The sequence below is a fragment of the Streptomyces sp. NPDC094032 genome (genome assembly GCF_040303965.1).
Taxonomy (GTDB): domain Bacteria; phylum Actinomycetota; class Actinomycetes; order Streptomycetales; family Streptomycetaceae; genus Streptomyces.
Window position 1 is genome coordinate 55,281 of the sequence record NZ_JBEOUE010000022.1, and the last position, 54,916, is coordinate 110,196.

At 72.7% G+C, this 54,916-nt stretch carries 54 protein-coding genes, 2 tRNA genes and 1 riboswitch (2 of these 57 only partly in view); of the genes, 22 read left to right on the top strand and 34 right to left on the bottom strand.

Annotated elements, in window-relative coordinates:
- The 6 genes from ABTZ54_RS26815 to ABTZ54_RS26840 all read left to right on the top strand — a co-directional run.
- Positions 1-97: the 3' portion of a GntR family transcriptional regulator gene (locus ABTZ54_RS26815; RefSeq protein ID WP_351667946.1), read on the top strand. It extends 668 nt beyond the left edge of the window; 97 of the gene's 765 nt are visible here — the last part of the coding sequence; its start codon lies beyond the left edge, outside the window; the stop codon is at positions 95-97.
- A gap of 103 nt (positions 98-200) precedes the next feature.
- Positions 201-455 carry a DUF3311 domain-containing protein gene (locus ABTZ54_RS26820; RefSeq protein WP_351667823.1) on the top strand — a complete coding sequence of 85 codons (255 nt, stop codon included), beginning with the start codon at positions 201-203 and terminating at the stop codon, positions 453-455.
- The gene (gene mctP, locus ABTZ54_RS26825; protein ID WP_351667825.1) at positions 452-2,077 is read left to right on the top strand and encodes a monocarboxylate uptake permease MctP; all 1,626 of its coding nucleotides are present in this window, start codon (positions 452-454) and stop codon (positions 2,075-2,077) included. Before ABTZ54_RS26820 ends, mctP begins: the two co-directional genes overlap by 4 nt.
- Positions 2,078-2,163: 86 nt before the next feature.
- A complete protein-coding gene (locus ABTZ54_RS26830) occupies positions 2,164-2,679 on the top strand; it encodes a GNAT family N-acetyltransferase (RefSeq protein WP_351667827.1) in 516 nt (171 codons plus the stop codon).
- 58 nt (positions 2,680-2,737) lie between these two features.
- Positions 2,738-2,862: riboswitch (cobalamin riboswitch) on the top strand.
- A 128-nt stretch (positions 2,863-2,990) separates the two neighbouring features.
- Entirely contained in the window at positions 2,991-5,342 is a 2,352-nt protein-coding gene (locus ABTZ54_RS26835; protein WP_351667829.1) for a ribonucleoside-diphosphate reductase subunit alpha, read from the top strand.
- Positions 5,342-6,355, top strand: a complete 1,014-nt coding sequence (locus tag ABTZ54_RS26840) for a ribonucleotide-diphosphate reductase subunit beta (protein WP_351667831.1) — start codon at positions 5,342-5,344, stop codon at positions 6,353-6,355. The genes ABTZ54_RS26835 and ABTZ54_RS26840 overlap by 1 nt, the downstream gene beginning before the upstream one ends.
- A gap of 76 nt (positions 6,356-6,431) precedes the next feature.
- Here the strand turns inward: ABTZ54_RS26840 and ABTZ54_RS26845 are convergent, their stop codons facing one another.
- Together ABTZ54_RS26845 and ABTZ54_RS26850 are read right to left on the bottom strand one after the other, a co-directional pair.
- Entirely contained in the window at positions 6,432-7,250 is an 819-nt protein-coding gene (locus ABTZ54_RS26845; RefSeq protein ID WP_351667833.1) for a class I SAM-dependent methyltransferase, read from the bottom strand.
- Positions 7,247-8,575: a helix-turn-helix domain-containing protein gene (locus tag ABTZ54_RS26850; RefSeq protein WP_351667835.1), complete on the bottom strand. Its 1,329-nt coding sequence runs from the start codon at positions 8,573-8,575 to the stop codon at positions 7,247-7,249. The genes ABTZ54_RS26845 and ABTZ54_RS26850 overlap by 4 nt, the downstream gene beginning before the upstream one ends.
- Before the next feature lie 104 nt (positions 8,576-8,679).
- On the opposite strand from ABTZ54_RS26850, the gene ABTZ54_RS26855 reads away from it, so the two are divergent.
- The 3 genes from ABTZ54_RS26855 to ABTZ54_RS26865 are packed head-to-tail and all read left to right on the top strand — an operon-like array spanning position 8,680 to position 10,648.
- The gene (locus tag ABTZ54_RS26855; RefSeq protein WP_351667837.1) at positions 8,680-9,180 is read left to right on the top strand and encodes an ATP-binding protein; all 501 of its coding nucleotides are present in this window, start codon (positions 8,680-8,682) and stop codon (positions 9,178-9,180) included.
- Positions 9,177-10,292, top strand: a complete 1,116-nt coding sequence (locus tag ABTZ54_RS26860) for a hypothetical protein (protein WP_351667839.1) — start codon at positions 9,177-9,179, stop codon at positions 10,290-10,292. Before ABTZ54_RS26855 ends, ABTZ54_RS26860 begins: the two co-directional genes overlap by 4 nt.
- Positions 10,289-10,648, top strand: coding sequence for an ASCH domain-containing protein (locus ABTZ54_RS26865; RefSeq protein WP_351667841.1), 360 nt, complete (start codon positions 10,289-10,291; stop codon positions 10,646-10,648). The genes ABTZ54_RS26860 and ABTZ54_RS26865 overlap by 4 nt, the downstream gene beginning before the upstream one ends.
- Positions 10,649-10,681: 33 nt before the next feature.
- On the opposite strand, the gene def is transcribed toward ABTZ54_RS26865, so the two are convergent.
- From def to ABTZ54_RS26905, 8 genes are all read right to left on the bottom strand, one after another.
- Complete coding sequence (gene def, locus ABTZ54_RS26870) at positions 10,682-11,311, bottom strand: peptide deformylase (RefSeq protein ID WP_351667843.1); 630 nt, start codon at positions 11,309-11,311, stop codon at positions 10,682-10,684.
- 67 nt (positions 11,312-11,378) lie between these two features.
- Complete coding sequence (locus ABTZ54_RS26875) at positions 11,379-12,359, bottom strand: tetratricopeptide repeat protein (RefSeq protein WP_046907347.1); 981 nt, start codon at positions 12,357-12,359, stop codon at positions 11,379-11,381.
- Between the two features lie 79 nt (positions 12,360-12,438).
- A complete protein-coding gene (locus ABTZ54_RS26880; RefSeq protein ID WP_351667845.1) occupies positions 12,439-13,698 on the bottom strand; it encodes an HD-GYP domain-containing protein in 1,260 nt (419 codons plus the stop codon).
- Positions 13,695-15,272 carry an HD-GYP domain-containing protein gene (locus ABTZ54_RS26885; protein WP_351667949.1) on the bottom strand — a complete coding sequence of 526 codons (1,578 nt, stop codon included), beginning with the start codon at positions 15,270-15,272 and terminating at the stop codon, positions 13,695-13,697. Before ABTZ54_RS26885 ends, ABTZ54_RS26880 begins: the two co-directional genes overlap by 4 nt.
- 143 nt (positions 15,273-15,415) lie before the next feature.
- Positions 15,416-15,718: a mycothiol system anti-sigma-R factor gene (gene rsrA, locus ABTZ54_RS26890; protein ID WP_351667847.1), complete on the bottom strand. Its 303-nt coding sequence runs from the start codon at positions 15,716-15,718 to the stop codon at positions 15,416-15,418.
- Complete coding sequence (locus tag ABTZ54_RS26895) at positions 15,715-16,368, bottom strand: sigma-70 family RNA polymerase sigma factor (RefSeq protein ID WP_207926457.1); 654 nt, start codon at positions 16,366-16,368, stop codon at positions 15,715-15,717. Before ABTZ54_RS26895 ends, rsrA begins: the two co-directional genes overlap by 4 nt.
- Positions 16,369-16,622: 254 nt before the next feature.
- Positions 16,623-17,261, bottom strand: coding sequence for an alpha/beta hydrolase family protein (locus ABTZ54_RS26900; RefSeq protein WP_351667849.1), 639 nt, complete (start codon positions 17,259-17,261; stop codon positions 16,623-16,625).
- 35 nt (positions 17,262-17,296) lie between these two features.
- Positions 17,297-18,112: an SOS response-associated peptidase gene (locus ABTZ54_RS26905; RefSeq protein WP_351667851.1), complete on the bottom strand. Its 816-nt coding sequence runs from the start codon at positions 18,110-18,112 to the stop codon at positions 17,297-17,299.
- A gap of 51 nt (positions 18,113-18,163) precedes the next feature.
- On the opposite strand from ABTZ54_RS26905, the gene ABTZ54_RS26910 reads away from it, so the two are divergent.
- The 4 genes from ABTZ54_RS26910 (at position 18,164) to ABTZ54_RS26925 (ending at position 21,647) form a co-directional block, all read left to right on the top strand.
- Positions 18,164-18,859, top strand: a complete 696-nt coding sequence (locus tag ABTZ54_RS26910; RefSeq protein WP_351667853.1) for a M50 family metallopeptidase — start codon at positions 18,164-18,166, stop codon at positions 18,857-18,859.
- A gap of 20 nt (positions 18,860-18,879) precedes the next feature.
- Positions 18,880-20,217, top strand: a complete 1,338-nt coding sequence (gene aroA / locus ABTZ54_RS26915) for a 3-phosphoshikimate 1-carboxyvinyltransferase (RefSeq protein ID WP_351667855.1) — start codon at positions 18,880-18,882, stop codon at positions 20,215-20,217.
- A gap of 3 nt (positions 20,218-20,220) precedes the next feature.
- On the top strand, positions 20,221-21,231 hold the full coding sequence (rsgA, locus tag ABTZ54_RS26920) for a ribosome small subunit-dependent GTPase A (protein WP_351667856.1): 1,011 nt from the start codon (positions 20,221-20,223) through the stop codon (positions 21,229-21,231).
- Positions 21,232-21,323: 92 nt separating this feature from the next.
- Positions 21,324-21,647: a DMT family transporter gene (locus ABTZ54_RS26925; RefSeq protein ID WP_351667857.1), complete on the top strand. Its 324-nt coding sequence runs from the start codon at positions 21,324-21,326 to the stop codon at positions 21,645-21,647.
- Here the strand turns inward: ABTZ54_RS26925 and ABTZ54_RS26930 are convergent.
- A complete protein-coding gene (locus tag ABTZ54_RS26930; RefSeq protein WP_351667858.1) occupies positions 21,613-22,269 on the bottom strand; it encodes a TetR/AcrR family transcriptional regulator in 657 nt (218 codons plus the stop codon). The two genes, ABTZ54_RS26925 and ABTZ54_RS26930, sit on opposite strands and share 35 nt — an antisense overlap.
- 115 nt (positions 22,270-22,384) lie before the next feature.
- On the opposite strand from ABTZ54_RS26930, the gene hisN reads away from it, so the two are divergent.
- The gene (hisN, locus tag ABTZ54_RS26935; protein ID WP_351667860.1) at positions 22,385-23,179 is read left to right on the top strand and encodes a histidinol-phosphatase; all 795 of its coding nucleotides are present in this window, start codon (positions 22,385-22,387) and stop codon (positions 23,177-23,179) included.
- Between the two features lie 37 nt (positions 23,180-23,216).
- Here hisN and ABTZ54_RS26940 read toward each other — a convergent pair whose 3' ends face one another.
- The 4 genes from ABTZ54_RS26940 to ABTZ54_RS26955 form a co-directional block, all read right to left on the bottom strand.
- Complete coding sequence (locus ABTZ54_RS26940; RefSeq protein WP_351667862.1) at positions 23,217-23,771, bottom strand: RICIN domain-containing protein; 555 nt, start codon at positions 23,769-23,771, stop codon at positions 23,217-23,219.
- A gap of 47 nt (positions 23,772-23,818) precedes the next feature.
- Positions 23,819-24,682, bottom strand: a complete 864-nt coding sequence (locus ABTZ54_RS26945) for a peptidoglycan-binding protein LysM (protein ID WP_351667864.1) — start codon at positions 24,680-24,682, stop codon at positions 23,819-23,821.
- Between the two features lie 5 nt (positions 24,683-24,687).
- Positions 24,688-25,599 carry a CAP domain-containing protein gene (locus ABTZ54_RS26950; RefSeq protein WP_351667866.1) on the bottom strand — a complete coding sequence of 304 codons (912 nt, stop codon included), beginning with the start codon at positions 25,597-25,599 and terminating at the stop codon, positions 24,688-24,690.
- 117 nt (positions 25,600-25,716) lie between these two features.
- Positions 25,717-28,830 (bottom strand): AfsR/SARP family transcriptional regulator, encoded by a 3,114-nt coding sequence (locus ABTZ54_RS26955; RefSeq protein WP_351667868.1) that lies wholly within the window; start codon positions 28,828-28,830, stop codon positions 25,717-25,719.
- 220 nt (positions 28,831-29,050) lie between these two features.
- On the opposite strand from ABTZ54_RS26955, the gene ABTZ54_RS26960 reads away from it, so the two are divergent.
- A complete protein-coding gene (locus ABTZ54_RS26960) occupies positions 29,051-30,484 on the top strand; it encodes an AfsR/SARP family transcriptional regulator (protein ID WP_351667870.1) in 1,434 nt (477 codons plus the stop codon).
- Positions 30,485-30,581: 97 nt separating this feature from the next.
- Here the strand turns inward: ABTZ54_RS26960 and ABTZ54_RS26965 are convergent, their stop codons facing one another.
- Complete coding sequence (locus ABTZ54_RS26965) at positions 30,582-31,103, bottom strand: hypothetical protein (RefSeq protein ID WP_351667872.1); 522 nt, start codon at positions 31,101-31,103, stop codon at positions 30,582-30,584.
- Positions 31,104-31,301: 198 nt separating this feature from the next.
- Here ABTZ54_RS26965 and ABTZ54_RS26970 point away from each other — a divergent pair, with 198 nt between their 5' ends.
- Positions 31,302-31,691, top strand: coding sequence for a CBS domain-containing protein (locus tag ABTZ54_RS26970; RefSeq protein WP_351667874.1), 390 nt, complete (start codon positions 31,302-31,304; stop codon positions 31,689-31,691).
- A 66-nt stretch (positions 31,692-31,757) separates the two neighbouring features.
- Here the strand turns inward: ABTZ54_RS26970 and ABTZ54_RS26975 are convergent, their stop codons facing one another.
- Positions 31,758-33,209: a catalase gene (locus tag ABTZ54_RS26975; protein WP_351667876.1), complete on the bottom strand. Its 1,452-nt coding sequence runs from the start codon at positions 33,207-33,209 to the stop codon at positions 31,758-31,760.
- Between the two features lie 153 nt (positions 33,210-33,362).
- Here ABTZ54_RS26975 and ABTZ54_RS26980 point away from each other — a divergent pair, with 153 nt between their 5' ends.
- Positions 33,363-33,782 (top strand): Fur family transcriptional regulator, encoded by a 420-nt coding sequence (locus ABTZ54_RS26980; RefSeq protein WP_351667878.1) that lies wholly within the window; start codon positions 33,363-33,365, stop codon positions 33,780-33,782.
- Positions 33,783-33,910: 128 nt separating this feature from the next.
- Here the strand turns inward: ABTZ54_RS26980 and ABTZ54_RS26985 are convergent.
- The 4 genes from ABTZ54_RS26985 to ABTZ54_RS27000 form a co-directional block, all read right to left on the bottom strand.
- Positions 33,911-33,984, bottom strand: a tRNA-Met gene (locus ABTZ54_RS26985).
- Between the two features lie 73 nt (positions 33,985-34,057).
- Positions 34,058-35,986, bottom strand: a complete 1,929-nt coding sequence (locus ABTZ54_RS26990; protein WP_351667880.1) for a tetratricopeptide repeat protein — start codon at positions 35,984-35,986, stop codon at positions 34,058-34,060.
- Between the two features lie 203 nt (positions 35,987-36,189).
- Positions 36,190-36,263 (bottom strand) — tRNA-Met (locus ABTZ54_RS26995).
- Positions 36,264-36,310: 47 nt separating this feature from the next.
- Complete coding sequence (locus ABTZ54_RS27000; RefSeq protein WP_351667882.1) at positions 36,311-39,280, bottom strand: UPF0182 family membrane protein; 2,970 nt, start codon at positions 39,278-39,280, stop codon at positions 36,311-36,313.
- Positions 39,281-39,466: 186 nt separating this feature from the next.
- On the opposite strand from ABTZ54_RS27000, the gene ABTZ54_RS27005 reads away from it, so the two are divergent.
- Positions 39,467-40,021, top strand: a complete 555-nt coding sequence (locus ABTZ54_RS27005) for a PPA1309 family protein (protein ID WP_351667884.1) — start codon at positions 39,467-39,469, stop codon at positions 40,019-40,021.
- A gap of 27 nt (positions 40,022-40,048) precedes the next feature.
- Here ABTZ54_RS27005 and ABTZ54_RS27010 read toward each other — a convergent pair whose 3' ends face one another.
- The 4 genes from ABTZ54_RS27010 to ABTZ54_RS27025 form a co-directional block, all read right to left on the bottom strand.
- A complete protein-coding gene (locus ABTZ54_RS27010) occupies positions 40,049-41,137 on the bottom strand; it encodes a YlbL family protein (protein WP_351667886.1) in 1,089 nt (362 codons plus the stop codon).
- A gap of 43 nt (positions 41,138-41,180) precedes the next feature.
- Positions 41,181-41,420, bottom strand: coding sequence for a hypothetical protein (locus ABTZ54_RS27015; protein WP_351667954.1), 240 nt, complete (start codon positions 41,418-41,420; stop codon positions 41,181-41,183).
- A gap of 171 nt (positions 41,421-41,591) precedes the next feature.
- Complete coding sequence (locus tag ABTZ54_RS27020; protein WP_351667888.1) at positions 41,592-42,065, bottom strand: molybdenum cofactor biosynthesis protein MoaE; 474 nt, start codon at positions 42,063-42,065, stop codon at positions 41,592-41,594.
- 106 nt (positions 42,066-42,171) lie between these two features.
- Complete coding sequence (locus tag ABTZ54_RS27025; protein ID WP_351667890.1) at positions 42,172-43,281, bottom strand: SDR family oxidoreductase; 1,110 nt, start codon at positions 43,279-43,281, stop codon at positions 42,172-42,174.
- 211 nt (positions 43,282-43,492) lie between these two features.
- Here ABTZ54_RS27025 and ABTZ54_RS27030 point away from each other — a divergent pair, with 211 nt between their 5' ends.
- Together ABTZ54_RS27030 and ABTZ54_RS27035 are read left to right on the top strand one after the other, a co-directional pair.
- Positions 43,493-44,917 carry a zinc-dependent metalloprotease gene (locus ABTZ54_RS27030; RefSeq protein WP_351667892.1) on the top strand — a complete coding sequence of 475 codons (1,425 nt, stop codon included), beginning with the start codon at positions 43,493-43,495 and terminating at the stop codon, positions 44,915-44,917.
- Positions 44,914-45,438 carry an NUDIX hydrolase gene (locus ABTZ54_RS27035; protein WP_351667894.1) on the top strand — a complete coding sequence of 175 codons (525 nt, stop codon included), beginning with the start codon at positions 44,914-44,916 and terminating at the stop codon, positions 45,436-45,438. The genes ABTZ54_RS27030 and ABTZ54_RS27035 overlap by 4 nt, the downstream gene beginning before the upstream one ends.
- Positions 45,439-45,518: 80 nt before the next feature.
- Here ABTZ54_RS27035 and ABTZ54_RS27040 read toward each other — a convergent pair whose 3' ends face one another.
- From ABTZ54_RS27040 to ABTZ54_RS27055, 4 genes are all read right to left on the bottom strand, one after another.
- Positions 45,519-46,274 carry an AIM24 family protein gene (locus tag ABTZ54_RS27040; protein ID WP_351667896.1) on the bottom strand — a complete coding sequence of 252 codons (756 nt, stop codon included), beginning with the start codon at positions 46,272-46,274 and terminating at the stop codon, positions 45,519-45,521.
- A gap of 17 nt (positions 46,275-46,291) precedes the next feature.
- Complete coding sequence (locus tag ABTZ54_RS27045) at positions 46,292-46,972, bottom strand: AIM24 family protein (RefSeq protein ID WP_351667898.1); 681 nt, start codon at positions 46,970-46,972, stop codon at positions 46,292-46,294.
- A gap of 14 nt (positions 46,973-46,986) precedes the next feature.
- A complete protein-coding gene (locus ABTZ54_RS27050; protein WP_351667900.1) occupies positions 46,987-48,591 on the bottom strand; it encodes a TerD family protein in 1,605 nt (534 codons plus the stop codon).
- 115 nt (positions 48,592-48,706) lie between these two features.
- Positions 48,707-49,282 (bottom strand): M48 metallopeptidase family protein, encoded by a 576-nt coding sequence (locus ABTZ54_RS27055; RefSeq protein WP_351667902.1) that lies wholly within the window; start codon positions 49,280-49,282, stop codon positions 48,707-48,709.
- A 187-nt stretch (positions 49,283-49,469) separates the two neighbouring features.
- Here ABTZ54_RS27055 and ABTZ54_RS27060 point away from each other — a divergent pair, with 187 nt between their 5' ends.
- Together ABTZ54_RS27060 and ABTZ54_RS27065 are read left to right on the top strand one after the other, a co-directional pair.
- Positions 49,470-50,594 (top strand): TOMM precursor leader peptide-binding protein, encoded by a 1,125-nt coding sequence (locus ABTZ54_RS27060; protein ID WP_351667904.1) that lies wholly within the window; start codon positions 49,470-49,472, stop codon positions 50,592-50,594.
- Positions 50,595-50,632: 38 nt separating this feature from the next.
- On the top strand, positions 50,633-52,018 hold the full coding sequence (locus tag ABTZ54_RS27065) for an ABC1 kinase family protein (RefSeq protein WP_351667906.1): 1,386 nt from the start codon (positions 50,633-50,635) through the stop codon (positions 52,016-52,018).
- Positions 52,019-52,033: 15 nt separating this feature from the next.
- Here ABTZ54_RS27065 and ABTZ54_RS27070 read toward each other — a convergent pair whose 3' ends face one another.
- The 5 genes from ABTZ54_RS27070 to ABTZ54_RS27090 form a co-directional block, all read right to left on the bottom strand.
- Positions 52,034-52,216: a hypothetical protein gene (locus ABTZ54_RS27070; RefSeq protein WP_351667908.1), complete on the bottom strand. Its 183-nt coding sequence runs from the start codon at positions 52,214-52,216 to the stop codon at positions 52,034-52,036.
- A gap of 118 nt (positions 52,217-52,334) precedes the next feature.
- Positions 52,335-52,658 (bottom strand): putative WhiB-interacting protein, encoded by a 324-nt coding sequence (locus ABTZ54_RS27075; RefSeq protein WP_351667910.1) that lies wholly within the window; start codon positions 52,656-52,658, stop codon positions 52,335-52,337.
- Positions 52,655-53,023: a WhiB family transcriptional regulator gene (locus tag ABTZ54_RS27080; protein WP_351667912.1), complete on the bottom strand. Its 369-nt coding sequence runs from the start codon at positions 53,021-53,023 to the stop codon at positions 52,655-52,657. Before ABTZ54_RS27080 ends, ABTZ54_RS27075 begins: the two co-directional genes overlap by 4 nt.
- Positions 53,024-53,194: 171 nt before the next feature.
- Complete coding sequence (locus ABTZ54_RS27085; RefSeq protein ID WP_502997319.1) at positions 53,195-53,569, bottom strand: hypothetical protein; 375 nt, start codon at positions 53,567-53,569, stop codon at positions 53,195-53,197.
- A gap of 188 nt (positions 53,570-53,757) precedes the next feature.
- On the bottom strand, positions 53,758-54,916 hold the 3' portion of the coding sequence (locus tag ABTZ54_RS27090; protein WP_351667914.1) for an ATP-dependent DNA helicase UvrD2. It continues 1,031 nt past the right edge of the window; the window shows 1,159 of its 2,190 coding nt (coding positions 1,032-2,190); its start codon lies off the right edge, out of view; its stop codon occupies positions 53,758-53,760.

A 54,916-nucleotide genomic window follows, 5' to 3' on the forward strand; every position in this document is an offset into this window, starting at 1 on the left:
CCTGGACGCCCAGGGCGAACCGGTCGAATGGGTGCGTTCGGTCTACCGCGGCGACCGCTACAAGTTCGTGGCCCGACTCCAGCGTCCCAACGGCTGACCTGACACACCTGATCCGTTATACGGACAGGGGTTCCTAACGGCGAGACCGTCCCCTAGATTGCCCCGTCTTACGAGGTGATCAGCGAGGGGACGGTTTCGCCATGTCAGAAGCGACACAAGGGAAACAACCGGTCATCACACCGTCGAGGGTGGTGATCGCGCTCTGCCTGGCCGCGCCCTTCGTGGCGATGCTCTGGGTGGGCTCGTACGCGAAGGTGGACCCCACCTTCATCGGCATCCCGTTCTTCTACTGGTACCAGATGCTCTGGGTGGTCGTCTCCACCGGTCTGACCATGCTCGCGTACCAGCTCTGGAAGCGCGACCAGCGCGTCCGCAAGGGGGGTGACGCGCGATGAACGACGGCGTGAACGGCGTCGCGCTCGGCGTCTTCGTCTTCTTCTTCCTGGCCGTCACGGTCATGGGATTCCTGGCCGCGAAGTGGCGCAAGGCCGAGAACGAGAACAGCCTGGACGAATGGGGCCTGGGCGGCCGGTCGTTCGGCACCTGGGTCACCTGGTTCCTGCTCGGCGGCGACCTCTACACCGCGTACACCTTCGTCGCCGTCCCGGCGGCCATCTACGCGGCGGGCGCGGCCGGCTTCTTCGCCGTGCCGTACACGATCCTGGTCTACCCGCTGATCTTCACCTTCCTGCCCCGCCTGTGGTCGGTCTCCCACAAGCACGGTTACGTCACCACCTCCGACTTCGTCCGCGGCCGCTTCGGCTCCAAGGGCCTGTCGCTCGCGGTCGCCGTCACCGGCATCCTCGCCACCATGCCGTACATCGCCCTCCAACTCGTCGGCATCCAGGCCGTCCTGGACGTGATGGGCGTCGGCGGCGGCGAGAACACCCACTGGTTCATCAAGGACCTGCCGCTGCTCATCGCCTTCGGCGTGCTCGCGGCGTACACGTACTCCTCCGGCCTGCGCGCCCCGGCGCTCATCGCCTTCGTCAAGGACACCCTGATCTACATCGTCATCGCGGTGGCGATCATCTACATCCCGATCAAGCTGGGCGGCTTCGACGAGATCTTCGCCAAGGCCGGCGAGGCGTACCAGACGATCAACCCGGCCACCGGCAAGCCCAAGGGCGCGCTCGTGCCCGGCGAGGCCGGCCAGTGGACGTACGCGACGCTGGCGCTGGGCTCGGCGCTCGCGCTCTTCATGTACCCGCACTCGATCACCGCGACGCTCTCCTCCAGGAGCCGCGAGGTGATCCGCCGCAACACCACGATCCTGCCGCTGTACTCGCTGATGCTCGGCCTGCTCGCGCTGCTCGGCTTCATGGCCATCGCCGCCGGGGTGAAGGTCACCAACGGGCAGCTGGCCATCCCGCAGCTCTTCGAGGACATGTTCCCGGCCTGGTTCGCGGGCGTGGCCTTCGCCGCCATCGGCATCGGCGCGCTGGTCCCGGCGGCGATCATGTCGATCGCGGCGGCCAACCTGTTCACCAGGAACATCTACAAGGACTTCCTCAAGCCGCACGCGACGCCCGAGCAGGAGACCAAGGTCTCCAAGCTGGTCTCGCTGCTCGTGAAGGTCGGCGCGCTGGTCTTCGTCCTCACCATGGACAAGACCGTCGCCATCAACTTCCAGCTGCTCGGCGGCATCTGGATCCTCCAGACCTTCCCCGCCCTGGTCGGCGGCCTGTTCACCCGCTGGTTCCACCGCTGGGCGCTGCTCGCCGGCTGGGCCGTCGGCATGGTCTACGGCACGGCCGCGGCATACGGCGTGGCCAGCCCGACCCAGAAGCACTTCGGCGGCTCGTCGGCCGAGATCCCCGGCATCGGCGAGATCGGCTACATCGGCCTCACCGCCTTCGTGCTCAACCTGGTGGTCACCGTGGTCCTCACCGTCGTCCTGAAGGCGCTCAAGGCGCCCGAGGGCGTCGACGAGACCTCGCCCGCGGACTACACGGCGGACGCCGGGGACGCGGGTGTCGTCACCGAGCTCCCGAAGGTGGGTGCCGCCGGGCACTGAGCCCCTGGTCGCCCGCTCCGCCCGCTCCGCCCGCCCCCGGCATATCCGGAGGCGGGCGGAGCCGTGCCGGGGGCAGACTGCCGGTCATGGACTTCACGATCAGGGCGATACGGCCCGAGGAGTACGAGGCCCTCGGCGAGGTCACCGCGCGGGCCTACCTCGACGACGGGTTCCTCGCCTTCGGCGAGGACGACGAGTACCAGCACCTGCTGCGGGACGTGGCCCGGCGGGACGCCGAGGCCGAGGTGCTCGTGGCGGTCGACACCACGGATCCGGCCGGCCCGGTCCTCGGCGGGGTGACCTTCACCGCCGGCGGCGGGGAGTGGGCCGACATCGCCCGGGAGGGCGAGGCCGAGTTCCGCATGCTGGCCGTCGCCCACACCGCCCGCGGCCGGGGCGTCGGGGAGGCCCTGGTGCGGGCCTGCGTCGACCGGGCGCGGGCCGTGGAGGGCTGCGCGCGGATCGTGCTGTCCACCCAGCCGGCCATGTCCACCGCCCACCGCGTCTATGAGCGACTGGGCTTCACCCGCTCCCCCGAACGGGACTGGAATCCCGTCCAGGGCTCGGAATTCATGCTCTTCACCTACGTTCTGGAGCTCTGACCGCAGCTCCGACCGACACAACATGTGGGGGGTTCCGCGAGCGGAGCCCCCCACATGTATGCTCGTCCTCGCTGTCGCCGCAGGGGAATCCGGTGGAAATCCGGAACTGTCCCGCAACGGTGTGTTTTGCGCGCTTTCGCGCCCAGGGTGAGTCCGAGGACCTGCCGGCAGCGCGCCCGGTCCGTCCGTTCCGGGTGCCACAGACGTCCGGGCCTCGCGGAGTGGGCCGGTGGACGCGGCGCCGCCGTGCGTACGGCCGCCCGTTCCCGCCTCCCGTCCTGGCTCCGAGCCGAGCGAGGGAGAGCCCCCACGTGACCATCGCGCCCGCCGATCCGGCCGCAGCGATCGAGACCGACGGACCCGGCACCGTACTGCTGCGGACCCTGACCGATCTCACCGCCGACCTCCCGGACACCGACCCCGGCAAGGTCGCCGCCGCCGCCCTGCGCGGCCGCAGCGCGGGCGCGGACGAGGCGGAGCTGCGCGAGCTGGCCACCGAGGCCGCCGCCGGACTGATCGCCGAGGACCCGGCGTACTCCCGGCTCGCCGCCCGGCTGCTCACCGTCACCATCGCCGACGAGGCCGCCGGACAGGGCGCGTCCTCCTTCTCGGCCTCCGTCGCCGTCGGCCACCGCGAGGGCCTGATCGCCGACCGCACGGCCGCGTTCGTCGCCGCGCACGCCGCGCGCCTCGACGCGCTGATCGACCCGGCGGGCGACGACCGCTTCGGCTACTTCGGCCTGCGCACCCTCTACTCCCGCTACCTGCTGCGCCACCCGATCACCCGCCAGGTGATCGAGACCCCGCAGCACTTCATGCTGCGCGTCGCGAGCGGTCTCGCCGAGGACGAGTCGACGCGCGCCGTCGACGAGGTGGCCGCGCTGTACGGGCTGATGAGCCGCCTGGACTACCTGCCCTCCTCCCCCACCCTCTTCAACTCCGGCACCCGCCACCCGCAGATGTCCTCCTGCTACCTGCTCGACTCCCCGCAGGACGAGCTGGACTCCATCTACGACCGCTACCACCAGGTCGCGCGCCTGTCGAAGCACGCGGGCGGCATCGGCCTCTCGTACTCCCGCATCCGCGCCCGCGGTTCGCTGATCCGCGGCACCAACGGGCACTCCAACGGCATCGTGCCGTTCCTGAAGACGCTGGACGCCTCCGTCGCCGCGGTGAACCAGGGCGGCCGCCGCAAGGGCGCCGCCGCGGTCTACCTGGAGACCTGGCACGCGGACATCGAGGAGTTCCTGGAGCTCCGCGACAACACCGGCGAGGACGCCCGCCGCACGCACAACCTGAACCTGGCGCACTGGATCCCGGACGAGTTCATGCGCCGGGTCAACGCGGACGCCGCGTGGTCGCTGTTCTCCCCCGCCGACGTGCCCGAGCTCGTCGACCTGTACGGCGCGGAGTTCGACGCCGCGTACCTCAAGGCGGAGGCCGCGGGCCTGGCCAAGAAGTCCATGCCGGCGCGTGACCTGTACGGCCGGATGATGCGTACCCTCGCGCAGACCGGCAACGGCTGGATGACCTTCAAGGACGCGTCCAACCGGACCGCCAACCAGACCGCCGAGCCCGGCTCGGTAGTCCACTCCTCGAACCTCTGCACCGAGATCATCGAGGTCACCGACGACGGCGAGACGGCCGTCTGCAACCTGGGCTCGGTCAACCTCGGCGCCTTCGTCGTCGGTTCGGACATCGACTGGGCGCGGCTCGACGAGACCGTGCGCACCGCCGTCACCTTCCTCGACCGGGTCGTCGACATCAACTTCTACCCGACCGAGCAGGCCGGCCGCTCCAACGCCCGCTGGCGGCCGGTGGGCCTGGGCGCGATGGGCCTCCAGGACGTCTTCTTCAAGCTGAAGCTGCCCTTCGACTCGGCCGAGGCCCGCGCGCTGTCCACCCGGATCGCCGAGCGGATCATGCTGGCCGCGTACGAGGCCTCCGCCGACCTCGCCGAGCGCAACGGCCCGCTGCCCGCCTGGGACAAGACCCGCACCGCGCGCGGTGTGCTGCACCCTGACCACTACGACGTGGAGCTGAACTGGCCGGAGCGCTGGGCCGCGCTGCGCGAGCGGATCGCCGCCGTCGGCATGCGCAACAGCCTGCTGCTCGCCATCGCGCCGACCGCGACCATCGCCTCGATCGCCGGCGTCTACGAGTGCATCGAGCCGCAGGTCTCCAACCTGTTCAAGCGCGAGACGCTCTCCGGCGAGTTCCTCCAGGTCAACTCGTACCTGGTCGACGAGCTGAAGGCGCTCGGCGTGTGGGACGCGCAGACCCGTGAGGCGCTGCGCGACTCCAACGGCTCGGTGGCCGGCTTCACCTGGGTGCCCGCCGAGGTGCGCGAGCTGTACCGCACGGCCTGGGAGATCCCGCAGCGCGGCCTGATCGACATGGCCGCGGACCGGACCCCCTTCCTGGACCAGTCGCAGTCGCTGAACCTGTTCATGGAGACGCCGACCATCGGCAAGCTGTCGTCGATGTACGCGTACGCCTGGAAGCAGGGTCTGAAGACCACGTACTACCTGCGCTCCCGCCCGGCGACCCGGATCGCCCGCGCCGCCCAGGCCGCCGCCCCCATCCCCGTCCAGCAGGTCGCCGACCCCGACGCCGTCGCCTGCTCCCTTGAGAACCCCGAGTCCTGCGAGGCCTGCCAGTAATGACCGCCGAGAACAAGAACCTGCTCGACCCGGGCTTCGAACTGACCCTGCGTCCGATGCGCTACCCGGACTTCTACGAGCGCTACCGCGACGCGATCAAGAACACCTGGACCGTCGAGGAGGTCGACCTCCACTCGGACGTCGCCGACCTCGCCAAGCTCACCCCCGGTGAGCAGCACATGATCGGGCGCCTGGTCGCCTTCTTCGCGACCGGCGACTCGATCGTGGCCAACAACCTGGTCCTGACGCTCTACAAGCACATCAACTCCCCGGAAGCGCGCCTGTACCTCTCGCGCCAGCTCTTCGAGGAAGCCGTCCACGTCCAGTTCTACCTGACGCTCCTGGACACCTACCTCCCCGACCCGGACGACCGGGCGGCGGCCTTCGCGGCCGTCGAGAACATCCCCTCCATCCGCGAGAAGGCGCAGTTCTGCTTCCGCTGGATGGACTCGGTGGAGAAGATCGACAAGCTGGAGACCCAGGCCGACCGCCGCCGTTTCCTCCTCAACCTGATCTGCTTCGCCGCCTGCATCGAGGGCCTGTTCTTCTACGGCGCCTTCGCGTACGTGTACTGGTTCCGCTCCCGCGGTCTGCTGCACGGCCTGGCCACCGGCACCAACTGGGTGTTCCGCGACGAGACCATGCACATGGACTTCGCGTTCCAGGTCGTGGACACCGTCCGCAAGGAGGAGCCGGAACTCTTCGACGACGAGCTCCAGGCCCAGGTCACCGCGATGCTGAAGGAGGCCGTCGAGGCGGAGCTCCAGTTCGGCCGCGACCTGTGCGGCGACGGCCTGCCGGGCATGAACACCGAGTCGATGCGCGAGTACCTCCAGTGCGTCGCCGACCAGCGCCTCGTCCGCCTGGGCATCCCCCCGGTCTTCGGCTCGGAGAACCCGTTCGCCTTCATGGAACTCCAGGGCGTCCAGGAACTCACCAACTTCTTCGAGCGACGGCCGTCCGCGTACCAGGTGGCGGTCGAGGGGTCTGTGGACCTGGACGAGGACTTCTAGGACTCGGTCCGACCTCTGGTACGTACGTGGAAGGGGCCCCGCAGCGGTGACGGTGCGGGGCCCTTCGGCGTACCGGTCATCTCCGGCAGACGAGGATTCCCCCGAGGCAGGTGATCTCGTACGCGCCGTGGCGGGCGATGTGTTCGGTGAGGAGTACGCGGGCGCGGTCGATGGTCGCGTCGAAGGGAACGTCGTGCTGGTCCGACCAGGCGCGGTAGGAGGCCATGTGAGCGATGACCGGCTCGGGGTCGCGGACCGTGATGGTCCCGGGCAGTTCCGCAACCTCCACCTGGCTGAACTCCTCGCCGAGGAAGGCCGGGGCCTTCTCCAGGGAGAAGCGGGCACTGAGGGAGATGCGGGCCGGGCCTCGGTCGATGCCGAGGACGTCGCCGGCGGCCCGTTGCCAGAGGTCGTCGAGTTCGGCCTTGTCGCGGTCGCCGTTGGTGGAGGCGATCACCAGCCCGTCGCGGGCCACGACCCGGGCCAGTTCCCTGACCGCTTGGGGAATATCGGGCACGTGGTAGAGCATGTGAAGCGCGAGAGCGGCATCGGTGCTCCCCGCCGCCAGCGGAAGCCTCGCCGCGTCCGCCACGGCGACCGGGCCGGGGACGCCGACAAGGATTCCGGGGGCAATGTCGAAGCCGAGCAGGGACAGGTCGGGGCGGTCCTGACGGAGCCGCTGGATGAACTTGCCGTTGCCACAGCCGATATCGACGACGCGCCCGCGTACGTCGCCCAGCCGCTCGGCGACGAGGCCGGGGAGGTCGTACCGAGGCGTCTGCCACTGGTAGAGCGACTGCCGGGCGGCCAGGTCCCGGTCCCCGTTGTAGGCGCTGCCCGCCAGGCGGGCGCGGTCGGTGACGGCGGCGTCATGGGCGGCTGACAGGTCGGTCACGTCGGCAACTCCGGAGGGTGGGCGGCGGACTGGGACGCACGGACGGCCGTGTGCTGGAGTCGGTCGCGCAGATGAAGCGCCTGCACGGCTCCACCGTACTGCGGCCCTTCCAGCTCCCGCCCGAGAACGGTGAGCCGGTGCACGATACTGGCCGACATGCGCTCCGGCGAGGACTGGAGAACGAAGGCGAGCATCGCCTCCGTGCCCTCCAGGTCGCCCAGGAGCAGATGGCCGCTCGCCAGATCGAGGTGCGCGGCGAACAGATCACCGACCGACTGGTCATCTCCGTCCCCACTGCGATAGAGGCGGATCGCCGTGTCCGCGCTGACGATGGCCCGGTGGACGTGCTCCCGCCCTCCCACGGCCAGGAGGGTCGTTCCGGCATACGCGAACTGCTTGGCGGCAGGGAAGTCGAAGACTCCCAGTACCTCGTCCCCACCCGAGATCGCCTCGCGCGATCGTTCGGCGTCCGACAGGGCGGCGAGCGCCCCGGCCGAGTCGCCGATTATCGCCAACGCCCGGGCCTCCAGACTCGCCAGCCGTGCGCCGATGCTGCCGCTCGCCCTGTGCCGCCGGCCGGCCTGCGCCAGCCGGGCCGCCTGCTCGTACCGGCCTGTCCAGTACGCGATCAACGACTCCACAGCCCGTACCCAGGCCAGCATCCCCTCGTGCCCCGCCGCCTCGGCGCAGGCCCGTGCGGTGCGGGCGTGGGTGGCGGCGGAGTCGTAGGCGCCCAGGTCAAGGCAGACGTGTGCGGACAGGCCGCAAAGGCGAGAGGCGGAGAGGTAGAGGTCGCTGGTCTGCCTCGGGTGCTGCCGCCCACGCAGCAGCTCGAACACCCCGTCCCGTAACCGCCTGATCTCGACGTACTGCTCCATCAACGGGTGGCTGACGTACGTACGGGCAAGCCGACCGACGTCCGCCTCCAACTGCTCGACGACGAACTCGTCAGCGTTGCGGTGCGCAATGAACCGAGCGAAATCGGCCGAGTGCGCCGCATCCTCCGACAATGGGACCCCGCGAAAGCAGCTTTCCCCGGGTGACGGCACGGACAGCGTGATCTCGGCATCAGCCCCGTCGCGCTGCCCCTTACTCGTAGCAACGGCCAGGTCGAGCAGGGCGACATCGACACCGAAGATCTGTGCCAGGTACCTCCGCGCGTAGGGAATCGGGATCCGCGCTTCGCGCTCGTACCGCCCGATCTCCTTGCCGGTCTTCGCGGAACGCCCCTCCAGGGCGTTGTACTCGTCAGCAACCCTCTGCTGGCTCCAGCCGCGCGCGATGCGCAGCCGGACGAGCAGGGCACCGATCCCGGTGTCGCCCATGCCGTCTCCCAGGAACACGTGGTCTCTGGCCCCCATAGTGGCCCCCGCCTTGGCCCCCGCGCTGGCTCCCGACTCAAACGAGGGAAGCCGCTTTGCTGTTGACCATGGCAAGCGAACTCACCAACAGGTCACCCAGCACCGCCCTGGATCTCCTTCCGGGCACGGTTCGACACCACACCAGGCTCTTCCCTCGCCGCCGCACCACTCCGCGCGCCGCTCGTGACTTCGTCGTCGCCGTGCTGACCGAGTGGGGCGAGACCAGCCGCCTCGACGACATGCGGCTGTGCACGTCGGAACTCGTCACCAACGCCGTAGTTCATGGTGCGCCCGTGGGCCGGCTGGTCCTCGTACGCGTCGAGTCCCTCGACGAGAAACTGCGGATCGAGGTCCACGACAGCGGCGAGAGCACGCCCACGCAGCGGGTTCCCGAGGAATCCGCCGTCGACGGCCGCGGTCTGTTGATCGTCGCCGCGACCGCCGACGACTGGGGCGTGAAGGAGCGGACCGGGCCCGGGAAGTGCGTCTGGGCCGCATTCGACCGTACCGCGAGCGGGGCCTTGCCCGTGCCGCCCTACACCAACGGCCCTCAGGGAGACACCTCGTGACCACGTTCCCGGTCTCGCCGAACACCGTTCTCGCCAACGCCCTCCACCACGCCGAAGACGTCCTGACCCCCCGTATCCTCGCCAGCCCGCCCGAGCGGATCATCCTGGTCGTCGGCACCCAGATCAACGGCGCCCCGCACATCGGCACCTCGCTCGTGCAGTCCCTGGCCTTCGCCATGGCCGCCCGCCTGCGCGACCGCTTCGGCCTCCCCACCGAGGTCCTCTTCAGCGCCCTCGACAACGCCCCGTACGAGCTGGCAACCGACCCGGCCAGTGGACACCGCTACCAACGCGCCTACGCCCACGCCCTCGGCGAGCATGCACTGCTCGACCTCGTCACCGCCCTGTACCAACCGCTCTTCACGGCCCTCTCCAGGCGCCTGGGCATCCCGCACCGCATCGAGACGTACACCCACCAGCAGGCCGGCGAGCACTACCGCCGCACCTGGCTCCGGCTCCTCCCCCGCATCGACGCCGCCCGCTGGTGGCTCGCCCCCTCCACCGGCGCCCCGCACCTCCGCGTCCCCTGCCCGCACCCCGACTGCGGCTGGGCCGAGAAGCACGCCGAACGCACACGGGTCCACCTCACCAGCCCCGAGACAGCGCAAGTCTCCGCCGTCTGCCTCCACCACGGCCCGTACGAGGCCACCATCACGCCCACCACCGGCGGCTACCTCGACCTCGCCACCCTCTACCGCAACCTGGTCAAGGAACTCGCCCTGACCAGCCCCCAGGGCACCCTGCACGTCATGGTCAAGGGCGGCGACTGGGTCTTCGGCTCCCACCTCGTCGACGAGGCCCTCCAGGCCGTGGGTCTCACCCGCGCCCAGCTCCCGGCCCGCCTGTTCTGCCCCCAGGTCGTCACCGACACCGGCGCCAAACTGTCGAAATCCCTCATACGAGAAGGCCACGCCCCCTTGCCCGAGGGAGCGGCCCCTTGGATGCTCGACACCCGGCAGTGGCCCGGCACGGTCACCGAGTACGCCGACCAACTGCTCGCCATGGCCGAGACCCTGCTCTCCGACCCCCGCCACTTCTTCCGCTCGTACTCGGCCGCCGAGATCGGCCGCCTGATCACCGCACCCTCCCCCAGGAGCGCTCTCTCCCGATGACCGACCGCACCGCCCGCGTCCGCGAGCTCAACCTCTACCGCCAGTACTTCGAACTCGTCGCCGCGGGCACCAAGACCATCGAAGTGCGGGTCAAGTACCCGCACCTCGCCGACCTCGCCGCCGGCGACACCATCCGCTTCCGCATCAAGGACACTGACGAGACCTGCGACGTCGAAGTCCTCCGGGTCACCGAGTACCCCGACTTCGAAGCCCTCCTCGACGGCGAGGGCCCGACCAACGTCAACCCGACCGCCACCCGCGACCAGCAACTCACCAACATCCGCACCATCTACGGCCCCGAGAAGGAAGCCCTCGGCGCCCTCGCCATCGAGATCGAAAGGGCCCCTCACCGGTGACGGTGAGGGGCCCTTTGGCGGAGACGCGCCAGGTCAGTCGTTCGCGACGACCGGGTAGCGCGGGGTGCCCTCTTCCATCTGGCGGAGGGCGTCCTTGCGGTCGCGCTTGGAGAGGCGGTCGATGTACAGGTAGCCGTACAGGTGGTCCGTCTCGTGCTGGAGGCAGCGGGCGAAGTAGCCGGTGCCCTGGACCTTGATCGGGTTGCCCTGGGCGTCCTGGCCGTGGACCACGGCGTAGTCCGGGCGGGCCAGCTCGGCGTAGGCGGTCGGGACCGAGAGGCAGCCCTCGTTGGACTCGTCGAGGGAGCGGCGGTCGGCCGGGAGCTCCTGGAGGACCGGGTTGCAGACGGTGCCGACGTGCCGGACGCCCTCGTCGTCCATGCAGTCGTAGACGAAGACCTTCAGGTCCACGCCGATCTGGTTCGCGGCCAGGCCGACGCCCTCGGCGGTCTTCTGGCTGGCGAACATGTCGTCGATCAGCTGCGCGAGCTCGTCGCCGAACTCGGTGACGTCCTTGCACTCCCGGTGGAGCACCGGGTTGCCGACGACCGTGATCGGACGCGAGGTGCCCCGCTCACGGTGCGCGAGCTCACGCTCCTCGCAGTCCTCCGTGTCGACGACGAAGCCGTCGTTGATCTGCTCGTCCGTCTCCTGCTGCGCCATGTCCGGCCGCGCCCTTCTGAAAACCCGATTCCGTCGGAGGACAGCCTACGGGCCCGGGGCCGTGGCCTCAGCAGACCTCTTCGAGATCCCGCCACTCGCGGCTGTCCGGGCTGTCCGCGACCCAGCCGTCGAGCAGGCCGCGCACCAGGCCCGCCGGGGCGGCGATCCCGCACTCCCGCTCCGGCACCCACAGCTCGCCGGGCGAGCGGTGGCCGAGCGGGCCGGGGTGGCCGGGCTCGCTGTGGTCGTGCGGGTCCAGGTGCTCGCCCTCGCCCTCGGCGCTGGGCATGGTCGACTCCGAGCAGGCCCGGCAGAGCAGCCGTACGGAGGAGGACCAGTCCTCGGCGGCGAAGCCCGCGTCGGCGGCGAGCTGCTCCAGGGCGTCCCGGTCGGCCTCGGTGGCGGCCTCCAGGAGGACCACCCAGGTGGGGACGGGCGACGGGGCCCACAGCTCGATCTCGTCGAAGACCGGGTACGAGGGGCCCGCGCTGGTGGTCCGCTCGCCGTTCGGGACGCCGTCGTGCAGGACGACCTCGCCCCAGCGGCGGCCCGAGGAGGGCAGCGGGATGGAGAGGACCTCGATCCGGGCCGGGTCGAGCCTGCGGCCCCACACGACCTCGGCCTCGCCCTCCGGGGAGAGCCGCACGGCCGCGCTGCCCAGCTCCATGCCGGCCGGCTCGCCGGTGCCGGCGGCGGCCCCGGGGACCTTCAGGCCGTAGGCCTGCCAGGCGCGGCGGGCCAGCGGCCAGTCCTGGAGCGCGGTGGCGGCGATGCCGACGTTCCACCAGTCGGGGGCGCCGGTCTCCTTGTCGAGCAGGGCGACCGCGCGCAGCCCGGCGGCCCGGGCCTGCTCCCAGTCGTGCCGGAACTTGTGCAGCAGGGCCAGGTTGAACCAGGACTCGGAGAGCCAGGGCTCCAGGTCCGCCGCACGCGTCAGCAGCGCGCCCGCGTCCTCGTACCGGCCGTCGCCGATCAGCGTGAACGCGCGGTCGGTGGCCTGCCGCCACGAGGCGGAGGGCCGATGCCGTACCTTCCCGAAGATCCTCACGATTCCCGCCTGCCGGTCGCTTCACCCTCTTGTTCGCATCCAACCATGCCCGGTCGGACGCGCGCTCATTACCCATGGGTTACCCCGGTGGGACTGGGGCGATACCCCTCGTGGCACCGCCGCGGGCGAGCACCCTGGCGAGGGATTCGACGACGTCCGGGTGGTAGTCGCGGGCGGTGCCGAGCCGGAGGCGTTCCAGGGCGCCGAGGCCGCCGCACGCGGTGGTGGCGGCGAGGTCGTCGTACGCGTTGACGGCGCGGACGATGCGGGCGGGGAGTGGCTGGTCCCGGTACGGGTCGGCCTGGCGTTCCACTACGACGGCGACGGCCGTCGCGACCCCGGTCTGGCGCACCACGGCCCCGCCCAGCAGGGCGATCCTGCGCTGTTCCTCGGGCGGCAGGAGGGCGGTCGCGCCGCCCTCGACCGGGTCGACGAGGGAGAGCTGTCCGATGTCGTGCATGAGCGCCGCGTATTCGAGGACGGTCAGCTCGGCGCCGGTCAGGCCCAGCTCGCGGCCGACGGCCCGGCTGAGCTCGGCGACCCGGCGGGCGTGGCCCTGCGGGGTGCAGCCGGCGATCTCGGTGGCGCGGGCCAGCGAGGCGATGGTCTGCCGGTTGGTGGTGCGCACCGCCGCGTACCGCCGGTAGGAGACCTGGGTCAGCAGCAGCGGTACGGCGAACACGGGCAGCGCCCACAGTCCGGCGACGGCCACGCCGAGGGCCATGACGGTGCCGGTGGCGCAGACCGCGGAGCCGATGCCGGGCAGGGCGCGCAGCTGGTCGCGCAGGAGCGGGCCGTACGGGTGGCCGGTGCGGGCGCGGTGCAGCAGGGCGGCGAGGACGGCGTCGCAGAGGGCGGTGAGGAGCAGCAGCAGGAGCAGGAAGAGGGCGTACGCGGGGCCGTGGCCGAGGTAGGCGGTGACGGCGCCCGTGTTGAAGAGCGGCTGGAAGCAGAGGGCGGCGAAGCCGACGGTGAGGACGCGCCGGGCCAGGTGGTCGGGGTCGGGCCCGTGGCCGCGGGCCACGTGCGGGACGATCCCGGCGAGGCCGCCCGCGACGGCGACGGCGACGGTCTGCAGGACGCCGTGGGTGGTGGTGTGGCCCGCGTTCTCACCGAGCAGGGCGTAGGCGAGGGCTCCGGCGGCGGCGAGCGGAGCCGGTTCCCGCTCGCCGGGCTGGGCCCCCCAGCGGGCCAGCTCACCCAGGGCGATGAGGGCGCCGAAGGCGAAGGCGACCCCGGGTTCGTCGACACCGCGCCAGAGGGTGACGGCGATGCCGGCGAGGGTCAGCAGCAGGGCCAGGGCGCGTACGGCGCCGACGGTGGCTCGGCCGGTGCTCACGCGTGCTCCTCGGCGGGCCGGGCCGGCCGGGCCGGAGCCGGAACCGCCGCAGCCGCCGGGGCCGGAGAAGCCGCCGGAGCCACCGCGGCTGCGGGGACCACCGCTGCCGCCGGGGCCGGAGAGGCCGCCGAAGTCGCCGGAGCCACCGAGCCCGCCTGCGCCCCCGCGACCACCGGAACCGCCGCAGCCGCCGGGCCCGCCGCCGAAGCCGCCCCCGCCGTCCCCCCGACCGCCCCACTCCGGGCCCCCGGCAGCGGCGCCGTCGTCTCGTCCGCCGTCACCTCCGTCTGCCACCCCTGCCGGGCGAGCGCGCGGGCGAGGGCCTCGACCATGCGCGGGTCGAACTGGGTGCCCGCGCACCGCGCCAGTTCGGCCAGGGCCGTGTCGACGGGGCGGGCGCGGCTGTAGGAGCGGGTGGAGGTCATGGCGTCGAAGGCGTCGGCCACGGCGACCACGCGGGCGTACTCGGGGATCTGGTGGCCCTTGAGTCCGTACGGGTAGCCGGTGCCGTCCATGCGTTCGTGGTGGTGGAGGATCGCGGTGCGGGCCTCGCCGAGGAAGCCGATGCCGCGGACCATCTCGTGCCCGTACTCGGGGTGCAGCTCGATGATCCGGCGCTCCTCGGGGGTGAGCGGCCCGTCCTTGCGCAGCACCCGGGTGGGGACGCCCAGTTTGCCGACGTCGTGGAGGATGCCGGCGAAGCGGACGACCTCCAGGCGGGCCTCGGCCATGCCGAGCTCCTGGGCGATCAGGACGGAGGCGCGGCCGACCCGTTCGCTGTGGCCGCGGGTGTAGCGGTCCTTGATGTCGACGGCCTGGACGAGGGCCCGGATGGTGGCCTGGTGGGCGGCCCGCTCGCGGTGGTACTGGGCGAAGACCCAGCAGGAGATGTACATGGGCAGCAGGACGAAGAGCGCGGCGACCGGCCCGTACGGGCTGCGCCAGAGCACGGCCGTCATCAGTCCGGCGAGGCCGTGCACGGCGTGCGGGGCGAGGGCGCGGCCGAGCAGTCCGCGCCAGGCGGCCCGGGCCGGGAGCTGTTCGGCGGTGGCCCGGATGCCGCCGTCGAGGGCGGTGAGGGTGAGGCAGAGGGCGAGCGCGGCGGCGCCGGCCGGCAGCAGGGCGTACGGGAAGTCGGGGGTGTCGGGCCCGAGTCCGAGGGCGGCGTGGCAGTGGAAGAGCCGGGCGGCGTGCGAGGCGGTCCAGACGGCGAGCGCGAGCTGGGCGGCCCGCCAGACGCGGCGGGCCCCGGCGGGCGGGTGTTCGACGCGGCCGAGGAGGGCGCCGGGCACGGCGGTGAGCGCGGCGGCTGCGGGCGGCAGGAGCAGCGCGGAGGCGATCAGGACGGGGAAGAAGGAGCCGGCGGTGAGCGGGGCCGAGCCGCCGTGGGCGCGGGCGGCGAGCGAGCAGCGGGCGGGCAGTTCGCACAGCGCGTAGAGGGCGGCGAGCAGCAGCACGGCGCGCCAGGGCGTGCCGGCGCCGGGGCGCAGCGCGGGCAGGGCGGCCGCGGTGGCGGCGAGCAGGGCGCAGCCGATGTACACGCGTGCCGTTCGCGGAATGCCCTTGACGCCCATCACGCCCGTCACGCTAGCGAGTTGAGGCGCCGTCGACGGGCCGCCCGGGGTGATTCGCACCATCGGGTGATACAAGCCGATGGACACACCGAAGGCCGGGCGACACGCTCGCCCGGCCTTCGCGGTGTGGGTGCGGTGCCGCCCTACTGCTCCTGGGGCGCGGCCGCGACGTCCTGCTCGGGCACGCTGTGGCCCGAACGGATGAGGTCGATCCGGCCCATCACCTTGGCGCGCAGGTCGACCGGCACGTCATCGCTGCCGCAGCAGCGCTTGACCAGCTTCTTCACCGCCTGTTCGAGGCCGTACTTCTCCAGGCAGGGGGAGCACTCCTCGAAGTGCACCTCGAACTTGGTGCAGTCGGTGTCGGGCATCTCTCTGTCGAGGAACTCGTAGAGATGGTCCAGGACCTCTGAGCAGTCCGTCTCGTGCGGATCTCCGCAGCTCATGAGCCCGAGCCTTTCAGATCGTGCGACTCTCCGGCGCCCGCGGGAACCAGCCCGCGGTCACGGGCGTAGTCCTCGAGCATGCCGCGCAGCTGGCGGCGGCCCCGGTGCAGCCGGGACATCACCGTACCGATGGGTGTACCCATGATGTCCGCGATCTCCTTGTACGCAAAGCCCTCTACATCCGCCAGATAGACGGCGATGCGGAACTCCTCGGGGATCGCCTGGAGCGCCGCCTTCACGTCGGAGTCCGGCAGGTGGTCCAGGGCCTGCGACTCGGCCGAGCGCAGACCGGTCGACATGTGCGACTCGGCGCGGGCGAGCTGCCAGTCCTCGATCTCCTCGGCGGCCGAGCGCTGGGGCTCGCGCTGCTTCTTGCGGTACGAGTTGATGAAGGTGTTCGTGAGGATCCGGTACAGCCACGCCTTGAGGTTGGTGCCCTCGCGGAACTGGTGGAAGGAGCCGTACGCCTTGGCGTAGGTCTCCTGCACCAGGTCCTCCGCGTCCGCGGGGTTGCGCGTCATGCGCAGCGCGGCCGAGTACATCTGGTCGAGGTAGCCGAGGGCGTCCCGCTCGAAGCGCGCGTTGCGCTCCTCGGTCGTCTCCTCGGGGCCGTCGTCGGTCCCTGTGTCGGTCCCAGTGACCGGACCCACCTCCTCCAGCGCTGCGGCGAACCCGAACGCGGACCCGCTCGCTTCGGAGGATAGACGAGGAACCTCTCCGTCCGCCGCCCGAGCGGGGGCGATCTTGGGCGCGGGCAACACCGTCCAATCCAGGTCAGCGGCCTGCGCGCGCTCGGGGCAGATGGTCGAACCCATGCGACGGACTCCCTCTTCCTGCGCTCTCACGCACCGATGTCCGTCACAACAGCGGTGCCGCGCCCGGCATTCCCGGGCGGCCCGCCGGGTCACCGAAGTGACGAGACCCACGCGGTCACTTCACGCACGATCACCTCGACGGCCTCCTCCTGGGAGAGCGGGGCGCGCTTGGCGACGGCGAAGCCGTGGTCGCCGTACGGCACCTCGGCGAGCGTGTACGGGCCGTCCGGGAACTCCTCCGGCCCGCCGAAGGGGTCGTTGCCGCCCTGGACGACGAGGGTGGGGACGCCGGAGCCGAGGAGCTCGGCGGCCCGGGAGCTCTCCGGCCTGCCCGGCGGGTGCAGCGGGAAGCTCAGCGCGAGCACGGCGGCGGCGCCGAGCTCGGCGGCGGTGCGGCAGGCGACCCGGGCGCCCGCGCTGCGTCCGCCGGCGATCACCGGCAGGCCGGGGGCGGCGAGGGCGGGCCACAGGCCGCGCCAGCCGGTGTCGAGGGTCTTCGGGGCGGGGGCGACCTTCTTGCCGGCCACCCGCCAGGGCTGCTCGACGAGGGCCACGGTCACGTCGTGCGCGGGCAGCGCGGCGGCCAGGGCCACCAGGTCGCGGGCCTCGATGCCGCCGCCGGCGCCGTGGCTCAGGGCGAGCACGGCCCACGGCTTCCTCGCGGCGGCCCAGGTGATGCGGGCGTCCCCGGCGTCGGTCGCGACGATCTCGGTCTTGGTCTTGGTCACGGGCCCATCCTCTCCCCCGGAGAGCCGGAACGGGCTCAGAAGAGCGTGCCCACCTCCGGCCCCGCCAGCTCCGTCAGGAGTTCGGGCCCGTTGTTCCGTACGTTGCTGACGGCGGTCGGCACCGGGTAGGCGCGCATCAGGCCCTCCGGCGGCGGGGTGAGCAGCGAGCGCAGCTCGTCGAGTCCGGTGCGGGCCGGGTCCAGCCAGGCGTCCCAGCGGTCCGGGGTGAGCATCAGCGGCATCCGGGGGTGGATGTCGGCGAGCGAGCGCGGGCCCTCGGCGGGGGCGACGCCGAGGGGGCCGCTCTCCGCCTCCGTGGTGACCACGGAGCAGGTCACCCACCAGGCCTGCGGGTGGTCGTCGGGCAGGGTCCGGTCGCGCCAGAACTCGTAGAGCCCGGCCATGGCGAAGACGGAGCCGTCGGCGGGGGTCACGAAGTACGGCTGCTTGCGGGGGCGCTTCTTCTTGCCCTCGACCTCCAGCTCGCGTTCGTCGGAGCCGGTCACCCACTCGTAGTAGCCGTCGGCGGGCAGGATGCAGCGCCGGGTGGCGAACGCCTTCTTGAAGGAGGGCTTCTCGTGCACGGTCTCCGCGCGGGCGTTGATCATCCGGGCGGCGCCCTCCGGGCTCTTCGCCCAGGACGGCACGAGCCCCCACTTCAGGACGCGCATCTGGCGAACCGGCCGCCGGGATTCCGCGTCCTTAAGAGGACGCTCCAGGATCGCGTAGACCTCCTTGGTGGGGGCCACGTTCCAGTCGGGGGCCAGGGTCTCCTCCGGCTCCCACCTCTCCACCTCGAAGACGTCGACCAGATCCTCGGGGCGCCTGCTCGCCGCATACCGTCCGCACATGAGTGCCACACTGCCACGGTCCCGCCGCCTACTGAGGAGCCCGTCCGAAAAATGAGCCTCTCCCAGGGCGTACTCGACCCGCAGACCGCGCCCGCGCAGTGGATCGTGATCGCCACGGCGGTCGCCGCGCTGGCCGCGGTGGTGCCCCGCTCCCTGTGGCGCCTGTCCCGCAACGCGATCACCATCGCCCACGAGGGCGGCCACGGCCTGGTCGCGCTCGCCACCGGGCGGCGGCTCCAGTCGATCCGGCTGCACTCGGACACCAGCGGGCTGACGGTCTCGCGCGGGCGGCCCACCGGCATCGGCATGATCCTGACGGCCGCGGCCGGCTACACCGCCGCCCCCCTGCTCGGCCTCGGCGGGGCCGCGCTGCTCGGCGCGCACCGGGTGACGCTGCTGCTGTGGCTGGCCACGGCGCTGCTCGTGGCGATGCTGGTGATGGTCCGCAACGCGTACGGGATCTTCACCGTGCTGCTCACCGGCGGCGTCTTCCTGCTGGTGTCCTGGCTGACCGGCCCGGACGTCCAGTCGGCCTTCGCGTACGCGGTGGTCTGGTTCCTGCTGCTCGGCGGCGTCCGGCCGGCCTTCGAGCTCCAGTCGAAGCGGCGCCACGGCGGGGCCCCCGACTCGGACGCCGATCAGCTCGGACGGCTCACCCATGTGCATCCCACGCTGTGGCTGTTCTTCTTCCACGCGGTCTCCCTCTGCGCCCTGATCGGCGGAGGACGCTGGCTCCTGGGCGTGTAGTCCCCCCGTAAAGTGAGGGCATGACCGAAAGCTCCGCGCACCCCGATCCGCTGACCGGCCTCTGGCCCGCCCCGTACGCCGGGGGTGCCGGCGGTGCCGTGGACGCCACCGTCACCGTGCCCGGATCGAAGTCGGTCACCAACCGCGCCCTCGTGCTCGCCGCGCTCGCCGCCGAGCCCGGCTGGGTGCGCCGCCCGCTGCGCTCGCGCGACACCCTGCTGATGGCGGAGGCGCTGCGCACCCTGGGCGTGAAGATCGAGGAGGGCGTCGGCCCGGACGGCACCGGCGAGGCCTGGCGGGTCATCCCGGCGGGGCTGCGCGGCCCGGCGACCGTGGACGTCGGCAACGCCGGCACGGTCATGCGCTTCCTGCCGCCGGTCGCGGCCCTCGCCGAGGGGCCGGTCCGCTTCGACGGCGACCCGCGCTCCCACGAGCGCCCGCTGCACGGCGTCATCGACGCGCTGCGCGCCCTCGGCGCCCGGATCGACGACGACGGGCGCGGCGCGCTGCCGATGACCGTGCACGGCGGCGGCTCCCTGGAGGGCGGTGTCGTGGAGATCGACGCCTCCTCGTCCTCCCAGTTCGTCAGCGCCCTGCTGCTGTCCGGCGCGCGCTTCAACCAGGGCGTGGAGGTGCGGCACGTCGGCGGCCGGCTGCCCTCGCTGCCGCACATCCGGATGACCGTCGACATGCTGCGGGCGGTCGGCGCGCAGGTCGACGAGCCGGAGCACGGCGGGCGGCCCGACGTGTGGCGGGTGGCGCCGTCCGCGCTGCTCGGGCGGGACCTGGTGGTCGAGCCCGACCTGTCCAACGCGCAGCCGTTCCTGGCGGCCGCGCTGGTCACCGGCGGCCGGGTGACCGTGCCGGACTGGCCGGCCCGCACCACCCAGCCCGGTGACGCGCTGCGGGAGATCTTCACCGCGATGGGCGGCTCCTGCGAGCTGACCGAGCGGGGCCTGACCTTCACCGGCACCGGCCGGATCCACGGCATCGACGTGGACCTGGGCGAGGTCGGCGAGCTGACCCCCGGCATCGCGGCGGTCGCCGCCCTCGCCGACTCCCCTTCGACCCTGCGCGGCGTCGCCCACCTGCGGCTGCACGAGACCGACCGGCTGGCCGCGCTGACCAAGGAGATCAACGGGCTCGGCGGTGACGTGACGGAGACCGAGGACGGGCTGCACATCCGCCCGCGCCCGCTGCGCGGCGGCGTCTTCCACACGTACCACGACCACCGGATGGCGACCGCGGGCGCGATCATCGGCCTCGCCGTCGAGGGTGTGGAGATCGAGAACGTGGCGACGACGGAGAAGACCTTGCCCGACTTCCCGAGGATGTGGACCGAAATGCTCGGAGTCTGAGTCATGCGGCGTTACGGGAAGCACACCGACGAGGACGACATCCGCCAGCGGCCCAACCGCAAGGGCAACCGTCCCCGTACCACCCTCCGTCCCAAGCACGAGGACGCCGTCGAGGGCATGGTCCTCACCGTCGACCGGGGCCGGCTCACCTGTCTGGTCGAGGACCGGATGGTGACGGCGATGAAGGCCCGCGAGCTGGGCCGCAAGGCCGCCGTCGTGGGCGACCGGGTCTCCCTGGTGGGCGATCTGTCGGGCGAGAAGGACACCCTGGCGCGGATCGTGCGGATCGGCGAGCGCAGCTCGGTGCTGCGGCGCACCGCCGACGACGACGACCCGTTCGAGCGGGTGGTCGTGGCCAACGCCGACCAGCTGGCGATCGTGACCGCGCTCGCCGACCCCGAGCCGCGCCCCCGGCTGATCGACCGCTGTCTGGTCGCGGCCTACGACGGCGGGCTCTCCCCCTTCCTGGTCCTGACCAAGTCGGACCTGGCGCCCGCCTCGGCGCTCCTTGAGCTCTACGGCGACCTGGACATCCCGTACGTGGTGGTCAACCGCGAGGAGCTGTACGACGGCGGGGCGGCGGACCGGGTGCGCGAGCATCTGGGCGACCGGGTGACGGCGTTCGTGGGGCACTCGGGCGTCGGCAAGACGACGCTGGTGAACGCGCTGGTGCCGGAGGAGCGGCGGCGGATCACCGGACATGTGAACGCGGTGACCGGCCGTGGCCGGCACACCACGACCTCGGCGCTGGCGCTGCCGCTGGACAAGGCCGAGGGCTGGGTCATCGACACGCCCGGCGTGCGTTCCTTCGGGCTGCACCACGTGGATCCGTCGCGGGTCATCCACGCCTTCCCGGACCTGGAGCCGGGGACGGAGAACTGCCCGCGGGCCTGTAGCCACGACGAGCCGGAGTGCGCGCTGGACGCCTGGGTGGCGGAGGGTCACGCCGATCCGGCCCGGCTGTACTCGCTGCGGCGGCTGCTCGCGACCCGGGAGCGACGCGAAGGCGACTGATTCGCGCACGTTTGCGGGCGCCCTCGTCTGGTAAGTGCATAATCGCACCAAGTGAGACGAAGCAGTCACCGACGGCGTGGGAGGCACTGACGATGGCGTGGCTGCTGGTGGTGGTCGCGGGCATTCTGGAGACGGGGTTCGCGGTCTGCCTCAAGCTCTCGCACGGCTTCACCCGGCTGTGGCCGACGGTCGCCTTCGCCGCCTTCGCGCTGGGCAGCTTCGGCCTCCTGACGCTGGCGCTGCGCAAGCTGGACGTGGGTCCGGCGTACGCGGTGTGGACGGGGATCGGGGCGGCCGGGACGGCGATCTACGGGATGGTCTTCCTCGGCGACCTGGTCTCCACGCTCAAGATCGTCTCGATCACGCTGGTGATCGTCGGCGTCATCGGCCTCCAGCTGTCGGGGTCGTCGCACTAGGACCCGCCCCAGGTGCCAGCGCCTCGCGCACCAGGCGCACCCGGTCGCCCTCCGACTCCCGGCCCGTGGCGGCCACCACGAAGGACAGCGCGAGCCGCAGCGCGAGCTCGCAGGAGCGGGCGGCGTCCCCCCTGCACGAAGGGTCCCCGCCGTCCGGCCCCCGCGCGATCAGCGCCGCCGCCCGGTCCCGGGCCTGGCCGAGCAGCTCCCCCGGTGAGGGAACCCCCGCGTCGGCGCGCCGCTGCTCGGGTACGGCGGCGGCGCGGGCCCCGGCGCGCGCCGGGCGCGGGGCGGGCAGCCGCTCGCCCCAGGAGCCGGTCAGCAGGGCCCGCAGCACGGGCCGGGCGGCGGCCGAGGCGACGGTCCACTCGGCGACGGCGACCAGTCGGCGGGCGGGCGGCCCCGGCTCGGCGAGCGCGGCCTCGACGCCCCGGAGGTAGCGGTCGGCCTCACGCCGTACGAGAGCGCGGGCCAGCCCCTCCTTGCTGCCGAACTCGTTGTAGAGGGTCTGCCGGGAGACCCGGGCGCGGGTCGCCACGTCGATCATCCGCACCGCGGACCAGGGCTGCGTGCCCAGGGCCGCGAGGGCGGTGTCGAGGAGGGTTTCGCGGGCAGTCGGCATCGTCGCCTCCGGACCGGCTCTGGCCGGGTCGTCACTGCGCTCAGCGTTGACGTGCGGCCACGCACTGTCAAGGGCCGCCGCGGGGCGACCCGTGTCCGGGGGATAGAGTTTCGACATGGCCGAATACCACGACGATCTGCGTCTGGCCCATGTCCTCGCGGATGCCGCGGACGCGGCCACGATGGACCGGTTCCAGGCGCTCGACCTCAAGGTCGAGACCAAGCCCGACATGACCCCGGTCAGCGAGGCCGACAAGGCCGCCGAGGAGCTGATCCGCGGTCAGCTCAAGCGCGCGAGGCCGCGCGACGCGATCCTCGGCGAGGAGTACGGGGTCGAGGGCACCGGCCCGCGCCGCTGGGTGATCGACCCCATCGACGGCACCAAGAACTATGTGCGAGGGGTGCCCGTGTGGGCGACCCTGATCGCGCTGATGGAGGCCGGCGAGACCGGCTTCCAGCCGGTCGTGGGCGTGGTCTCCGCGCCGGCCCTCGGCCGCCGCTGGTGGGCGGCGAAGGGCCTCGGCGCGTACACCGGCCGCAGCCTCGCCTCGGCGACCCGGATCGGGGTGTCGAAGGTCGGGCGCCTGGAGGACGCCTCGTTCGCGTACTCCAGCCTGACCGGCTGGGAGGAGCGCGGCCGGCTCGACGGCTTCCTCGACCTGAGCCGCGCGGTCTGGCGGACCCGCGCGTACGGCGACTTCTGGCCGTACATGATGGTCGCCGAGGGCTCGGTGGACCTGTGCGCGGAGCCGGAGCTGTCCCTGTGGGACATGGCGGCCACCGCGATCGTGGTGCAGGAGGCCGGCGGCACCTTCACCGGCCTGGACGGACGCCACGGCCCGCACAGCGGCAACGCGGTGGCGTCGAACGGACTGCTGCACGGGGAGCTGCTCAGCTACCTCGGCGGCTGAGCGGCCCCCCGTTCCCCGGCGGTGGGGCGGCCGGGCGTCAGCCCAGCTGCCACCACTGCCCGGCGTCGTTCTGGTCGCAGGCGGCCATGGAGTTCAGGTAGCCGGACCCGTTGCTCTTCAGGCACTTGCCGGTGACCGCGTTCTTGGCCATCCGCCAGCCGTTGCCGCCGTCGACCAGGTTCCACTTCTGGGCGGGCGCCACGCCGCCCCAGGGGCTGTTGAGGCCGTCACGCGTGGCCGAGCCCAGCTGCGGGATGGCCAGGTCGTTGGTGCCGCCGGCCTCCAGGACCTTGTCGTAGCCGTGGCTGATCGCGCTGGTGCCGTCGCAGTAGCGCCACACCGTCCAGGTCTGCGCGGGCGAGCCGTTGGGCGTGTAGGTGCCGACCCGCTGGCCGTCGGCCTCGTTGTTGTACGGCAGGTCGAGCGCGCCGCCCCGGTAGGTCGCCACCTCGGTGCGGGTGGAGACGGTCGGCGGGAGCGAACCGCAGTCGGTGGCCTCGGCGGCCAGCGCCGTCGGAGCGGTCGCCAGGGCCGCCCCCGCGACGGTCACGGCGACGCCGACACCGGCGGCGAGGGTACGGAGTGATGACATGGCTGTCCTTTCGGAGTGGGTACGGGTGGTGGTGACGCGGTCGCGCGTCATGCGGTGACCTGGAAGCCGTGGGCCTTGCCCAGGCGCTCCAGGGTGGTGCGGCCCGGCAGGCCGTCGGCGTCCGTGCCGCCGAAGCCGCAGCGGCGCTGCCACGCGGCGTACGCGGTCACCGTCTTGGTGCCGAAGGAGCCGTCCGCCCACTGGGCGGGCAGCAGCCCCTCGGCGGCCAGGGCGCGCTCCACCGGGAGCACGTCGGCGCGGTGCGCCGCCACGCCCTGGGCGGCGGCCGGGTCGGTGCGGGCCGCGGAGAGCACCCGGGCGAGGCTCACCACGGACTTCAGGTGGGAGCCGCTCCGGGGCTTCGCCCCGGCTCCGCCCGCGGCGGCGAAGAGCGCCGACGGGTCGATCGCGCCCGGGTCCCAGTGGTCGTTGCCCGGTACATGGACGTGGCCGAAGTGCCCGCCCTTGCCGCGCCAGTCGGAGCGGGACCGCCCCCGCCCGGCCCACACGTCGGGCACGCCCCAGGAGCGCACGGCCGCCATGAGGGCGCCGAAGCCGGGCCCCGGCTTCCAGTAGCCGGTGAACGGGGTGGCGGCGCGGGCCAGCACCTCGATCTGGACGCAGACCCGGCCGGTCCGGTTGGTCCGGGTGTCGCCGTCGTTGCGCAGCGCCCGGGCGCTGCGGTCGAGCGGCCCGAACTGGCCCAGCTTGTCGGTGGTGGGGTCGTACAGCAGGTGCGGTTCACTGCCCTGCTTGATCAGGTACGCGCCGACGGCGTCGAAGGCCGCGTTGCCCGCGCCGCTCTCGGTGGTGTGCCAGACGACCCGGGGCGGGAGGTCCGGGGTGTCCATCGGGCCGCCGATCGCGCCGTCGCCGAGGCGGACGACGCCGGGGATCCATGCCGTTCCCATCGGGTTCAGCTCCCGAAGGTCTGCACGTAGCGGCCCCAGTTGCCCCGCTGACGGGGGGCGTAACCGATGCCGATGGCGCGGTAGTTGCCGCTGAGGATGTTGGTGCGGTGGCCGGGGCTGTTCATCCACATCCGCATGGCCTCGGGGACGCTGTTGCTCGGGGTGACGTTCTCCGCGCGGGCGGTGTTGCCCGGGTATCCGGCGTCGCTGATGCGGCGGCTGAAGTCGGAGCCGTCGGTGCCGTTGTGCTGGGTGAGGTCGTTCGCCGCCATGTCGTTGGCGTGCCGCTGCGCGGCGGCCGAAAGACGGTCGTCGAGCCGCAGGTCGGGGGCGCCGACCCGGCGCCGCTCCTGGTTGACCGCGGCGAGCATCTCGTTGCGGAAGTCGCCGCCGCCGCCCGGCTGGGGCTGCGGCTGGGGCTGCGGCTGCGGACGGCCGCCGCCGGTCTGGCCGCCGCCCGTCTGGCCGGCCGGGACGAGCTGCCAGAGCTGGCCCTGGTTGGCCGTGTCGCGCCCCCACACGCCGAGCGCGGCGCCCTGGCCGTCGGCGGTGAGGTAGGCGGCGCCCTCGTTGCCGCGGGCGCTGCGCAGCAGGACGCGGCCGTTGCCGCCGTCCTCCAGGTACCAGCGCTGGTTGTCCTGGCCGTGCTCGCGGACCAGGTGGGTGGTGTAGTTGGAGAAGTTGTAGTCCATCACCATGCCCTGGCCCGGGGCGTGGGTGTTGTGGGTGAGCTGGGTCTCCAGGAGCCAGGTGCCGTTCTCCTTGGCCCAGAACACCCAGCCCTGGGCGGCGGTCCCGTTGGGCGCCCAGGCCTGGATGCGGTTGCCCTCGCCGGCCTGGCTGCCGTTGACGTCGGCGGCCCTGCCGTTGCTCGCGACGAGGGTCAAGACCTGCCCGTTCTGCGGCTGCGTCGTCATGTCGTGCGTCTCCTGTGTCCGTGTCGTTGACCTGACGGGCCATACGTTCACGGACGCCGGTAGACAAGCGGTCAACGCGCGTAGCGGAGGGGTCGGTACGGGGGCTTGTCAGGTGGATCAGGGTGTCGGCAGGCTGCCGAGCAGGGTCCGTACCGCTGCCTCCTCCTCCGCGATGCCGAGGCGTCCGTACACCTCGGCGGCGTCCTGGAGGCAGGCCCTGGCCTGGCGCGGCCTGCCGAGGGAGGCGAGCGCCGCGCCGAGGGTGTGCAGCAGGGCCGCCTCCAGGGCGGCGCTGGTCTTGCGGGCCAGCGGCAGTACGGCCTCGGCGGCCTCGGCGGCGAGCGTGGCCCGGCCGGACTCGGCGTGCAGCCGGGCGGCGAGGTCGCCGGCCGCCGCCTCGAACACGGCGACCTGGAGCCGGGCGAACTCCTCCCGCGCCCCGACGGCGTGCCCGAGCGCCGCCTCCGGGTCCCCGCACAGGCGCAGCACCCGGGCCAGGTAGTAGCGCCCGGTCGCGGCGGACACCGGTCCGGTGCCGCTCATCAGGCGGGCCCCGCGCTCGGCGGCGCTCCGGGCCTCGTCGAGGCGGCCGGTGTGGGCGGCGTTGAAGGCGAACTCCCCGAGCGCGCTGCCCTCGGCCCGCTCGGCGCCGAGCAGCCGGAACGCCCCGGCGGCCCGGCCCGCGTGCTCGGCGGCCTCGGCGTGCCGCCCGTGGATCCGGGCGTTGCCGGCCAGGGTGAGCAGCGCCTTGGCCCGGACCCGGGCGGCGGGGCCCGCGCCGTGGCCGTGGCCTTCGCCCGAGCCGTGGCCGTGGCCCGCGCCCGCGCCGTGGCCGTGGCCCGCGCCCGCGCCTTCGCCGTCGCCCGAGCCGTGGCCGTGGCCTTCGCCCGCGCCGTCACCCGCGCCGTCGCCGTCGCCGTCGCCGCACAGGCTGACCGCGCGGGCGATCTCGGCGCGCGAGTCCTCGTACCGGTTGACGTGCCAGAGCATGTTCCCGCGTACGTACCGGGCGAGGGCCTGGGGCCCGTGGGCGCCCCTGGCTTCGGCGGCCTCGGCGACCTGGGCCGCGAGGGCGGCGATGACGGCGGTCTGGGTGCGTTCGAAGAGCACCGAGCCCATCTTGTCGACGAGTTCGGCGGCCTGGGCGAGCGGCAGCGCCTCGTCCGCGCAGGCCAGGGCGACGGCCGCGGCGTGCACGGCGGCCTGCTCGCGCATCCAGCGGACGGCGGCGGCGCCGTCGGCGAGGGCCCGGCCGGTGCGGCCGACGGGCGTGTCCAGGAGGCTCTGTTCGGCCGGGTCGACCGAGCGGGCGGCCGTGTCGGCGTTACGGGCGGTCGCCAGGCAGAAGTCGAGCAGCCGGGCCGCCGCCCCGGAGCGCGCCTCGCCGGTCTCCTCGTCGGCGGCCCGGTCGCGGGCGTAGGCGCGGACCAGGTCGTGGAAGCCGTAACGGCCGAAGCCCGGGGACTGGAGCAGGTTGAGGTCGACGAGCCCTTCGAGCAGCTCGTCCGTGTCCGCCTCGGTGCGGTCGAGGAGCGCGGCGGCGCACGGCAGCGCGATCTCGGGCGCGTCGGGCAGCGAGAGCAGCCGGAAGGCGCGGGCCGCCTCGGGCGCGAGCCGGTGGTACGAGAGCGCGAAGGTCGCCTCCACGGCGCGCTCCCCGTCGTCGAGCGCGGCCAGCCGCCGTTCGTCGCGCAGCCCTTCGGCGAGCGCGGCGAGGCTCAGCGCGGGGTCGGCGGCGAGCCGGGACGCCACGATGCGGACGGCGAGCGGAAGCCGCCCGCAGGCCGCGACGATCTCCTCGGCCAGGCCGGGTTCCGCCGCGACCCGCTCGGCGCCCGCGATCCGGGTGAACAGCTCGACGGCCTCGGCGGCGGGGAGCGGATCGATCCGCAGGTGGTGGGCGCCGGCCAGGCCGGGCAGCCGGGTGCGGCTGGTGACCAGGACGGCGCAGTCGGCGGAGCCGGGCAGGAGCGGTTCGACCTGTTCGGGACCGGCCGCGTTGTCGAGGACGACGAGGACCCGGCGGCCGGTGAGCGCCGAGCGGTAGCAGGCCGAGCGCTCGGCGGCGCCGGGCGGCACCTCCGCCGCGGCCACCCCGAGGGCGCGCAGGAACTCGGCGAGCACGTCGGCGGGTTCGCGCGGCGAGCGGTCGGCGCCGCGCAGATCGGCGAAGAGCTGCCCGTCGGGGAAGCGGTCGGCCGCCCGGCGGGCCGCGTGCACGGCGAGGGTGGTCTTGCCGACGCCGCCCATGCCGTCGAGCGCGGACACCACGACGGCCCGGCCGCCCGCCCCCGCGAGCCGCTCCGCGAGGGCGTCCACGGCGCCGCCGCGCCCGGTGAAGTCCGGGAGGTCCGCCGGGAGCTGCTCGGGCGCCCGCCAGGCGGGACCGGGCTGGGCGGCCGGTGCGGGCAGCAGCGCGGGGTCGTCGCGCAGGATCCGCAGCTGGAGCCCGGCGGGCGAGTCCGGCCCCTGGTCGCCCGCGGGCAGGTCGCCCCGGGCGTCCTCGAAGACGGCGAGGGCCTCGGCCGTGCGCCCGGCCCGGTGCAGGGCGCGCATCAGGACGGCGACGAGCCGGGGGCGGCCCGGGTGCTCCAGACAGAGCGCGGCGGCCTCGGCGGTGAGGTCGGCCCGGTCGGCGAGCTCGGCGTCCAGTTCGAGCCGCTGCTCCAGCGCCCCGAGCCGCTCCTCCTGGAGCCGCGCCCGCACGGCCTCGGCGTGCGGCCCGCCGAGCCCGGCGAGCGGCTCGCCCTCCCACAACGCCAGGGCGGAACGCAGGAGTTCGCGTACGGCGGCGGGGTCGGCGCCGCTGTCCGCCGCCGCCTCCGCGAGCAGCCGGCGCCACTCCCCCGTGTCCGTACGGGCGCCCGGGGCGCGCAGCGTGTAGCCGTCGCCGACGCGGACGATCGGGGAGTCGGCGAGGTGCGGGCGGAAGGCGGAGCGCAGCCGGTAGACGAGGAGTTGGAGGGCCTTGCGCGGGTCGGCGGGGGCGGCGCCCTCGCCGTAGATGCCCTCGGCGAGGATGCCGTGTCCGACGGCCCGGTCCGGCGCGTCGAGCAGGACGGCGAGCAGGGCCCGCTGCTGGGGCCTGCCCAGGTCGAGCTCCTCGTCCCCGTACCAGGCCCGCAGGGGTCCGAGCAGCGCGAACTTCAGCCTTCTCGTGTCCCCCTGGCGTACCGCCTCCCCGGCCTCCCCCACGCACCCCTGACGCCCCGTGACGCCCTCCTCACCCATGGCTCCCCCGGCTCCCGAAGTCCTCGTCCGCCCCGCCGACCGGCCGCCCATGACTCCTGTCACTTCTCTTGCCCTATCCCTCGTGACCTGTGTGTTTCCCCCTCGGACCGCCTTCCGGCGCGCGACGCGCCCACGGCGCGCAACCCCATCGGGGCGCGTGGTCCGGCCGCCTATGATGCGGCACGCGACCCACGACGGACTCATGGCTGAGGGGGGTGTCATGGGACTGGAATTCGCCATTCTCGGACCGCTGCGCGCATGGCACGACGGACGCGAGCGACCGCTGGGGCGGCCGCAGCAGCGGGCGCTGCTGTGCGCCCTGCTGCTCGCGCCCGGGGAGCTCGTTCCCACGCAGCGGCTGATCACCGCGCTGTGGGGCGAGGACGACGAGGACTGGCCGAAGGACCCGGTCGGCCAGATCGGCACGCACGCCCACCGGCTGCGCCGGGCGCTCGACGCGCCGGAGGCGCTGCTCGGTTCCTCGGGCGGCTACCGGCTGGACGTCCCCCGCGAGGCGGTGGACGTCTTCCGGTACGAGGACGAGGCCGCCCGCGCGGCGGCCGTGCTGCGCGGCGACCCGGAGGCGGCACGGGAGCTGTCGCTCACGGCCCTGCGCCGGTGGACCGGGACCCCGCTCGACGGGGTGCCGGGCCCGCTCGCCCGCCGCACCCGGGACCGGCTCGCGGCCTCCCGGCACGCGGCGCGCACGACGCTGTACAAGGCGGAACTGGCCCTGGGCCGGCACGCCGAGGTGCTGCCCGCGCTGCGCGAGCTGGTGGCGGCGCACCCGGAGGACGAGGAGGCGCACCGGCTCTGTCTGCTCGCGCTGTACCGGTGCGGGCGCCGCCCGGAGGCCCTGGCCCTGTTCGCGGCGCTGCGCGAGCGGCTCGACCTGCGGCTGGGGATCGACCCGGGCGGGGCGGTGACCGCGCTGTACGGGCGGATCCGCCGGGACGACCGGTCGCTGACGGTGCTCGTGCCGCCCCGCCGCCCGCCGCGGCCCTGCCAACTGCCGCCGGACATCCCCGATCTGGTGGGGCGCGGGGCGCAGGTCCGGGAGGCGGAGCGGCTGTTGCGGGCCGGGGCGGGCAGCCCGGTGGTGGCGCTCTCGGGGCCGTACGGGACGGGCACGTCGACGCTGGCGGTGCACTTGGCGCACCGGGTGCGGGACGCCTTCCCCGACGGGCAGTTGTACGCGCGGGGCGATGCCGCCGGGGACGTACGGGAGGTCATGGCCGGTTTCCTGCGGTCGCTGGGCGAGCGGCCGCCGGAGGACGCGTGCGCGGGGGCGCTCGGCGCGCGGTACCGCGCGGCGCTGGCGGGCCGCCGGGTGCTGGTGCTGCTCGACGGGGCGCCGGAGCCGGGGGCGTTGCTGCCGGGGGTGGCGGGGTGCGCGGCGCTGGTGACGGAGTCGGGCGGGGAGCTGGCGGCGGAGGTGGCGCGGCTGCGGATCGGGCCGCTCGATCCGGACGACGCGTTCGAGCTGCTGGCCCGGATCGCGGGCCCGGACCGGATCCACCGGGAGTCCGGCGCCGCGCGTGAACTGGCCGCGCTGTGCGGGCATCTGCCGGCCCGGCTGCGCTCGGCGGCGGGCCGGCTCGCGGCCCGGCCGCAGTGGTCGGTGGCGGACCTGGTGGGCCGTCTCTCGGCGTGACGCACGGCGGCCCCGGCCGGAGAGGGGGTCCGGCCGGGGCCACGTACGGGGGTGGTTCAGGGGTGTCGGGCGCCGGGGAGGCGGCGGGTCCCGCGGGTCAGTAGAGGTCCGAGTAGATGATGTCCCGCGTGGTGTTGGTGAAGCTGCGCGCCTGGATGCTGGGGAAGCTGCCGCACTGCCGGTCGGTGTACCAGATGCTGAGGCCCATCTCGTTGGTCACCTGGAGGCAGGCGTACGCGCTGGAGCCCTTGTTCCAGCCGCGGGAGGAGCACTCGCGCCCGTCGGCTGCGTAGACGACGAGGCGGCCGTCGTTGCGCATGACCGCCTTGCTGCCGCAGCCGACCGTGTTCGAGGCCCACTTGGGCGTGGCGCGGGACCAGTCGCCCGCGTTGTCGGTGCGGTAGAAGACCAGGTTGCCGTCGCCCTGCATGATCAGCCGGGAGTAGGAGGTGCTGACGTGCCAGCCCGGGTAGAGCGGCTCGTCGCCCCAGATGGTGTGGGTGCCCGGGTCGTACGCGGCCTGCGCCGTGCCCGATCCCGCGAGCGTCCCGGTCATCGCAAGGAGCCCGGCCGCCACGGCCCCCGCCGTCCTGCGCAGCGCCTTCTTCACGATCGTCATCCCCGTCGCCTTTCTGTTCTTCCTGCTTGCGTGACGATCATCGGCGGCGGCGATAGACAAACGATGAACGTCCGCTCAGGAGTGCTCCCCTCCGCACCACGCGCGCCCCCTTGTTGGGCGCGCGAGCCGGTGCCACCCTGGGACTCCCCCCACTTGTGAACTTGTGAAGGAGTTCACCGACAGGAGGTGGTCCCCTCCATGCTCGTCCGCGACGCCATGAGCACGGTGGTCCTCACCATCGGCCCGGCCCATACCCTCCGCCAGGCGGCCCGTCTGATGTCGGCGCGCCGCGTCGGCGCCGCCGTCGTCCTCGACACCGACACCTGCGGGCTCGGCATCCTCACCGAGCGCGACATCCTCAACGCCATCGGCCGGGACCGGAATCCCGACCACGAGACCGCCGACGCCCATACCACCCGGGACGTCGTCTTCGCCGCCCCCACCTGGACGCTGGACGAGGCCGCGGAGGCGATGACCCGCGGCGGCTTCCGGCACCTCGTGGTCCTGGACGACCACGGTCCCGTCGGCATCGTCTCCGTACGCGACATCATCCGCTGCTGGCTGCCGGTGCACAGCGCCGTCGGCTGACGCGAGAGGGCCGGACGCCCGTACGGATACGGGGGTCCGGCCCTCTACTGCCCACGGCAGGCGCTCTCAGCCACGCAGGGCCTGGACCGCGGCGTCGAGCCGCTTGCCGAAGTCACCGTCCGCCTTGCGGAAGTTGCCGATCGCCCGCTCGGCGATGTCGTCGCGCGAGACCTTGGCGATGAAGCCCGCCAGGTTCTCGATCAGACGGCCCTTCTCGTCCTCGGACATCAGGCGGTAGAGGTTGCCCGCCTGGACGAAGTCGTCGTCCTCGGCGTGCGAGGGGGCGGCGTGGTCGCCGGTGAGGCCGGAGACCGTGGCGGCCGCCCACAGCGGGCGGTCGGTCTGGTACGGGCCGCCGAAGCTGTTCGGCTCGTAGTTCTTCGCGCCGCCGTGCCGGCCGTCGTAGAGGAAGCCGTCGCGGGAGTGGGTGCGCGCCTCGGTGGCGTGCGGGCGGTTCACCGGCAGGTGGTCGGCGTTGATGCCGACGCGGTAGCGGTGGGCGTCGCCGTAGGCGAAGAGGCGGCCCTGGAGCATCTTGTCCGGGGACGGGCCGATGCCGGGCACGAAGTGCGCCGGGGAGAAGATCGACTGCTCGACCTCGGCGAAGACGTTCCGCGGGTTGCGGTTGAGCTCCAGCGTGCCGATCTCGATCGGCGGGTAGTCCTCGTGCGGCCAGACCTTGGTGAGGTCGAACGGGTTGAAGCGGTAGCCCGCCGCGTCGGCCGCGGGCATGATCTGCACCTGCACGGTCCAGGTCGGGAAGTCGCCGCGCTCGATGGACTCGCGCAGGTCGCGCTGGTGCGAGTCGGGGTCCTCGCCGGCCAGCCTGTTGGCCTCGGCCTGGGTGAGGTTCTTGATGCCCTGGTCGGTCTTGAAGTGGTACTTGACCCAGAAGACCTCGCCGGCCTCGTTGTTCCACTGGAAGGTGTGCGAGCCGTAGCCGTTCATGTGGCGGTACGAGGCGGGGATGCCGCGGTCGCCGAAGAGCCAGGTCACCTGGTGCGTGGACTCGGGGCTCAGCCCCCAGAAGTCCCAGACGTTGTCCGCCTCCTGCGAGCCGCTGTACGGGTCGCGCTTCTGGGTGTGGATGAAGTCGGGGAACTTGATGGCGTCCTTGATGAAGAACACCGGGGTGTTGTTGCCGACGAGGTCGTAGTTGCCCTCCTCGGTGTAGAACTTCAGCGCCCAGCCGCGCGGGTCCCGCACGGCGTCGGCCGCGCCGAGGTTGCCCGCGACGGTGGAGAAGCGCAGGAAGGTCTCGGTCTGCTTGCCGACCTCGGAGAGGAACGCGGCCCTCGTGTACGCCGTGACGTCGGCCGTCACCGTGAACGTGCCGTAGGCACCCGCGCCGCGCGCGTGGACGACGCGCTCCGGGATGCGCTCACGGTTGAAGTGGGCCAGCTTCTCCAGGAGCAGCTGGTCCTGGAGCAGGACCGGTCCGCCGATGCCCGCGGTCTCGCTGTTCTGGTTGTCGGCGACCGGCGCCCCTGCCTCGGTGGTGAGCGGTCCCTGCGTCACGTGCGCCTCCTGCGTCGGTCCTGCGGCAAACCTGCGAGCCCTGTCCTGAGCTTTTCCGTAACCGATCCTACAATGGACAATGTCTAAGTCAAGCTCACTTCCAAAGTCACACCTGTTCGGGACACGGCTCCCCCGACTGTTAGGCTGACCCCCATGAGTGACCTGTTGGAACGACTGCGCGGCCGCGGCTGGCGGATGACCGCGCAGCGGCGTGTCGTGGCGGAGGTCCTCGACGGGGATCACGTGCACCTGACCGCCGACGAGGTCCATGCCCGCGCCGTGACGAGGCTGCCCGAGATCTCCCGGGCCACCGTGTACAACACGCTGGGCGAGATGGTGACCCTCGGCGAGGTGCTGGAGGTCGCGACCGACGGGCGCGCCAAACGCTATGACCCGAACGCCCACCGGCCGCACCAGCACCTGGTCTGCGGCCGGTGCGGCGCGATCCGCGACGTGCACCCGGCCGGCGACCCGCTGGCCGACCTGCCGGCCGCGGAGCGCTTCGGCTTCACCATCTCGAACGTCGAGGTCACCTACCGCGGCATCTGCCCGAGCTGCGCGACCTCCGCGTAGACACGGACGCGCGTACGAGAAGAGCCCCCGCCTGGACCGGCGGGGGCTCTTCTCGTACCGGACGCACGCCTCCCGGGAACGCCGAAGGCCCGTATCCGTTTCCGGATCCGGGCCTTCGTGCTACTGAGTAGCGGGGACAGGATTTGAACCTGCGACCTCTGGGTTATGAGCCCAGCGAGCTACCGAGCTGCTCCACCCCGCGTCGGTGAACACAACCTTACGGGACCGTTCGGAGCAGGGCAAATCAATAGTCCGAGTGACGCCTGTGACCCGCGTTACGCCGTGAGCTCCTGGTGCAGCGCCTCGCTGAGCCGGGCCGCCCGCTCCGCCACCTCGGCCGGACCGAGCTCCACCGCGCGGTCGCACCAGCGCCGCCCCTCGGTCAGCTCCCCGCGCCGCGCCGCGAGCAGCGCGAGCCGCAGCGCGGCCCGGCCGTGCCCGGCGTGCGCGGCGCGCGTCCACCACAGGGCCGCCTCCCGCTCGCCGCCCTCGCGGGCGAGCAGCAGCCCGAGGTTGAAGGCGCCGTTGCGGGAGCCCGCCTCGGCCGCCTCCCGGTACCAGCGGGCGGCCTCGGCGACGTCGCCGCGCCCCGCCGCGAGCATGCCGACCCGCACCTGGGCGCGCCGGTGGCCCTGCTGCGCGGCCCGCTCGTACCACTCCTCGCACTCGCTCTTCTCCTCGCGCGGCGCGCCGAGCACCGGCGGGCCGGGCGCGGGGCGGCGCGCGTCGAGGACCGAGGCGAGCCGGAACGCCGCCTCGGCGCTGCCGCCGCCCGCCGCGCACCGCAGATGCCGCTCGGCGCTCTGCTCGTCGCCGTCGCGCAGGCAGGCGATGCCGACCTGGAGCGCGGCCTCGGTGTGCCCGGCCGCCGCTGCCCGCTCGTACCAGCTCAGCGCCGTACGGTCGTCGTCGCGGCCCGCGTGGAGGATGCCGAGGTTGAAGGCGGCGTCGACGCTGCCGGCCTCGGCCGCCTTGGAGAACCAGGGCTCGGCGCCCCCCGCGTCACCGGCCTGGAGCAGCAGCACGGCGAGCGCGTTGGCCGCCTCCCGGTGACCGGCGTAGGCCGCGCGGCGGTACCACTGCTCGGCCTGGGTATTGCGCTCCTGGGCGGCGCAGAGCAGGCCGAGGTTGTAGGCGCCGTTCACGTCGCCCGCGTCCATGGCGGCGCGGTACCAGCGCTCGGCGGTCTGCTGCTCCCCTCGGGCGGCGTGCAGCGCGCCGAGCGCGTTGGCGGCGTTGCCGTCGCCGTCCTGGGCGGCGCGCAGCCACCACACGGCGGCGCTCTCCTCGTCGCCGGCGTCGCGCAGCAGGAAGCCCAGCGCGCAGGCGGCCTTGGCCTCGCCGTCCTTGGCGGAGGTCAGATACCAGCGCCCGGCCTCCTTGAGCTCGCCGCGCTTCTCCAGGAGGACGCCCAGGTGCAGGGCGGCCCGCCGGTGCCCGCGCGCGGCGGCCTGCCGGAACCACTGCTCGGCCTCGGTGAGCCCGCCCTTCGGCGCGGCCGCGCCGTCACCGGTGGGGACGGGTCCGTCGGCCGCCGTCCGCAGTCCGGTGGCGGTGTCGTACGTGTGCGGGCCGCGCACCGGCTCGGTCGCGCGCCGCTCCAGGGAGAGGGCGAGACGGTAGGCCGCCTCGCGGTGTCCCTGCTCGGCGGCGGCGCGCAGCCAGCGCTCGGCGCCGACGTCGCTGCGGTGCTCAAGCAGGTCGGCGAGGGCGTAGGCGCCCAGCGCGTGGCCCTGCTCGGCGGACTGGCGCAGCCAGTACTCGGCGCCGGGCTCGTCGCCGCGCTCGCGGTGGTGCCGGCCGAGGGCGTGCGCGGCGGGCGCGGAGCCCGCGACGGCGGCGACCCGCCACCAGCCGGCGGCCTCGTCCGGGTAGCCGCGCTGGTGCAGCAGCACGCCCAGGTTGTTCGCGGCGGCGCGGTCGCCCTCGGCGGTGGCGCCGCGCAGATACGGCTCGGCCGCGTCCAGGTCGCCACGGCGCAGCAGCAGCGCGCCGAAGACGCTCATCGACGCGGCGTCGCCGCTCTCGGCGGCGCGCCGGTGACGGGCCTCGGTCTCGGCCTCGGTCTCGTGTTCGGCGGTGGTGTCGACGGTCTCATCGACGGCCCCCGCGGCCTCGATGATCTCGTCTGCGGCGTTCCTCGCGTGCCGCTGCACAAACCGCCCTGTCTCCAACAGAGTTGCCCTGTCCCCCATAAATACCATCGTCGCACCACCCGCAACCCGCGTACACCTGGTATAGCTCAGCCGGTGAGGTCACTTCAGCGTTTTGTCGACATGCCCACAGGGAGACAAGTCAAACACGGATCGCTCCAACTCGCCCCCTCCGTACCGCTCTTCGGGGACGCCGACCGCCCCGGGACATGACGAAGGCCCGAATCCTGATGGATCCGGGCCTTCGTCTTCAGTAGCGGGGACAGGATTTGAACCTGCGACCTCTGGGTTATGAGCCCAGCGAGCTACCGAGCTGCTCCACCCCGCGTCGGTGAATACAACCTATCACGACGCGGGGGTGGAGCCTGACCACCGTCAGCCGCCGGGGCTCGCCGGCGGGCTCGCCGAGCTGCTCGGGGTGGTCTTCGGCGCGGGCTTGGCGCCCGGCGCGGGGCTCTGCAGCTTCGCCCCCGCCTCCGCCGCGCGCTGGAGCGCCTGCTGGAGGGCGTCCTGCGCCTTGCCGTACGCCGCCCAGTCCTGCTTCTGGAGCGCCGCCTCGCCGTCGTCGTACGCCTTCTGCGCGTCCGCGATGGCCTGCTTCAGCTCGGCGTCGTTGGACGTCGGCTGCGTCGGCTGGGTCGGCTTGGTCGTGCCCGGCGGCTGCGTCGCCGGCGGGGTGCTCTTGTCGACGCCGAAGACCGCGTTGAGGGCGGCCGTCAGGTTGTCCTCGAACACCGTGGTGTCCTTGGTGGTGTCCCCGTCCGGCTGGTCCGCGTCCACGTAGGACACCGCGACCTTCTTCAGCAGCGGGTACTGCGCGTTGCGGCCCTGGGCGTACACCGGCTCGACGTAGAGGAAGCCTCCGTCGAGCGGCACCGTCAGCAGGTTGCCGTAGAGGATGTCGGAGTCGGCACCCTTCATGTCCCGGACGAAGGTCGCCACGGACGGAAGGCTGTTGAGCTTGTTCTGCACCTGCTGGGGTCCTGGGACGTCCGAGGTGACTCTCAGCAGCCTTATCTTGCCGTAGTCCTTGCTGTTGGCGTCGGCGTCCACCGCCATGAAGGCGCCCAGGTTGGGCCGGCCTGCCGGGGTGAACGTCGTCGTCAGCGAGAACTGCTCGGCCGACTCCCCGGGCATCTTCATGCTCAGGTAGTACGGCGGGACCGCGTTGCCGTCCTTGTTGGTCGGGTCGTCCGGCACCTGCCAGGCGTCCGAGCCGCTGTAGAACTGGGCCGGGTCCTGGACGTGGTAGCGGGTCAGCAGCTCACGCTGGACCTTGAACATGTCCTGCGGGTAGCGCAGGTGCTTCATGAGGTCGGCGTCGATCGCCGAACGGTCCTTGACCGTGCCGGGGAAGGCCTTCATCCAGGTCTTGAGGACGGGGTCCTTCTCGTCCCACTGGTACAGGTTCACCGTGCCGTCGTAGGCGTCGACGGTGGCCTTCACCGAGTTGCGGATGTAGTTGACCTGGTTCTGCTGGGCGACGACCGCGCGCTGCTGGTTGCCGACCGTCAGGGAGTCGGCCGTGGTGTCGCCGAGCGTGGTGCGCGAGGCGTACGGGTAGCCGTTGGTGGTGGTGTACGCGTCGACGATCCACTGGATGCGCCCGTCCACGACCGCCGGGTAGGCGTCGCCGTCGATGGTCAGCCAGGGGGCGACCGCCTCGACGCGCTCCTTGGGCGTGCGGTTGTACAGGATCCGCGAGCCCTCGCCGATGGCCCCCGAGTAGAGGATCTGCGGCTCGCTGAAGGCGACCGCGTAGGCGGCACGGTTGAACGTGTTGGAGAGGCTGACCCCGCTGTTGCCCTTGTAGCTGGTGGTCTTCTCGCCGTTCGCCTCGTAGTCGAGCTCCTTCTGGGGCCCGCCCACGATCGAGTACTGGTCGGTCTTCTCGCCGTAGTAGACGCGCTGCTCGTACGGTCCGAGCATGCCCGTGGTCGGCAGCCCCGACTCGGTGAAGATCGGCGAGCCGTTGGCGTCCGTCTGGGTACCCGTGGCCATGATCGCGCCGTAGCCGTGGGTGTAGGTGAAGTGGTCGTTGATCCAGTTCCGCTTCGGGATGCCCTTGATGTTGAGCTCACGCAGGCCGACGACGGTGTCCTTGCCCTGGTAGCGGTCGACATCGAGGGTCAGCGGGAACTGGTAGTACTTCCGCTTCTGCTCCAGCTGCTGGAAGGTCGGCGACACGATGTTCGGGTCGATCAGCCGGTAGCTGGCCGCCGTGTCGGCGTCCGCGCGGAGCTGGTCCTTGGCCTTGACCGTCGACTTGCCCGAGTAGTTCTCCGGCTCGGTGGAGTCGATGTCGTACGCCTTGCGCGTGGCGTCGATGTTCTTCTGGATGTACGGCGCTTCCTTGGCCTGCTCGTTCGGCTGGACCTGGAACTTCTGCACGATGGCCGGGTACAGGCCGCCGATCAGGATCGCCGAGAGCACCATCAGGCCGAAGCCGATCACCGGCAGCTGCCAGGTGCGCCGCCACAGGGTGGCGAAGAAGAGCAGCGCGCAGATGACCGCGATGCAGAACAGGATCGTCTTCGCCGGAAGGTAGGCGTTGGCGTCCACGTAGCGCAGGCCGGTCCAGTTGCCGGTGGCCTTGAAGTCGCTGGACTTCACGGCGAGGCCGTACCGGTCCAGCCAGTACGCCACGGCCTTCAACGACACGAAGACGCCGAGCAGCACCGACAGGTGTCCGGTCGCCGCCGCCGTGGCGCGCGCGCCCGGGCTGGTGACGCGCAGTCCGCCGTACAGGTAGTGCGTGAGGGCCGCCGCGATCAGCGAGAGCACCGTGGCGCCGAAGCCGAAGGCGAGCAGGAAGCGGTACCAGGGCAGGTCGAAGGCGTAGAACGCCACGTCCAGCTGGAACTGCGGGTCCTTCTGCCCGAAGGAGACCCCGTTCACCCACATCAGCCAGGTGCGCCACTGACCGGAGGCGGAGGCGCCGGCGATCAGGCCCACCAGGGCCGTGACGGCGAGCAGCACCCACTTCTTGAAGGGGGCGAGTCCCATCCGGTAGCGGTCGAGGCTCTGCTGCTCCAGCGACATCGCGCTCAGCGGCGGGCGGAGCCGGTACGCCAGCCAGATGTTCAGCCCGACGGCCAGTGCCATGAGCAGACCGAAGACCGCGAAAAGGCCGATCTTGGTCCACAGTGTGGTGGTGAACACGGACGAGTAATGGACGGAACGGAACCAGAGCCAGTCCGTCCAGAATCCCGCGAACATCACGAAGACCATGGCGAGGACGGCCAGCACGCCCAGGGTCATGAGCAGCGTACGGGCCCGCCGGGACGGCCGGCCGACTCTGATCCTTGGCCCGGACGGGCCTGTGCCGCCTCCGCGGTCCGGCATCTGGAAAGCCAACGTGCGCCCCTCGAGGTTGATGCGTCGATAAGCAGGCTCCGCGATCGTAGAGCCCACTGGTGCAACTTACTGAGGCTTTACCGAGTTCCCGACAAGGCCGTCGTTCCGGTCTTCCGGTCCTCCGGGAAATGGGCGCGGCGGAACTTCGGAGGAAGAGGAGGCAGGATGTTGTCCATGTCCAACGTTTCCCCCTCCGGCCCCCAGATGGCCGCGAGCCCCCTCACCCGCGCCGTGCTCGAGATCGACGAGTACGCGTCGGGCCTCGGCTGGGACCAGCCGGCCCGTCTCTTCGCCCTGGTCGACACCGCCAAGCTGCGCGCCCAGGAGCCCAGGCTGGCCTCCCAGCTCGGCCTCGCGGGCGGCACCGTCGCCGGCTACACGCCGATCGAGCAGGACCAGCTGCCGCCCGGCAAGGCCCTCGACGACTTCCTCGCCACCATCGCCTGGCCCGACGCGGTCGCCGGCTGCGCGCTGACCGTGGAGCGGCTCATGCTGCCGCCGTCCGCCGAGGCCGCCGTGCCCAAGGACCTGGGCGGCGCCCCGCTCGCCAAGTGGGTGGCCCGGCACCCGGACCGCCAGGAGGTCCGGATGACCGTGGCCGTGCTGCGCGACGGCTCCCGCGAGACGGCGATCCGGCTGCGCGAGAAGGACTCGCCGAACGAGGTGCTCACCGGGCCCGACCTGGTGCCGGGCCTCGCGGAAGCGCTGTCGGCGACCTTCGCCTCGTAACGGCCGCCGGTCCCGGGTCGTCGGGGTTCAGCTCTTGGAGCAGCTGGGCAGGGACGCGGTGTCGCCCTTGCGCAGCTTCTCCAGGGCCTTGGTGGCGTCGTCGATGGTGCCCACCTTGATCAGGGTGAGGCCGTCGGGCGTGTCGGCGGCCGCGGCCGCGCAGTTGTCCGCCGGGGTCAGGAAGTACTGGGCGCCCGCGTCGCGCGCGCCGACCAGCTTCATCTCGATGCCGCCGATCGGGCCGACCTTGCCCTTGTCGTCGATGGTGCCGGTGCCCGCGATGAACTTGCCGCCGGTGAGCGACTCCGGGGTCAGCTTGTCGACGATGCCCAGCGCGAACATCAGGCCGGCGCTGGGGCCGCCGACGTCGGCCAGGTTGATGTCGATGGTGAACGGGAAGACATGGTCGGTGCCGGCCTGGATGCCGACGATGGCCCGGTCGCCCTCCTTCGACTTGGCGGTCGTGATGACCACCTTCTTCGTCGTCGTGGCGTCCTTGTGGGCCTTCTCCGCGGCGGCCGCCTCCTTGGCGGGGACGATCGTGAACTCGACGTCCTGGCCGGGCTTGCGCTTGGTGACCTGCTTGGCGACGTCGCCCGGCTCCTTGACGGCCACGCCGTCGACCGCGCGGATCACGTCACCCGCGTGCAGCTTGCCCTCGGCGGGGGTGTCCTTGACGACGGTGGCGACGACGACCCGGGTGGTGACCGGGATGCCCAGCTCCCCGAGGGCGGCGACCTTGGCGCTCTCCTGGGACTGGCTGAACTCCTCGGCGTTCTCCTGGCTCGACTGCTCCTCGGTCTTGCCGTCCGGGTAGAGCGTGTCGTGCGGGACGACCACGCTGTCGTGGGCCAGCCAGCCGTAGACGGCCTCGACCGCGTTCATGTTGTAGTCCGCGCCGGTGACACGGACCGTCGTCATGTTGAGGTGGCCGGTGGTCGGGTAGGTCTGACGACCCGAGATCTGGAGGACCGGCTCCCCGCGCGCGTCGCCGAGGGTGTTCACCGTCGGACCGGGGCTCATCTCCGAGTACGGCACCGGGATGAGAACGCCCACGCAGAGCAGCGTGATCAGGACCAGGGTGGAGGCGAGCATCGTCGCGGTGCGGCGTGGCATGGAACGACAGTACGGGACCGGCCTGTGAGTGCGCCTTCGGGGATCAGCCGGTGGTGGTGCCGGCGGCCGGGGCCGGAGCGGCGGCCGCGGGGGCCGTCTCGTGCTCCGGGCGGGCCGAGGGGGACGCGGTGGTGTGGGACCGCTCCATGGCGTCCCTGAACCGCGCGTAGCCCGCGAGCTCGGCGACGTCCCCGATGGTCTTGTTGCGTGAAGCCCAGCTTCCCCATATCGCCGCGCCGACGACTGCGAAAAGCGGAATCAGCAACCAGGCGAGCGCTGCCATCCCGTCCTCCCATCCCCAGTGGTCCCCAGTGAGTTGATCAGCAGATTATTCATCCGCGGAATCAACGCTCACGCCTGGGGGGCGGTTACGCAAATCGGGGCGTTCGACTACAGGTCGTCGGCGTGGCTCCTTGCCACGGCCCGCTCACTCCTCGTGTCGTTCGGCACGGCTTCAGCAGGCGCCGACCCACTCCTCGGTGCCGTCCGAGAAGGTCTGGTGCTTCCAGATCGGGACCTCGTGCTTGAGGTCGTCGATCAGCTTGCGGCAGGCCTCGAAGGCCTCGCCCCGGTGCGGGCAGGAGACGGCGACGACGACCGCGATGTCACCCACACGGAGGTCACCCACCCGGTGGACGGCGGCCAGGGCGCGGACCGGGTAGTCGGCCACGACCTTCTCCGCGACCCGGCGCATCTCCGCCTCGGCGCTGGGGTGGCAGGAGTAGCCCAGGGCGTCGACGTCGGCACCGCCGTCGTGGTTGCGCACCGTGCCCACGAAGAGGGTCGTGCCGCCTGCGGCGTCGTCGCCGACCGCGCGGACGACCTCGTCGACCGAGAGCGTGGTGTCGCGGATCGCCAGGAGCCTGATCGGGTCGTCCGCGCCCAGCTCGCCGGGGTGGTCGCTCGGATGGGCGTGCGTGTGTGCCATGCCCTCCATCGTGCCGCACGGCACGGACAGCGCGTAATAGCGTTTTCGACCGGCGGCGCCGACCCTCCGTAGGAGGGTCCTACAGGGCGCGCCCATGGGGAGCCGCCTACAGCCCGCGCCGCTTCCGCATCTGCCGGACAAGGGCCGCCGTGCCGAGCAGCGCCACCGTCGCACCGGCCGCGCCCGCCGCCGTCGCGTCCTTGCGCCCGAGCCGGCGTCCGGCGACCGTGTGCCGGCCCTGGACCTCCTCCAGGAGCGCGGCGAGCACCTCCTCGTTGGTCCACTGCGGCCGCCACCCGGCGTCGTGCAGCCGCCCGACGCTGACCACCCAGGGGTGCATGGTGTACGCCAGGTCGCCCGCCGGGGACGGGGTGAGCCCGATCCGGTGCAGCCGGGCGGCGGCGCCGAGGGCGACGGCCGAGGGCAGCTCCATGCGGCGGATGCCGGACAGCTCCTCGACCTCCTCCTGTTCCAGCCACCCTTCGCAGCCGACCGCGAACTCGCCGTCGACCTTCTCTAGGGCCGCGTACTCCAGCGCGCTGACCAGGTCGTCCACATGGCAGAACTGCCAGGTGGGGCGGGATCCGGCGACGACGAGGAGCCGGGGCGACTCGAAGTAGCGGGTCAGCGCCGTGTCCGTGCCGCCGATCAGGACGGCGGGCCGCACCACGGTCACGTTGAGCCCGGGGTGGGCGCGCGGGGCGCGGCGGCCCAGGCGCTCGATCTCCAGGAGGTCGCCGACGCCCGTGGCCTCGGCGGTGGCGCGCAGCTCGGCGTCCTCGGAGAGCGGGATGTCGTTGTCGGGCAGGGCCCCGTAGACCATCGTGGAGGTGCAGAGCACCACCCGGTGCACCCCGGCCGCGGCGGCGGCGGTGAGCACGGTCTGCGTGCCGCGCACGTTGTAGGCCGTCCGGGCGGCGGGGTCGGTCTCCAGGTCGAGGTCGACGGCGAGGTGCACGACCACGTCCGCGCCCCGCAGCTTCTCGGCGATGGCCGGATCGCGTACGTCGAGGATGTGCCACTGGGCCTCGGACACCTCGCCCCGGCGCTCGTCGATGGCGATGACCTGCTTGATCTCGTCGGACTCGGCGAGGCGCCTGGTCAGGAGGTCGCCGACGCCTGTCGCGGCACCGGTGACCGCGACGACGGGCCCGCGCGCGGCGGACCTGGCCGAGTGGTTTCGCGCTGCGCGAACCTGAGGATCTGGGGAACTCACCGGGCGTCTCCAGCGGTTGTCTTCAGTACGTACCCGAATGACGCGTACGTACCAGGTGGCGTCCATCCTGCCGCAGCCCACGGCCCGGCGGAGCACCGAGCCCGGATCCGGCGCGGATGTCTACGCTGGTGGTGTGTAGTCGGGGAGGCGAGCCGAGCCGAGAACCCGCCGTCGGACGAGAAGCCGGCGGCCCTACGAGCCGAGGAAACCTGTGAGTGACACCCCATTCGGATTCGGCCTTCCGCCGGAGGAGCCGGAGAACGGCGACGAGGGCAAGAAGAAGGACCCCGCCGGAGGTGGCCAGGGGTCCGGTGGCCAGGGCGGCGACCCGTTCGGTTTCGGCGGGCTGCCCGGCATGGGCGGCCCCGGCGGCCCCGGCGGCGCGGACAACCCGTTCGCCGCGATGTTCGGCTCGCTGAACCCCCAGGACCTGGGCGCGGCCTTCCAGCAGCTCGGCCAGATGCTCAGCTACGAGGGCGGCCCGGTCAACTGGGACATGGCCAAGCAGATCGCCCGCCAGGTGGTCGCCCAGGGCACTCCCGACGGCGTCAAGGACGCCAGTGTCGGCCAGGCCGACAAGGCGGCGGTCGAGGAGGCGGTACGCCTCGCCGACCTGTGGCTGGACGAGGCGACCTCGCTGCCCTCGGGCGCGAACACGGCGGTGGCCTGGAGCCGTGCCGAGTGGGTCGAGGCGACCCTCCCGGCCTGGCAGCAGCTGGTCGACCCGGTCGCCGAGCGGGTCGGCACGGCCATGGGTGACGTGCTGCCGCAGGAGATGCAGGCCATGGCCGGCCCGCTGATCGGCATGATGCGCTCCATGGGCGGCGCCATGTTCGGCCAGCAGATCGGGCAGGCCGTGGGCGCGCTCGCGGGCGAGGTCGTCGGCTCGACGGACGTCGGTCTGCCGCTCGGCCCGGCCGGCCGCGCGGCGCTGCTGCCGCTGAACGTCGAGGCCTTCGGCAAGGACCTGGGCGTCCCGGCGGAGGAGGTCCGGCTCTACCTGGCCCTGCGCGAGGCCGCCCACCAGCGCCTCTTCGCGCACGTGCCGTGGCTGCGCTCGCATCTGTTCGGCGCCGTCGAGGGCTACGCCCGTGGGATCAAGGTCGACACCTCCAAGCTGGAGGAGGCGGTGGGCCAGCTGGACCCGACCCACCCCGAGCAGCTGCAGGAGGCACTCCAGCAGGGCATGTTCCAGCCGGAGGACACCCCGGAGCAGAAGGCGGCCCTGGCCCGGCTCGAGACGGCGCTCGCGCTGGTCGAGGGCTGGGTGGACGCGGTGGTCCACGAGGCCGCGAAGTCCCGTCTGACCTCGGCGGACGCGCTGCGCGAGACGCTGCGCAGGCGCCGGGCGACGGGCGGCCCCGCGGAGCAGACCTTCGCCACCCTTATCGGCCTTGAGCTGCGTCCGCGCCGGCTGCGGGACGCGGCCCGGCTGTGGGCCTCGCTCACGGACGCGCGCGGGACGGACGGCCGGGACGCGCTGTGGGAGCACCCCGACATGCTGCCGACGGCGACCGACCTGGACGACCCGGACGGCTTCGTCCACCGGGAGCACCTGGACTTCTCCGAGCTGGACAAGATGCTCGGCGAGGCCGCCAAGGGCGACGCCCCCGAGGACGGGGACGGCAAGGAGTGAGCCTGTACGACGACGCGGTCCTCGTCCTGAAGGGGTACGAGGACCAGCCGGAGCTCCGTGACGTCTATCTGGCGCATCTCGCGGAGCACGAGGACGGCATGTACAAGCCCTGCGCGGCGGGTCACCTCACCAGCAGCGCGCTGGTGATCGACCCCTCGCGCGGGCGGGTGCTGCTCACGCTGCACAAGAAGCTGAACATGTGGCTGCAGATGGGCGGCCACTGCGAGCCGGGCGACCCGACGGTCGAGGCGGCGGCGCTGCGCGAGGCGACGGAGGAGTCCGGCATCGCGGGTCTGACGCTGCTGCCGGGCGGTCCGGTGCGGCTCGACCGGCATCCGATCCCGGCGCCCTGCCACTGGCACCTGGACGTGCAGTACGCGGCGCTGGCCCCGGCCGGGGCGGAGGCGGAGATCAGCGAGGAGTCGCTGGACCTGCGCTGGTTCGCGTACGACGAGGTGGCGGGCGTGGCGGACACCTCGGTGGTGCGGCTGATGGAGCGCACGCTGGCGCGGCTCGCGTAACCGCGAGCGAGAGGCATGGGTAAGGGGCGGTCGCCATGGCGACCGCCCCTTACCCATGCCCGTGACGGGGGTGCCGTGCGTCAGCTCCAGGCGTTGTTCTGGTTCTGGGCGTGGGCGCCGTGCTGGCCGACGCCGTACTGGGCGGCGACGCCCTGTCCGATGGCGGCGTGCTGCGGCGGCATGACCTCGCTGGGCTGGACCAGGGCGTAGCCCTGGCCGAGGAAGCTGAGCTCCCAGCCCTCGCCGGTGCCGCCCCGGCGGTGGCGGACACCGGAGTTGTGCGTCTGGGCCTGCATCTGCACCCGCAGCCCGGTGGACCAGGCGACGATGGCGTCCGCGTCGACGCTGACGTACCGGTCGGGCGTGACCTGCATCATCAGCGGCTGGCCCGAGGTCATCAGGGCGACCTTGCCGCGGCCGGAGACGTTCAGCTGGTACTTGCCGGTGCCGGAGACCCCGTACTGGCTGTCGACGGCGATGACCTCGGTGTGCAGCGTCGAGTCGAGGGCGAGGACGTACGAGCTGTCGACGGTCAGGCCCTCCTGCTCGACCTCGACCACGTGGATGTTCTGGGCGAGGTTGGCGAAGTAGACCGTGCCCTGGCCGGAGCAGCGCATGAGGTCGAGGCCCTCACCGGTGCGGGCGCGGGCCCGGCGCTGGTTCGCGCTCTGGTACTCGCCGTCGAAGTCGACGAGCCCCTGGTAGGCGACCATCGCTCCCTTGCGGGCCAGGATGTCGTCCTGGCCACCGAGGGTGACCCGCAGCAGTTGCGGGTTCTGGACGACGTACCGCTCCTGGCTCTGCTGTTCGGCGTGGTTGAAAAGCGGGCTCTGCATGGTGTTCTCGCTCCCCCTCAGCCCCGGGCCCGCAGGCGGTCGGTGCTGTCCTCGCTCGGCTGTACGACGACGATGCCCTGGCCCGAGAAGGCCATCTGGAAGGCCTCGCCGCTGCCCCGCCCGATGAGGGAGGAGGCCTTGAAGCTGCGCTTGCCCTTGACCTTGAGCGCCGGCGACCAGGCGACCAGGGCGTCCGGGTCGACGTAGGTCTCGTCCTCGCCGCGTCCGCAGTCGACGACGATCGGCGTGCCGCGCGAGGTGAGCGCGACCCAGCCGGTGCCCGAGACCTGCACGTTGAACAGGCCCTGGCCGGCGAACTTGGCGAGGCCCTTGACCCGCTCGACGCCCCACTGGAGGTGCGCGTCGAAGGCGAGCAGGTTGCTGCCGTTGACCGAGAGGGCCTCGTTGTTCAGGTTGACGACGAGGACGTCGGCGCCGTAGTCGGCGAGGTAGAGCAGTCCGTCGCCCGAGCACTTCATGACGGGGGTGCCCTCGCCGGTGAGCCACTCCCGGCCGATCTGGCGGACGGCCGGCGGGTTGGGCTCGTAGCTGATGAAGCCCTCGTAGGCGACCATCGAGCCGGTGCGCGCGTAGAGGTCCTGGCCGGTGGCCATGGCGACCTTGAGCATGGAGCGCCCGTGGTTCTCCATGCGGGCCGTGACGGGGGTCGGGGCGTAGCCCGCGAGTTGCTGGTTCATGGTTCCGGGCTCCCTCAGACCTCGTAGGGCTGGACGACGATGAAGTTGCCGGGGGCGCCCCGGAACTGCAGGTTCACGGTCTCGCCGCTGTGCCCGGGGTACGCGTTGCGGCGCAGCCGGACCTGGCTGGAGAGGATGACCTGGGAGCCGGACGACCAGGCGACGACGGCGTTGCAGTCGGCGAAGGTGGTCGGCGTGACGGGCAGGACGACGGGGACGCCGTGGGTCTTCACGACGACGGTGCCGGTGCCGTGGAACTGCATGGTGAACAGGGCGCCGCCGGGGATGCCGTGGCCCTCGACGCGCCGGACCTCGTACTGGAGCGACTCGTCGAAGGCGAGCACGTTCTCGGCGGAGACGCAGATGCCGTCGCCCTGGAGCTCGATCGGGTGCAGATGGGCGCCGTTCTCGGCGAGGAAGACCTGGCCGCGGCCGGTGCAGCGCATCAGCTGCATCTCCTGGCCGGTGGCGTTGCCGACGATCCGGCCGGCGAATCCGGCTCCCTTGTAGGCGAAGTCGACCTTGCCCTGGTACATGACCATGGAGCCCTGGCGGGCGAGGACGGGGGCGCCGCCCGTGCCGAGGTCGACCCGCATGAGCTGCTGGTTCTGCGAGGTCCAGCGGGCGCCGGTCGCGGTCTCCTTGTACGGCGAGAGCGCGGCGGCGAGCCCGGCGCCGGTGGCCGGGGCGCCCTGGGGAACGCCCTGCGGCGCGAACTGGCCCGGGACCTGCCCGTACTGCGGCTGCCCGTACGGGGCGGGGGCCGGCTGGCCGTACGGCGCGGGCGGCGGGGTCTGGCCGGGGACCTGGCCGTACTGCGGGGGCTGCGGGGGCTGTCCGTACGGCGCCGGGGCGGGCGCGGGCGGGGCCGGGGCGGGCGCGGGGGCCGGGGGTGCCAGCGGCGCGACCATCGTCGGCGCCGCGTGCATCGGCGCGGGGGCCGGGGCCGGGGCGGGCGGGGCGCCGAAGGCGGGGGCCGGGGCGGGCGCCGGGGGTGCCGCGGGGGCGCCGAAGGCGGGCGGGGCGGCGGCCTGCGCGGGCGGGGCGAAGCCGGGGGCGGCGGCGGGGGCCTGCGGCGCGGCGGGCTCCTCCTCGGCGACCTCGCCGCCGAAGTTCCTGAGCAGGGCCTCAAGGCCGCCGTCGAAGCCCTGGCCGACGGCGGCGAAGCGCCAGACGTCCTTCAGATAGAAGTCGCCGAGCATGACCGCGCGCTCGGTGGAGAACTCGGCGCCGGTGAAGGCGTAGCGGGCGACCTCCTCGCCGCCCGCGACGATCCGGATCCAGCCGGGGCCGACCTGGGACATCTGCCCGGCGCCGTCGATCGTCGCGGTGAACGACAGCTTCTGGATGTGCGCGGGCACCCGGTCGAGGGTGACGCGGAACGACTCGGTGTCGCCGGCCTGCGCGCCGAGCAGCTGGATGGACTCCTCGGGCGACTTCGGCTGGTTGAAGAAGACGAAGTAGCGGTCGTCGGAGAGGCGCTCGTCCGCGTCGAGGCCGAAACAGCTGATGTCGAAGCTCAGACCGGGCGCCGCGATCTGCACGCCCACGTACAGATCGGTGCCCGCCGTGAGATCACTGATCTTGGCCTTGTGGCCGCGTTGGAATTCCCTGGCCATATGTGACGACCGTCCCCCATCCCGATTCACGATTGCGTCGCGCCAGGCTAACGGCTGACCGTGACATCGGGGCAGGCCCGTATGCGTTCGGTACAGAATCGGAGCACGGCCGGAATCAGTCCTCGCGTGCGACCGGCGGATGCGGCAGCCGGCCGGCGGCGACCACGCCCTCCAGATAGCCCCGGGCCCGCTCGGTGCGCGGATAGGACTCCAGGAGCCGCCAGAAGCGCGGCCCGTGACCGGGCACCAGGAGATGGGCCAGCTCGTGGCAGAGGACGTAGTCGACGACGTACTCGGGCATGCCCTGGAGCCGGTGGGAGAGGCGGATGCTGCCCTCGGAGGGGGTGCAGGAGCCCCAGCGGGTGTTCTGGTTGGTCACCCAGCGCACGGAGCTGGGGCGGGCCCGGCCGTCGAAGTACTGCTCGGCCAGGCGCTCGGCGCGCTCGATCAGCTCCCGGTCGCCGAGGACGCCTCGGCTCTCCTGGGCCGCCAGCTTGTCCAGCATGACGGTGACCCAGCGCTGCTCCTCCGCCTCCGACATCCGGGCGGGGATCAGCACGACGGTCCGGTCGCCCTCGCGGTAGGCGGAGACGGTTCTGCTCCGGCGGGAGCTTCTGCGGACCTCGACCGCGCTCGTCCCCGGGCCGCGGGGCGGATCGCTTGTCACGCTGCTCTGTGGGTCGGCCGGCACGGCCCCGACGTTACCCGCTGGCGGTGCGGGAAGTCCCGCACCATTCAAATGATTAATGCCACGACCCTGTGGACAACTTTTCGCACCGCGTGCGCCGCACGGGCAATCTGACATCGAGGGAAGCACGGCGAAGCACTGGAAGTACGACGAAGAAAGATCATTTACGGATTCACGGGGGGACGTGATCATGCATCCGATGGTCAAACCGGCGCTGCGGCGCGCCTGGCGCAATCTGCGGTACGTGCAGTTCGGGGTGACGCCCGCGCACGCGGTCGTCCTCGGCCCGGTCGACACGACCACCGGCAGTCTGATCGGCCTGTTCGACGGGACCCGGGGGACGGAGCTGCTGCGGGCGGAGGCCCAGGCCCTGGGGCTGCGCGAGGGACACCTGGAGGAGCTGCTCGGGCGGCTCGCGGCGGCCGGTCTGATCGCCGACGCCTCGGTGCGGCGGGCGGACCCGGCACTCGACCCGGTGCGCGCGGACCTGGCCTCGCTCTCCGTCGTCCACCGCGCGCCGGACGGGCCCGCCCGCGTGCTGTCCGCGCGGGCGGCCCAGCGGGTCCAGGTCCGGGGCGCCGGGCGGGTCGGCGCGGCGGTGGCGGCCCTCCTCTCGGCGGCGGGCGTGGGCCGGGTGGACGTCCTCGACTCGGGGACGGTCGCGCCGTGGGAGGTGTCACCGGGCGGGCTGCCCGCCGAGGCGGTCGGCGAGCGCCGCGCGGTGGCGGCCCGGCGTCTGGTGGGGCGCTCGGCTCCCGGCGGACGCCCGCCGAGGGAGGTTCGTACCGGACCGGGTGACGGCGGCGGCGAGCCCGGACTCTCACTCGTGGTGGTGACGCCCCGGGACGGCCTCGGGGCGTACGTGCCCGACCCGCTGCCGGCCGAGGACTGGCTCGCCACCGGCACACCCCATCTGTACGCGGGGGTCCTTGAGGCGACCGGCGTGGTGGGCCCGCTGGTGCTGCCCGGGAGCACGGCCTGCGCCGGCTGCGTGCAGCGGGAGCGGTGCGACCGGGAGCCCATCTGGCCGCGGCTGCCCGCCCAGTGGCGTTCCGGCGCCCCGCATCCGCTGCCGGCCTGCGACGTGGCGCTGGCCTCGGCGGTCGCGGGTCTGGCGGCGGCGCACGCGCTGGCCTTCCTCGACGGCGATCCGCCGTCCAGCACGGGGGCCCGCTGGGAGGTGTCGCTGCCGCTGCTGGAGTGGCGCGGCGAGCCGGTGCGGGCGCATCCGGCGTGTCCGTGCGGGGCCTGGCGCGCGCGAAGGGGGGAGCATGCCTCAGCGGCGGGAAGGGCGCAGGACACAATGGCCGGGTAGGGCCTGCCCGGCACGGCAGTCTGGGACTTGGAGGGCGCATGTCTGATCTTCCCCGGAAGGCGGTCACCCGGACCGCCAAGTTGGCCGCGTTGCCGCTCGGCTTCGCGGGCCGGGCCACCTGGGGCCTGGGCAAGCGGATCGGCGGGAAGTCCGCGGAGCTCGTCGCGCGGGAGCTCCAGCAGCGCACCGCCGAGCAGTTGTTCAAGGTGCTCGGCGAGCTCAAGGGCGGGGCGATGAAGTTCGGGCAGGCGCTGTCCGTCTTCGAGTCGGCCCTCCCCGAGGAGGTCGCCGGACCCTATCGGGCGGCGCTCACCAAGCTGCAGGAGGCGGCGCCGCCGATGCCGACGCGCACGGTGCACGCGGTGCTCGCGGAGCGGCTCGGTGAGGAATGGCGGGAGCTGTTCCTGGAGTTCGAGGAGAAGCCCGCGGCGGCGGCCTCGATCGGCCAGGTGCACCGGGCGGTGTGGCACGACGGGCGCGAGGTCGCGGTGAAGGTGCAGTATCCGGGGGCGGGGGACGCGCTGCTCTCGGACCTGACCCAGCTGAGCCGCTTCGCCCGGCTGCTCGGCCCGCTGATCCCGGGCATGGACATCAAGCCGCTGATCACGGAGTTGCGCGACCGGGTGGCGGAGGAGCTGGACTACGCCCTGGAGGCCGAGGCGCAGCGGGAGCACGCGGAGGAGTTCGCGGACGACCCGGACGTGGTGGTCCCCGCGGTGGTGCACCAGTCGGAGCAGGTCCTGGTGACGGAGTGGATGGACGGCGTCCCGCTCTCGGAGGTGATCGCGCACGGCACGCCGGAGCAGCGGGACCGGGCGGGGCAGCTGCTGGCCCGCTTCCTCTTCTCCGGGCCCGCGCGCACGGGTCTGCTCCACGCCGATCCGCACCCGGGCAACTTCCGGCTGCTGCCCGGTCCGGTCGGGGACGAGGACGGCGAGCCGGAGGGGTGGCGGCTGGGGGTGCTGGACTTCGGCACCGTGGACCGGCTGCCCGGCGGGCTTCCGGAGACGATCGGCACCTGTCTGCGGATGACCCTGGCCGGGGACGCGGAGACGGTCTACGAGCTGCTGTGCGGGGAGGGCTTCGTGAAGGAGTCCATCGCGCTCGACCCGGACGAGGTCCTGGAGTATCTGCTGCCGATCATCGAGCCGGCCGAGGCGGACTCCTTCGTCTTCACCCGCGGCTGGATGCGCGCCCAGGCCGCCCGGATCGCCGATCCCCGCTCCCCCGCGCACCAGTTGGGCAAGCAGCTCAATCTGCCGCCCTCGTATCTGCTGATACACCGGGTGACGCTGAGCACGATCGGGGTGCTGTGCCAGCTGAACGCGACGGTCCGGCTGCGGGACGAGCTGACCGCCTGGCTGCCCGGCTTCGCGGAGCCGGAGGCGGGGACGGAGGCAGGGACGGAGACGGAGAGGGAGTAGCGGCCGGGCCCGCGCTCACCACCAGGAGGAGTCGAGGCGGCCCTCGATGGACCTGATGTGGGCGCGGGCGCACTCCTCGCAGAGGTAGTGGCGGGTGCCGTTCTCCACCGAACAGGTCCAGGTGAGGGGCAGCTCCCGGGCGGTCCTGCCACAGCGGGCGCACACGTAGGCGGCCTCGGGGGCCGGGGCTTCGTTCACCTTCGTGACGATAACCCGACGAGCGCCCCGCGGCAGGGCAACGCACCGCGGGGGCCGGTCCGTTCGGACCGGCCCCCGCGGTGGGTTCCTACTGGCTGCCGCCTGGCTGCTGCCTGGGTCAGTGCATGACGGCCATGGCGAGCGCGCGGCGGGCGCGCATCGAGACGCGCTCGGCGCGCCGCTGCATCCGCCGGGCGGCGACCAGGCGCACGGCCTGGCGTTCCGCGTCGGCTTCCCGCAGGCGGTCGTGCATATGGGCACGGGCCAGGGCTTCTGGGATGAGTTGCATCTCACGGGTCCTGTTCTGACGCGAGCGGTTCGCGCCGAGGATCGAAACGTCTGGAGTCGCGGAGCCGGAGGGCTCGTGGGCGGGCGAGGTCATCGGGGCCTGCTTCTGGGGATCGTGCGTGAGGGGGCGGTCGATGGTTCCGGTGACGTTCATGCCGCTACCGGGTTCTTGCGCGGACGGCCACGGGGCCGCTTGCGGGCCACGACCACACCCTGGACGAAGAGCTCGCCGCCCCAGACGCCCCAGGGCTCCCGGCGCTCCTTGGCGCCCGCGAGGCAGGCCGCCATCAGCGGGCAGGTCCGGCAGAGCGACTTGGCGTACTCGACATCGGCCGGGGACTCGGCGAAGAAGACCTCCGGGTCGAAGGAGCGGCAGGGGACGGGCACGCCGAGGTTCTCGATGGCGTCGTCGAGCGCGGTGAGCGCGGTGAGGGGGGTCAAGGTGGAGTCCTCCGTGAGGCCGGGCGGGGGGATCGTTTCGGAAGGCGGTACGGACGGGGCGTGCGCTTCGAGTTGCACGGGTGTTCTTCCTCGTCTGTCGTTCCGGCCGGTGGGCCGGGGTTTCTGCTGGTACCGGTCGTTACTGGTCCCGAGGCGCCTTCGGTCCGTCGTCCCCGTTCGGGACAAACAGAAGGGCCGCGGATCCCGGGTGGGGTTCCGCGGCCCTGAAGGCGCCGGTCTGATCGTCGATCAGACTGGATCACTCCAGGGTTCGAGCCCACGGAAGGCCCACATCGTGTGGTGCTGCGTCGTCTGCTGCTTCTTGCCGGCACTGGTCGCCGCAATGCCATAGGCCGTGGCCTGGGCCTTGCCCACTCCTGCTTCCAGTGCCTTGGTCGGTCGCTCATTGCGCTCCGGCCGATCGGCCAGCAGACCGGGCATGCCGAGAACGGGCATACCGGCGCCGGACAGACCGCTGCCAAGGAGAGCGGAGGTCGCGAAGGAGGCCGAGGCCACCGAGGACACGGACACGTCGGCGGTAAAGCCGAGCGCGCAGGCGGAGACGACCGAGTGATCGGTCATTTTGGCGGTGCTGGTCTTGACGTTCTTGATGATGCTGGTCACTGGAATCGCCTCCTCTCGGCGTCTCGGAGGGCTCGGGGTGAGCCGGGCCCTCATGCTTTTAGGACAAGTACAGCCATTTGGACAAGTACAGCACGAAGACAGGGCTTCCAAGAAGCCGCCGTTTCCGTGGTTAAGAACCTATGGGGCTTGACGGGGCGGGCGCAAACTATTTTTCCGACGAGTTTTCCTCAGCTCTCCTCGTCGCTTCCTCCACGGTCCTCACCTGCGCAGATGGCGAGAACATCGGCTCCGAAACGGTCCAGCTTGCGGACGCCCACCCCGGAGATCGCGGCGAGCTCGCCCCCGGAGTCCGGCACGCGTTCGGCGATGGCCATGAGCGTCTTGTCGGTGAACACGCAATAGGCCGGCTGGCCGAGCTGCCCGGCCTGCTCCGCGCGCCACTCGCGCAGCCGCTCGTACAGCCCCTCGTCCATGTCGGACGGGCAGTCCTCGCAGCGCATCAGCTTCATCTCGCCGGCCTCGGTGAGCGTGGCGCCGCAGACCCGGCAGCGGGCCGGGCCGCGCCGCCTGCGCCGCTCGGGGGCGCCGGAGCCGGTGCCGCCGCGCTCGATGCCGCCGCGGCCTCCCGCGCCGCCGCCGCCGAGGGCGCCGGAGCCGGGCCGCAGGCCCTTGAGGAAGCGGGTGGGGCGCCGGGAGGCGCGGCCCCCCGGGGAGCGCGAGAGCGCCCAGGAGAGCGTCAGGTGGACCCGGGCCCGGGTGACGCCCACGTAGAGCAGCCGACGCTCCTCCTCGACCTGCTCGTCGGTCTTCGCGTACGTGATCGGCATCATGCCCTCGGCGAGGCCGACCAGGAAGACGGCGTCCCACTCCAGACCCTTGGCGGCGTGCAGCGAGGCCAGCGTGACGCCCTGGACGGTGGGCGCGTGCTGGGCGGCGGCCCGCTCGTCGAGCTCGGCGACCAGGTCGGAGAGGGTGGCGCCGGACCTGGCCCGGGCGAAGTCCTCGGCTAGCCGGACCAGCGCGGCCAGCGACTCCCAGCGGTCCCGGACCGCGCCGGAGCCGGTCGGCGGCCGCTCGGTCCAGCCGGTGCTGGAGAGCACCGCGCGGACCTGGGCGGGCAGGTCCTCGACGTCGTCGAGCAGCGCGTCGTTCCCCCCGGCGCGGGCGGCGCCGCGCAGCGCCACGCCCGCCTTGCGCACCTCCTCGCGGTCGAAGAAGCGCTCGGCGCCGCGCAGCTGGTAGGGCACCCCGGCGTCGGCGAGGGCCTGCTCGTAGACCTCGGACTGGGCGTTGATCCGGTAGAGCACGGCGATCTCGCCGGCCGGGACCCCGGCGGCGATCAGGTCCCGGACCCGGCGGGCGGTGCCCTCGGCCTCGGCCGGCTCG

Coding starts and splice junctions, on each gene's coding strand:
- ABTZ54_RS26820 (WP_351667823.1), top strand. CDS start 201: ATGTCAGAAGCGACACAAGGGAAACAACCGGTCATCACACCGTCGAGG.
- mctP (WP_351667825.1), top strand. CDS start 452: ATGAACGACGGCGTGAACGGCGTCGCGCTCGGCGTCTTCGTCTTCTTC.
- ABTZ54_RS26830 (WP_351667827.1), top strand. CDS start 2,164: ATGGACTTCACGATCAGGGCGATACGGCCCGAGGAGTACGAGGCCCTC.
- ABTZ54_RS26840 (WP_351667831.1), top strand. CDS start 5,342: ATGACCGCCGAGAACAAGAACCTGCTCGACCCGGGCTTCGAACTGACC.
- ABTZ54_RS26850 (WP_351667835.1), bottom strand. CDS start 8,575: ATGGGCGACACCGGGATCGGTGCCCTGCTCGTCCGGCTGCGCATCGCG.
- ABTZ54_RS26855 (WP_351667837.1), top strand. CDS start 8,680: ATGGCAAGCGAACTCACCAACAGGTCACCCAGCACCGCCCTGGATCTC.
- ABTZ54_RS26865 (WP_351667841.1), top strand. CDS start 10,289: ATGACCGACCGCACCGCCCGCGTCCGCGAGCTCAACCTCTACCGCCAG.
- def (WP_351667843.1), bottom strand. CDS start 11,311: ATGGCGCAGCAGGAGACGGACGAGCAGATCAACGACGGCTTCGTCGTC.
- ABTZ54_RS26885 (WP_351667949.1), bottom strand. CDS start 15,272: ATGGGCGTCAAGGGCATTCCGCGAACGGCACGCGTGTACATCGGCTGC.
- rsrA (WP_351667847.1), bottom strand. CDS start 15,718: ATGAGCTGCGGAGATCCGCACGAGACGGACTGCTCAGAGGTCCTGGAC.
- ABTZ54_RS26905 (WP_351667851.1), bottom strand. CDS start 18,112: ATGTGCGGACGGTATGCGGCGAGCAGGCGCCCCGAGGATCTGGTCGAC.
- ABTZ54_RS26910 (WP_351667853.1), top strand. CDS start 18,164: ATGAGCCTCTCCCAGGGCGTACTCGACCCGCAGACCGCGCCCGCGCAG.
- aroA (WP_351667855.1), top strand. CDS start 18,880: ATGACCGAAAGCTCCGCGCACCCCGATCCGCTGACCGGCCTCTGGCCC.
- rsgA (WP_351667856.1), top strand. CDS start 20,221: ATGCGGCGTTACGGGAAGCACACCGACGAGGACGACATCCGCCAGCGG.
- ABTZ54_RS26925 (WP_351667857.1), top strand. CDS start 21,324: ATGGCGTGGCTGCTGGTGGTGGTCGCGGGCATTCTGGAGACGGGGTTC.
- ABTZ54_RS26930 (WP_351667858.1), bottom strand. CDS start 22,269: ATGCCGACTGCCCGCGAAACCCTCCTCGACACCGCCCTCGCGGCCCTG.
- hisN (WP_351667860.1), top strand. CDS start 22,385: ATGGCCGAATACCACGACGATCTGCGTCTGGCCCATGTCCTCGCGGAT.
- ABTZ54_RS26940 (WP_351667862.1), bottom strand. CDS start 23,771: ATGTCATCACTCCGTACCCTCGCCGCCGGTGTCGGCGTCGCCGTGACC.
- ABTZ54_RS26945 (WP_351667864.1), bottom strand. CDS start 24,682: ATGGGAACGGCATGGATCCCCGGCGTCGTCCGCCTCGGCGACGGCGCG.
- ABTZ54_RS26950 (WP_351667866.1), bottom strand. CDS start 25,599: ATGACGACGCAGCCGCAGAACGGGCAGGTCTTGACCCTCGTCGCGAGC.
- ABTZ54_RS26955 (WP_351667868.1), bottom strand. CDS start 28,830: ATGGGTGAGGAGGGCGTCACGGGGCGTCAGGGGTGCGTGGGGGAGGCC.
- ABTZ54_RS26960 (WP_351667870.1), top strand. CDS start 29,051: ATGGGACTGGAATTCGCCATTCTCGGACCGCTGCGCGCATGGCACGAC.
- ABTZ54_RS26965 (WP_351667872.1), bottom strand. CDS start 31,103: ATGACGATCGTGAAGAAGGCGCTGCGCAGGACGGCGGGGGCCGTGGCG.
- ABTZ54_RS26970 (WP_351667874.1), top strand. CDS start 31,302: ATGCTCGTCCGCGACGCCATGAGCACGGTGGTCCTCACCATCGGCCCG.
- ABTZ54_RS26980 (WP_351667878.1), top strand. CDS start 33,363: ATGAGTGACCTGTTGGAACGACTGCGCGGCCGCGGCTGGCGGATGACC.
- ABTZ54_RS26990 (WP_351667880.1), bottom strand. CDS start 35,986: ATGGTATTTATGGGGGACAGGGCAACTCTGTTGGAGACAGGGCGGTTT.
- ABTZ54_RS27000 (WP_351667882.1), bottom strand. CDS start 39,280: ATGCCGGACCGCGGAGGCGGCACAGGCCCGTCCGGGCCAAGGATCAGA.
- ABTZ54_RS27005 (WP_351667884.1), top strand. CDS start 39,467: ATGTCCAACGTTTCCCCCTCCGGCCCCCAGATGGCCGCGAGCCCCCTC.
- ABTZ54_RS27010 (WP_351667886.1), bottom strand. CDS start 41,137: ATGCCACGCCGCACCGCGACGATGCTCGCCTCCACCCTGGTCCTGATC.
- ABTZ54_RS27015 (WP_351667954.1), bottom strand. CDS start 41,420: ATGGCAGCGCTCGCCTGGTTGCTGATTCCGCTTTTCGCAGTCGTCGGC.
- ABTZ54_RS27020 (WP_351667888.1), bottom strand. CDS start 42,065: ATGGCACACACGCACGCCCATCCGAGCGACCACCCCGGCGAGCTGGGC.
- ABTZ54_RS27040 (WP_351667896.1), bottom strand. CDS start 46,274: ATGCAGAGCCCGCTTTTCAACCACGCCGAACAGCAGAGCCAGGAGCGG.
- ABTZ54_RS27045 (WP_351667898.1), bottom strand. CDS start 46,972: ATGAACCAGCAACTCGCGGGCTACGCCCCGACCCCCGTCACGGCCCGC.
- ABTZ54_RS27050 (WP_351667900.1), bottom strand. CDS start 48,591: ATGGCCAGGGAATTCCAACGCGGCCACAAGGCCAAGATCAGTGATCTC.
- ABTZ54_RS27060 (WP_351667904.1), top strand. CDS start 49,470: ATGCATCCGATGGTCAAACCGGCGCTGCGGCGCGCCTGGCGCAATCTG.
- ABTZ54_RS27065 (WP_351667906.1), top strand. CDS start 50,633: ATGTCTGATCTTCCCCGGAAGGCGGTCACCCGGACCGCCAAGTTGGCC.
- ABTZ54_RS27075 (WP_351667910.1), bottom strand. CDS start 52,658: ATGAACGTCACCGGAACCATCGACCGCCCCCTCACGCACGATCCCCAG.